We start from the raw sequence: 56,746 nt of genomic DNA, 5'->3' as shown, positions 1-56,746 counted from the left end.
GGTAACGGCTTTTTTCTTCAGGGTTTGGAAAATATTGAAAAAGCCGTTAGCGCGAGACGGTGTTAAACTCGCTTGTAACCCCGTTTCTTGAATAAAATCCGGTTGTAGTTGAGCAATTTCTGTGGGGGTGAGTCCGTTCATTCCCATAATTAAAAAAGCAGTTAATCCTTTTGTTAATTGAGAATCAGACTCTCCCTGAAATTGAACTTTTCCATTTTCATCTAAGTCAGCAATCACATAAACCTGGGATACACAACCCGGAACTTTATTATCAGGAATTTTCTGATCTTCTGGAAAGGAAGGAAGTTTTTGGGCGATGGTAATTAATTGTTCATAACGCAATTTATTAGATGAGGCGCGTTTAAAACGCTGTACCATCCGTTCTAAAGTAGGGGGTAAAGGGGTTGCAGTGGAAGACATGATACAGAACGATACAATTTCTCCCTAAGTTTAGCAGGTGTTGGCAATAATCAGTCATCAGTTATCAGTCATCAGTTATCAGTGTAGAATCGCTAATAGGGAATAGGAAAACCATTCCCTATGATCTCAACAGTCAATTCTCAACCTTTTAAACACCGAATGGCTTCTAATAACCCCCGTGCTTTATTCAGGGTTTCTTCATATTCTTTTTGAGGTTGGGAGTCCGCCACAATACCCGCACCCGCTTGAACACTAACTTGATGTTGATTTTGACCTTGATTTTCAACAATCATGGTGCGAATGGTAATTGCACTATTGAGTTGTCCTTCAAAATCATAGTAACCATAAACCCCAGAATAGGGGCCACGACGACAGCCTTCTAACTCATGAATAATTTCCATCGCCCGAATTTTGGGTGCTCCACTAACTGTCCCAGCAGGAAAACAGGCTTTTAATAAATCCCAGGCGGTTTTGGTTTCTGCTAATTCTCCAATCACATTACTAACAATGTGCATCACATGGGAATAACGTTCAATTACCATTAATTCGTCTACTTTAACCGTTCCCATGCGACACACTCGCCCTAAATCATTGCGTCCCAAATCAACTAACATAATGTGTTCAGCAACTTCTTTAGGATCTTGCAATAAATCTTTTCCTAAAGCTTGATCTTCTTGAGGAGTTTGACCTCGGCGACGGGTTCCCGCAATGGGACGGACGGTAGTAATTAATTTTCCTTCGGGATTTTTTTCTGCTTTGACCATGACTTCAGGACTGGAGCCAATTAATTGCCAATCTCTAAAGTTAAAATAAGCCATATAGGGAGAGGGATTAATTAACCGCAAAGAACGATAAAGGGAAAAGGGATCACCGGAATATTCTGTGGTTAACCGTTGAGATAAAACGACTTGAAAAATATCTCCGGCTTTAATATATTGTTTACCCTTTTCCACATTGGTGCAAAATTGCTCTTGGGAAACGTTACTCCTGTAGGTTAAAGGCGGTTGCTGATCGGGGGGAGTCCATTCTAAAAGGGTATTTTCTGGGGATAAGGGAGATTGAAGTTTAGTAACTAATTGTTGAACGCGATCGCACGCTTGTTGATAAGCTGTTTCTAAATCGGTATTGCGAGTATCTGCATAAGCGATCGCCCAAATTTTACGTTTAACTTGATCAAAGATTAATAATTGATCAACCTGCATCCATAACCCATCGGGTAAATCATCCGCATTGGGGGAATAAACAGGAACACGGGACTCGATCCACTGCATTAATTCATAACCCCAAAACCCAAAGAGTCCGCCAATTCCTGGGGGGAGTTGAGGTAATTTTACCGGATGATAAGGTTCTAAACAGACTTCTAAAGCGTTGAAGGGATCGCCTGTAAATTCTTGAATTGTTCCATCTCGCCATTTTTGCACGGTGCGATCGCCTTTGGCTTCTAAAATCCAAACTGGATCACAACCTAAGAAACTATAACGTCCGATTTTTTCGCCACCTTCAACGGACTCTAACAAAAAATTATAAGGTTGATCCGCACAAACCCGATACCATGCAGAAACCGGAGTATCTAAATCAGCCACCCATTCTTGATACACCGGAATAAAATTTCCTGTGGAAGCGCGTTGAGCAAATTGGGAAAAATCTGGAAAAATCATGGCGACTAATAGCGAACAATAAAAAATAAAAGGATGAAGGTGAGAATAAACCATCCTTCATCCTAATATGTTTATGGGCATTGCGCCCTGGAATTACTTAAAGCGTTTTAAACGTCAGAGGTAGATTTACCTGTAAATTTGACTTTAGCCGGATCAACGTTGCTACCGATATTGTGAGCAACGCCATTGACGGCTTGACGTCCTTCGTTGACTTTTTCAGGGAAAACGCCATCTTTAGGATGCAGATATTGAGTTTCGCCGTTCGGGAAAACGCGATAGATTTTAAAGTTTTCTATTCTGGGTTTGAATTTTGACCGCAGTTGAGCACCTAAAGCTAGACACTGTTCTTTGCGGGCTAAATACAAAAGGTTGTCCCCTTCGTTCATAATCGCAGCACCGCCAGTGGGCATTTCAAACACCTGTTCTTTTGTGCTAGTCCAGGTAATTGCATATTTTTCTTCCACTTGGGCTTTTGTTAATAACCCACCGGTGCTGCCGCCAAACTTGGGTGGTTGTCCAGTCAGTGTTTCTGCCATAGAAATATCACTCAAATCATGTTTTTACGGAATCGTAACACTGATGTTGCCCTTGTCTGTAGTAGTCGTAAAGAACCGTTACAGAAGAAGAGGGGGGGACGGGGGGATGAGGGGATGAGGGGACGGGGGGATGAGGGGATGAGGGAAGTAGGGCAGGGTTAAGGGTTAACGATATATTCAAAGAAGGAATCATCGAGGTCGTAGCCGAGCATTTGCGCCATTGCCATGAGGCGGGATTTGGGGGGGAGGTGGTGTTGGGTGAGCCAGTCGTTGAGGATAAAGATTTTTTGCATTAAAAAAATTTCTAGGGCTTCGGGGTTATATTGAATGCCTTCGGTACGATGGAATTGATGGGGAACGAGCATCGCCACATAACGGGCGAGTTCACCGGATTTCCAGTCCAGAAAAAAGGGTAGCCAAGGATAGTAAGCATCGAGGCGGATAAACCATAATCGGACTTCAGGAACTTCTGAAATTTCTCTGGGGTCTTCTGGGTCACGAGAATAGTCGATCACGAAGCTGATCTGCTGTTCATAAGGGCTAATCGCGGTATTTTTGAGGAGGGGTTCAATGACGGTTTGAACAGGGGACAAATCTAAATGATTTACTTGCTCGGAATTTAGCGTTATTGTAATTGCCATTCAATGTCAACCTTGATTACAGTCGATTTTAGATTAATTTTAGATGGGACGAGGATAACGGAAGTTCGTTAAAATCCCTAAGATACAATGGAAGCATAGTGTGAGCGTTTAATTCGTTATCTCAAAACTATTGAAATTGGATAAATAAACTGAGGCGAGAGTAGTGAAACCGATTCGTTCTTTAGAAGATGCCATAAATTCTTGTCAAGCCAGAGGAATGCGCCTGAGTCGTCAGAGGCGTTTAATTTTAGAGTTGCTTTGGCAAGCTCAAGAACATCTGTCCGCAAGGGACATTTATGATCGATTGAATCAACAGGGGAAAGCCATTGGTCATACATCGGTTTATCAAAATTTAGAGGCTTTATCGCGTGAAAATATTATTGAGTGTGTGGAACGCTCTGATGGCCGTTTATATGGACATATTAGTGATTCCCATTCCCATGTAAATTGTTTGGATACGGATCAGATTTTAGATGTCCATATCGAATTACCCCCGGAATTATTAACCTTAGTTGAACAACAAACCGGAGTCAAAATTACGGATTATCAAATTAATTTTTACGGTTATCGGGTTAATTCTGGGAATATCGATGAATTGAATTAGGAAAGGGGACAATTTAGGATATTCTCAAGGCTTAATCAAGCTAAAATTTGACTCCAAAAAACGGTTAACGGTTAACAGTTAACCGTTAACCGTCAACTCTTACAAATTGCTAATAATTTTCTGCACAATTTCCATTCCAGTGACAGCTTGCCAAGCAAAAAGTCCTAGAATTAAGGTATTAAGAGCAATGTGGCTGACTCTAGCCCAATCTGCTCCTTTTTGCATATAAGGGGTTAAAGAAGCAGAAATGGCTATCATTCCGGTCATTCCCAGTCCTGCTAAGAGGTGGGGGCCGACGAAGAGTTTACCGTTGTTAATATAAGTGACACCCATCCCACCAATTGTTCCCAAAACCATCAAAGCCAAGAGCAGGGAACCGATTTGGTGATGTTTAAGATTAAATTTTCCTTTAATTAATTCTTTTTTGGTGTCGCCTTGGGCTTCACGGGTGCGACGAATTTGGACACCCAAATACATCGCATAAACGGATAATCCTAATAAAATCCACATTAGGAGGGGATGAAAGAAATTCAGCCAAGGCTTAATCGATGCTGGAAGGGTCAAATCCATAGTGTTCTCTGAGGAAGCAATAAAACTTAATAAAACTTAGCATACACCAGTTAAGTGTCATCAGTCACTGTTCTGGATCACTTGATCTTTTTGATTCTACCAAAGAAGATTCCCCAGACAAGTTTAAATCCCTGAAAGAGATTCGTGGTTATAGAGGATTGACCCAAAGAAGTTAAACAAACCCCATGACCATCACCATCAATCCGAATTAACTGTTTTTCACCAGCATTCTTAATCAAGTAATAACAAGATGATATAAAAACATTGTCAATAGGAAAAACACTGATTCCTATTCAATATGCCTAAAGTTTGCTACTCAAATGATACAAACTATCGGAGCAAGCCAGGAAATCTTACCAATTAGCAAAGTGCTGGAGATGTGTAGCGACGAAAAACAATCCAGTCTACAGTGCAAAATTCCCGTTGAAGATTTTCTAAAAATCAAAATTTCCCCATACCTTACTAAACCTTACTAGACGTTATGCCAATAACTCATCATCAATTTATTACCTCTGAAAGCGAAATATGTTTAGGATATTCTATACTTAAATAAAAAATTCTAATTACTATTAGAGTTAGATAATTAAGGGATGTTTTATTCCGTGAAGATAGTTCTAAGATTCGCTCAGGTTGGGCTGCACAAAACTTCGCCATTATCAGAAGTATTGTCCTTAATCTTCTCAGAATTAATGGCTATCATTCTCCGACAATGACTCAAAGAATGATAGCCGACAATATCAATTATCTTTGCCTTTTGTGTACCTAATTTTTTTAGAATGAAACAGCCCTGGGGGGGGCCCCAGGGCTGTTTCATTCTAATTTTTTGCGATCGCTAAACCTTTGATCTGGGGCAAGTTTTAGACCCTATTTAAACAGAAAATATCAAAACTGTTGAAATAATTCTCCTTTTCTTTACAGAAAAAGGCTTTTAGAGTTTAGCGATCGCATTTTCGATCCGAGAATGAAACAGCCCTGGGGGGGGGCCCAGGGCTGTTTCATTCCGCAGAAGAGACTGCTAAAATAGAAGAGAAACTTCTGGGGAATGAACAATGGAAACAAATCTGGTAGAAGAACTGAAAAAAATTAAAGACTTCCGAATTAATGAAGGGAGAAGACACCCGTTATGGTTAGTATTGCTGATTGTAATTATGGGAACAATGAGCGGATATTTAGGATACAGAGCATTAGGAGATTTTGTAACAAGACATAAGGAAGCATTAATTCAAACATTGAAAGTCCCTAAAAACCGTCTACCCTCTTATTCAACAATCCGTAGAGTGATGATGGGGATAGACTTTGAAGAATTTTTATCGGTGTTTAATAATTGGGCGATCGCGACGATGGAACCGGAAGGGAGGAGGTGGTATGCAGTGGATGGAAAAACTCTAAGAGGAAGCCAGAAAACCTTAGAAGAAAATTATACACAATTTGTACAAGTTGTGTCAGTGTATAGCACAACTCAAGGATTAATAGCGGGAATGGCAGAATGGTTAAGTCAGTCTAATAGTGAACTAATAGTGGTGCAAAACTTAATTAAAACCTTGGGATTAGAGGATGCAGTCTTTACCTTAGATGCCCTTCATTGCCAAAAAAAACCACAGAAGTTATTATTAAGAGCAAAAACCACTATATCATCGCCGTCAAGAAGAACCAAAAAAAGCTGTATGAAATGTTAGAGATGAAACGAGAAAGCTGTGAAAGTGTAGACCAGCATATTAGTCAAGATAATACAAAGGGAAGACAGATTACCCGAAGGGTAGAAGTTTTCGATAATCTCAGTTGTATTAATCAAAATTATTGGAAAGGAATTAAGAGCTTTGTTTGTGTAACTCGAAGCGGAATTAGAAAAGCAAAGCCTTACTACGAGAGAGTTTACTACATTAGCAGTATACTGATTAGTGCGGAAGAATTCGGGGAGAAGATTAGAGAACATTGGTTAATCGAAAACCAAAATCATTGGATAAGGGATGTTTTATTCCGTGAAGATAGTTCTAAGATTCGCTCAGGTTGGGCTGCACAAAACTTCGCCATTATCAGAAGTATTGTCCTTAATCTTCTCAGAATTAACGGCTATCATTCTCCCACAACAACTCAAAGAATGATAGCCGACAATATCAATTATCTTTGCCTTTTGTGTACCTAATTTTTTTAGAATGAAACAGCCCTGGGGGGGGCCTAGGAAAAACTTCTTAATTGGGAGGAACAATTGGGTCATCTTCACCGGTTTTCTGGATTTGAGACAGAATGATGAAGGGTTGAGATGTCTGAGGTCTTTTAACAATAGAATAGACCCCTATACCTGCATTTTCAAATTGTTCAGGCAAGAAAATACTACCGTTAACAACACTAGATAACAGAAGAGTCAACATAAATTTGCAAGTCTCCATTGAAGTGAAATACAGCACCAAAAATGTGCATAACAAAACTTTCTGTTGCTTTCATCGGCTGTGTATAGACCAGGTGCAGCAGAAATTGATGAAAAATCCGGTATAGAAACGTTACGCCTAAAAATTGTCTGTTGAGAACAGGGGAGACAAGATTAGGGATGGATAGACTTGAAAGATGAGTGGTTGTTTGGTAGCAGATCTAAAATAGCAGAGCAAACTCATCACTTTGAGTTTGATAGGTCTATTACCAGTTTAAGCGGAATTCTACTTTTGTACAAATGTTGATTTTCTGAAACTATAGGGGGGAATAGGGAACAGGGAACAGGGAACAGTAAGAAGTGAAAGGGGTTTAGGTTTTAGCATCAGTCTCTGTCCTCACACCCCCGGCTCGACTGCTCTATGATCTAATCTTCGATTTTAATGAAAATTACCATAAATAAATGTAAATTTTTCCTGAAAACCGCTTAAAATCTCGAAAAAACAGCATTTTTCTCAAACGGTATCTAGGGTTACTCTTAATAAATTTGGTAAAATCTACTATAATTAAAGTATTGAGTTCACCTAGGATGTGACGTTATGACTACCGCCTTGTCTCCCCTTCAGTTTCAGGAAGTTTGGGAAGACCCCGACCTGAATTTTACCCCCGATGATTATAGTCTATTGACCGACCTCTACCAACTGACAATGATTGCCTGTTATACCGGGGAGGGACTCGACCAACGACAAGCCAGTTTTGAACTGTTTACGCGCCGTCTACCGGAAGGGTTTGGCTATTTAATTGCCATGGGACTCGCCCAAGCCCTCGACTATTTAGAAAAATTCCGCTTCAGCGAGGCTCAACTTCATGCCCTACAGTCTACAGGACTGTTTACCCACGCCCCCCAGAACTTTTGGTCACTGTTGGCTACCGGACGCTTTACCGGGGATGTGTGGGCAGTTCCTGAAGGGACAGCTATTTTTGCGAACCAACCCTTTTTGAGAATAGAAGCACCCCTATGGCAAGCTCAGTTAATCGAAACTTATCTATTAAATACAATTAATTACCAAACCTTAATTGCGACCCGTGCAGCCCGGTTGCGGGATGTGGCGGGGCCAACAGCAACGTTATTAGAATTTGGCACAAGACGGGCGTTTAGTCCCCAGGCTTCCATTTGGGCGGCGCGGGCGGCTTTAGCTGGGGGGTTGGATGCAACCTCTAACGTGTTAGCAGCATTGAAATTAGGGCGAAAACCCACCGGAACGATGGCCCATGCGTTAGTAATGGCAATTTCGGCTTTAGAAGGGTCAGAAACTCAGGCGTTTACGGCTTTTCATCGCTATTTTCCAGGATCTCCTTTATTAATCGATACCTATAATACAATTGATGCCGCCCATCAACTTTCAGAACAGGTGAAACGGGGAGAAATTGAACTAAAAGGGGTGCGTTTAGATTCGGGGGATTTAGTGAGTTTATCACAGCAAGTGCGATCACTTCTTCCGAATGTTCCGATTTTTGCCAGTGGGGATTTAGATGAATATGAAATCGCCCGTTTAAAAGCAGCCGGGGCAATCATTGATGGCTATGGTTTGGGGACAAAATTAGTGACAGGAACTCCCGTAAATGGGGTTTATAAGTTAGTTGAAATTGAAGGAAAACCCGTGATGAAAGAAGCAACGGGAAAAACAACTTATCCAGGGAGAAAGCAAATTTTCAGAACGTTGAAACAAGGTCAATTAATGGCTGATGAGATTGGGTTAATAACAGAACCAATGGAGTCTGAATCTGGGCATTATTCTAATGTGCAATCAATATTTTCGTCACGGATACCGTTAATGCAGTTAGTGATGAAGGAAGGAAAACGACTTTATCCGACTGAATCTTTAACAGAAATAGCAAAACGTACAGCGAAATCCGTTGCCAGTTTACCCTCAAAAACCCGATGTTTAAATCATCCCATTTCCCCAACAATTCAGAATTCTCCAGCGTTACAAGAATTAACAGAAACCACCCGTCATTCATTGTTGTAGAATGGGAACAACCCCCCATTCATCTGCTACCGATTGAAACTCATGATTGATATCGGGTGTGGGGTCTGGGGTGTGGAAAATTAAAGATTATCAAATGGAGTAGAATGTGGGGTAATTCCTGTGAGAAGTGCTGACACATCCTACGGTTTTAAATGGATTAAAAAATAATCATGAGGAGCAACCCATTTTAAATATGAAAAAATCATCAATTTTATCGGGTTTAATGGGAGTTTGTGTGGGTGATGCACTAGGGGTTCCTGTAGAATTTTCTAGTCGCCAAGAACGTCTTCAAAATCCCATCACAACCATGACGGGACATGGAACTTATAGACAACCTCCGGGTACTTGGTCGGATGATAGTTCGTTGATGTTATGTTTAGCAGATAGTCTCTGTCAGGGATATAATTTAAAAACGATTGCTGATTCTTTTGGTCGTTGGCGCTATCAGCAAGAATGGACACCTCATGGTGTAGTATTTGATATTGGTGGAACAACAAATCAAGCGATTAGAAATATCCTCAATGGGGTTAATCCTGTGGAAGCAGGAGAAACCGATGAACGCAGTAATGGAAATGGTTCCTTGATGCGAATTTTACCGATGGTGTATTTATCTTCCAGCGTTTCATTCTATCAATTAATCCAGTGGGTTCATGAATGTTCTTGTTTAACCCATGCTCATGTCCGATCTCAAATGGCTTGCGGGATTTATATTAGTATTGCTGTTAAACTACTTGAAGGTTTAGACCTAAAATCTGCTTACCTTGAAGGAATAGAAGCTGTAAAACCGATTTATTATAATCCCACTTTAACGGTAGAAGCTTCTCGGTTTGAACGGGTTTTAACCGGAAAAATTGATCAGTTATCAATGGGTGAAATTGAATCCAGTGGTTATGTGATTCATACCTTAGAAGCATCTTTGTGGTGTTTATTAACGACATCTTCTTACGCTGAAGCCGTTCTCAAAGCCGTTAATTTAGGAGAAGATACCGACACAACAGCCGCAGTAACCGGAGGTTTAGCCGGACTTTATTATGGGTTGGAAAATATTCCGTCAGAATGGATTGAACAAATTGCTCGCAAAGATGATATTATTGCTTTATCTAAGCGGTTAGAACAAGCAATTTTCCAATAATTTTGTTTTTATTTTGTTAATAAAAGTGACTTAAACAAAAATCAACAATGACTCAAATTGCCCTATTTGGAACCAGTGCAGACCCTCCAACCGCAGGACATCAAGCCATTCTCCATTGGTTATCTCAACGGTTTGATCGAGTTGTAGTTTGGGCATCAGATAATCCGTTTAAAACCCATCAAACGCCCTTGGAACATCGGATGAAAATGCTATGTTTATTAATAGAGGAAATTAACCCGCCCAACCTTAATATTGCTGTGTATCCTGAACTGAGTAGTCGCCGAACCTTAGAAACCCTAGAAAGGGCAAAACAATATTGGTCAGATGCAGAATATACCTTAGTGATTGGTTCAGATTTAGTTCAACAAATTTCCCAATGGTATCAAATAGAAAATCTTTTAAAACAAGTAAAATTATTAATTGTTCCTCGACCGGGTTATGGGGTAGAAGCAACAGATTTAGAGAAACTTAAACAGTTAGGGGGACAGGTAAAAATTGCTGATATTAAAGGTTTACCAGTTTCCTCAAGTCACTATCGTCAAACCGGAAATATAGAGGTTTTACCGCCTCCTGTACAAGCTTATATTGATCAAGAACAGTTATATGAGTCTACTGTTAAACACTGAAAAAAATATTACAATTAATTTTTAACATTATTAACATTATTTTAGATAAGCTTTATTGAAAAGGTTAAAAACTTAATCAAATGCTATGCTAATATGAAATACTTAAATTTCTGCTAGGGATGTAAGAACTATTGTCGCTTCCCTATTCCTTCTATAGACTTCTTTTTTCAATGGCATCTAAAAATCTAGGGTTAGGATAAATAAATGATTGAAAGAAATTCTAAAAAAACAGAATCTCCTCTCTTAGAAAATTTTAAGGTTGGGGTTGATAATGTGATTTTTTCTGTTGATACCGGGCAAAATCGTCTATTAGTTTTATTAGTCATGCGAAAAGAAGAACCCTTTATTAATACATGGAGTTTACCAGGAACTTTAGTCCAAAAAGGAGAATCTTTAGAAGATGCAGCCTATCGAATTTTATCAGAAAAAATTTGGGTTGAAAATTTATATTTAGAACAATTATATACCTTTGGAGGGCCAAATCGTGATCCCAGAGAAGCACCGGATAGTTATAATATTCGCTATTTATCCGTCAGTTATTTTGCCATAGTTCGGTTTGAAGAAGCTAAATTAATTGCGGATAAAGTCACAGGAATTGCTTGGTATCCCATTGACAAAGTTCCCCAGTTAGCCTTTGATCATAATCAAATTTTAGAATATGGTTATCGTCGATTACAAAATAAAGTAGAATATAGTCCCGTTGCTTTTGATGTGCTACCGCAAGTGTTTACGTTAGGAGATTTATATCAATTTTATACAACAATTTTGGGAGAAGGCTTTTCCGACTATTCTAACTTTAGAACCCGTTTACTGAAGTTAGGATTTCTCTCGGATACGGGGGTAAAAACATCACGGGGGGCGGGTAGACCAGCAAGTTTATATCGATTTGATGCGGAAGCATTTGCACCCTTAAAAAATAAACCTTTAGTGTTTGTTTAATCTGGGCTTATAACTCCCTATTTTTTAAAATTCTACCTAATTCAGCCCCAGTTTCTATAACGGTTTATTGACCTAGTATTAAACAGTTATGGGGTCAGAGTCGAGAGAAAGAATAGAGAATGTTGTTCACAACAGGTAAATTAAGGTATACTAATGTCTGAATTTCATTCTCTATGATCTCAAAACCTATTACATGGCATGACCACCTTAAACACCGTTTGGCAACAATTTACCCTGCAAAATGTATTAATCTACCAATGGCGTAATACCAGTGTTCTCTACCGCTTAACAGGCGTTTTACACCAATGGCGACAGGGAAGTTGGTTATTGCAGTGGGGTGAACCCTTGGCGGCTGTATTAATTAGTATTGTATTTGGTTTAGCACCCTTTGTAGGAACCGCATTAATTGGGGTTTTATTAATTGCTTGTGCCGCTTGGTGGCTAATATTAACTCTCACCGATGAACCTTCACAAACAGCCTTTACGCCGATTCATTTAATTGTTTTATTATACTGGGGAATTGCTACCATTGCAACCGCCTTATCTCCTGTAAAAATAGCGGCATTTAGTGGGTGGACAAAATTAACCCTTTATTTAATTTTATTCGCTTTAATGGCGAAGATATTGCGATCGCCAAAAATCCGTTCAATTTTTATTACTATTTTTTTGTTAACGGCTTTAATCGTCAGTGTTTATGGTTTAAGACAGTGGTTTTATGGGGCGGAAGCCTTAGCCACTTGGGTTGATCCGACCTCTCCTCAGTCAAACTTAACACGAGTTTATAGTTATTTAGATAACCCAAATCTATTAGCCGGATATTTATTACCCGCAGTGGGATTAAGTTTAGCATCCTTCTTTGTTTGGAAAGGGATTTTACCAAAAGCTTTAGCCTTAACCATGATTATTGTTAATTCCTCCTGTTTAATTTTAACCTTTAGCCGAGGAGGATGGATTGGATTAGTGCTATTACTGTTTACCTTTTCCATTCTATTATTATACTGGTTCAGTATTCGATTTTCTCCCTTTTGGCGACAATGGGCTTTACCCATAGGTTTAACTGGATTAACCCTTTTCCTATTATTCGCAGTGATATTTGTTCCCCCAGTTCGAGATCGGGTAGCGAGTATTTTTGCTGGACGGGGAGATAGTAGTAATAACTTTAGAATTAATGTTTGGATGTCGGTGATTGAAATGATTAAAGATCGCCCCATCTTAGGAATTGGCCCTGGAAATGTAGCTTTTAATAAGATTTATCCTCTTTATATGCAGCCTCGTTACACCGCTTTAAGTGCCTATTCAATTCTTTTAGAAATTACCGTTGAAACTGGCATTATTGGTTTAAGTTGTTTTCTGTGGTTATTAACAATAACCTTTAATCAAGGATGGATGCAATTAAAACGACTCAGAGAGTTAGGAAATATCCAAGGATTTTGGTTAATGGCAGCAATTTCCACTTTAGTTGGAATGTTGGGTCATGGATTAGTTGATACGGTTTGGTATCGTCCCCAAGTTAATACTTTATGGTGGCTCATGATTGCATTAATAGCCAGTTATTATCAACCTAAACCTCGAATTTTATCCGATGAAGTTCAGACGTATTGAAATCCCTAATTTCTTCTCTCCTTCGGTGTCCTGTCCCCTTCCAATACGTCTACAAATCGGTTATTCAAGGGTTATCCAATCCTCATTAATGCTTCTAATTCTTCGGTGATAGTGTAGTCAAGGGTTCCTAAAATTGCAGGAGGAAAGAAGTTTTTAATTGAAGACCAAAGTTCCTGAGCTTGTTTAACTTTTTCCTGGGAATAAAATGCACCAGCAACCGTAGAAGTAGAACTGTAGCACAACAATAATTCCATAGTCAGATTCTCACAAGTCGATGATGTTTACCTGTACTCAGTAAAACCTAAGTTGCTGAATTTCTACTCATTGTTGTGCTAGTTTTTGATGTGATCCCTCAATACCTAGACAGTCAACACTTCAACTCCGATGGATGGGTCTTAAGGTGATCTGGAGTGAGGTAACTCCCTAGGACAGTTTGTCAAACTGGCACAATCTTTTTCTAGTTGACTGTAATTTGTAGTGTTTTTCTACTCTAACACAATAATATAGGTTTCAGGACAATCGAGGAAACATTCAAGTCCAGGTGTAAGAATTGAAACCCTTAAAATCCGCGAATTTACAGGGATTTAATCATCTGTGATCACAGGTCTAAGTAATTTACCTTAAAGTATCTTCCATTTTGAATAAAACCCTGTATTATATGTAAGGTAAACAAAGAGAAATATCACAACTTCCTTAATAACTCAGGAAAGTTGCATTTTCTGAAGGGTAAGGTCAGAATAACTCAGGAAATTCTGGGTGTCTTATTGACAAAAGTGGTTTCCTTGAGTTAAGAATAGCTTTGGTGAGTGAAGTGTTTTTATTCCCAATCTTTCCTAATTTCTCGCTAGAATTTTAGGAACTGGGAACCCTCACTACTCATTCAGCCGATATTAAAGTCAGGGGAATACAAAAGTGACTTGTATTGCACTCAATTTAAGCGTTCTAGGAATCGAGAATCTTCAATTGAATAGCTTCAAGTTGCTTCAAACTATGTCCCTGAAAACCGAAAGAGTTAAACCTCAATCTGGGTTTAATATTGAACTTCCCTTTCAGAACTATTTCTGAGATTAAGGGGTGTTGTTTCTCAATCTAGTTAGTTACCTATTTCCAATCTTCTTGAGATCTCCTATGAAAAAGTTTGCTGTAGTGTTCACGGGTTTAGCAATAGCTTCTTCTTGTTTATTAACGGCTTGTGGTGGTAATACCACCACTGAAACTACCCCTGCTCCTGAAGCTTCTCCAGCAGCAACCACTGCTCCAGCAGCTTCTCCTTCTCCAGCAGCGACTACTTCCCCAGCAGCGACCACTGCTCCAGCAGCTTCTCCTTCTCCGGCGGCTTCTCCCAAATAAGGGAATTAATTTTACCGGATTCGATTTTATTTCCTCTCCCATTACTCAGGGGAGGAAATTGTTTTTATTTAATGAATCAGTCTCACGGTAACTTATAACTGGCGACTCGAATTCTAACTTCTCCTTCTTGGGGGTTATGACTGAAAATAAATGCACCTGATGCTGATTCTCCGCCAGAAAGATAATCAATTTGTTGTTCTCCCTGTTCAATGACTGTTCCATTCAAGTAAAATTCTCCAATTACTTGTACTGATTGTGCGGTTTCTCCTCCTTCATTGATGACGGTAAAGGGTATATAAAATTGTTCCTGTTCTTGGCGTATCATTTCCCGTTGACCCAAGGTTAAAACTGGAGGTTTATGTTTTTGAATTCGCCAACTATAAATTACCAATCCCAACAACAGTCCCAGAATAACGATAGCAATACTAAAGCTAAATTTTTCAGCTATTGAGAAATTCGATTCTGATGAATTTTGATTCGATATATCATCTTTAATCATATTGCTAAACGTCCTGCTGCTCCTCCAACGGTTGCCGGAAGGCCTAAAATTAAAGTCGAGCGTAGCCATAAAAACCAAGGATCACTAAAATTTAATTTCTGAAAGAACCACAGCATAAAAACGGAAGCGATTAGAGAAATTAAATAAGAAAAAATGGTTTCGGTGTGGGGCGATTGAAATAATCCTTGCTGATGATGACGCTTTTGTTGATTGATAAAACCCGCCGCAAAAACAATTCCATAGGAAATGATTAAAGAGGCTATAATAATAGCAATTAACCCAGGAGGAGAAGTTGCACCCGCAAGAATCCGCACTTCATCCGTAGGCGCAATATTAAAGGCAATAAACATCGCTCCAATAAAGGTAGCACTGATATCATCCACTGTGTCTTTTAAATTGATTTTATGCGCTTTCAAAAAAGTGGATTTTTCGGGCTTTTTCTGTTGAGATGATGAGGAAGGTTTAGAGGGTTCATCACTTAACATTAACTCAGCTAACGCAGCACCAATGGCAAAGGGAATGCTTTCTAAAATAATTTTTCCCAGAGCTTCATTGAGGGGAGTCTTTTGATTAATTTCTTTTAGTAATATTAAAATTAAGGTGGTACAAACTAACCCAATAGCCAAAGCTTCAACACTTTCTAAAAGTGTATTTTTTAACGTTTTCTGTTGATGACGACGAAATCCAGAGACTCGGTTTAATAAAAACACAACAAAGTAGGTAATTCCCAATAGCGTTAGCATTAAAGGGGGTTCTGTAAAGGAACCAATTTGCCAAACTTCCATTGTATATAACAGGGGAATTCCAAATAAAAATCCCCCGGACATTCCTCGCACCAGTTCTTGGCACTCAAAAGACCAAGATTTTGAACGATTTGCAGAATAGACTTGCTTTTTCATTCATCTTAAAGGAGATAAGCTGTTATAATTAATAATAGGAAATAGGGAAATCATTAAGCATCTTACTCCTAATGAGTAATTCGTAATTTTTAATTCTTAACGCCTGCTAAATCATCGGTTTTAGCTGCCATAATAAAGTCATTTTGATGTAACCCTGAAATAGCATGAGTCCACCAAGTTACCGTAACTTTTCCATATTCTGTTAATAAAGCAGGATGATGATTTTCTAATTCAGCAATTTCACCCACTTGATTTGTAAAAGCTAAAGCCGTTTTAAAATCTGGGAATGAATAAGATCTTTGTAGTCGGGATTCTCCATCTACTTCAATTAAATGCCAATAAGGAATTTGAGGTTTGAGGGCAGCAATTTCCTCTAAACTCACGGGAGTTGATTTTTGATGGCAAGCCTCACACCTTTGTTGAGTTAAAGATGTCATTTTTATCTCCTTAATATAATCAATTAAGTTTGATTTTTAAACTTATTTATTGAATCAGCATAAAAAAAAACGGATTAAATATTATCTATCTACAGAGAGAATTTTGCGGTTTCATCTTTGCCTATTGAGACTCATAGGTAATTTGTTCCGATTGATATTGGGGGGGTTCAACATGAATTAAAATTCTGACCGGACTAAAACGGTTTTCTAATTCTGTTTCAACTGCTTCTGTAATACTGTGGGCTGTTTCTACATCTGTTGCTTCCACAATCATGTGCATTTCAATAAAAACTTGCCGTCCAATCATCCCACGAGACGCAATATTATGGCAATTTACGACACCGGGAACAGACATGGCAATCTCTTTAATGGTTTCGGGATCAATCACCATTTGATCGACTAACCAAGGCAAATTTTCTGTTAATACACTCCAGCCACTTTTAAATACTAATAAGGCTACGGGAAACGCTAAAATTACATCTAAATATTGCAATTTAGGCAAATTCCAAACTTCTCCTTGCCAAATTCCAATTAATCCTCCAAGCACCATAATGGTTATCCAAACATCACTCATTGTATGTTTAGCATCGGCTACTAAAACAGCACTGCCTAAACGCTGTCCAGCAGTCCGTTCATAATAAGCTACAAAAATATTAATCCCTAAAACAATCAACAAAATCCATAATTCATGAGGAGAAATTTTGACAGGTTCACCTCCTCTAAAAACTCGTTCCACGGCTCCACTTAAAATTTGAAAACAGGCAATTCCCAAAAAAACACCAACACCCAAAGCCCCTAACGCATCGAATTTTTGATGTCCATAGGGATGTTCTCGATCCGGTTTGGGAGAGGCAAAATGATTCGTAACTAACCCTAAAACATTATTAGCACTATCTGTTACACTATGGAGGGCATCAGCGAGTAAGCTCAAAGACCCTGTTATGGTTCCGATAATCACTTTAATCGCCATGACTAACAGATTTAAACCGAGTGTTAGTAATAAAACCCATTGAATTTTTGAACGATTATCCTGAACCATAAAACCTCCCCTTTGAAACTTTGAGGCTAAAGGAAAACTTTTTTTAGAATATCATCTTCTCTAATTAAATTAGCTATTGAAATTAATTTTCATTTCGGTTAACTTAACAGTAAAATCAGATTAAAGGATTTTAAGTGTTGTTTTGAATAGGTTTTCTATGTCTGCTTCTCCACTCACACTCAATTTAACTCAAGGTTCTGTCTCTCTGCGGTTTACCCCCGAAGCCGCCCAGAATTTAAAAGGGGTGCTCGATGAAATCATGCAAAAACTCAAAGCGGTGGCGGCAAAAACAACTCCAGGAAGTGGTAAACCCACCCCTCAAAAACCGATTGAATATCAATATACCGGGGATATTTTTTTAGAAGTTTTTTGTAACCCTAATATTTGGCCAAGTCCCTTTGCGGCGAAAGTCTTGATTACAGTCCGCGATGAACGCATTAAACTCATGACTGAAGCGGAACTCACCCGAATTATTGATGATGTGAATCAATACCTCGACCAAGTAAGGGAATAAGTTGTTAGAATATACAAGCAAAATCGGGCTTTTTTTGGCTTAGGCTAACTCATCCCGAACAAATCTACCAAACGCTGATCACATTCAAGCTTGAATCCTATCTAAATTGAGGAATGTTTTGATTCTGATGAATCCTGAACACTTAACCGACCTACTCCACAAAGGATTTCGCGTCACCCTTGGCGCGACTTCTTCCCTGATTGAGATCCTACAAGATCCTTACAAACGCAATGAGAATCTCGGAAAAATTCAGTCACAGGTTAGCGAATTAGCTGATGAATGGGCTGAAAAAGGAAAAATGACCGAGCAAGAAGCTCGCAATTTTGTGGATACGATCCTTTCTCAACGTCATCAGAACGTTAATACAGACACAACAACGGTAACAACTTCGTCTTCTGTTCCCTATCCCTCAACAGTTCCAAGTGGGTCTGACCCAGAACCTATCCGGGAAATTCAAGACCTCACAACTCAAATCGCCGAGTTACGAGATGAATTAAAACACCTACGCGAATCCAATTCTTCTCACTAATAACGATTAATCCCGCCTCCAAAACTCAACTATTGGGATCAGAATTGATCGGAATTGGGCTCCAGAGGAACGGGCGGGATTATCGTTTTCAGTCTTATTGCTTGATATCTAATCGCAGAATCTATCCTGAAATTGTTCAATTTCATACTGCCATCGATACCACATCGCACGAGCTTAAATTTTAACTTTATTATTCGTTCCCAAATCTCAGATCTTGAGGAAGGTTCCTTCAAACTGCCAGGATTAATCCTAAGTCAACTCATTGATTACGAATTCAAGATATTTTAGACTTAAGACATCGGAAATCAGCAAGGCTTGAAAGAGCCAATAGATTGAGTTTCTAACTTGACCTGGATCAGTAGACCCATAAATTTGAGACTACAGATGCAGGAGCCAACATTTAGCGAACTAAAAAGTGTGAAAAATCTTTTGTGTTTTAAAATTCAGTCGAGATTTTAATCGTTATCCCAGGTTTCATGGCCAATTAAGTCGCCAATTCGATCTCTGAGCAAGAAATTGCACTCTTCCAACTCACACTCCACACAAGCCCATTCCCGCGCTGGAATATATTGGCAAAGTGTATAGATGGGTTGCTGACGGCTCACAATTCCCTTGGTGACGAGTTGGCGGGCTTCGTCTTTGATCACATCTAATGAATATTGGACAGTGGTGTAAGTCATAGTTCGCCCTCTTGGGGTTGCCGGAGAAGTTTTTGGCATCACTATTAATATAATCGAAAAATTGATTTTAGGAAAGGTTTTTTTTCAGTATAAGCCAATACAAATACCAGGGCTTTTTCCATAAAAATCTGAAAAGCCCCTAGACATACGCCCAGGACGTAGGTTAAGCCTTCCGAAGTTTTTCTGTGATCACCGTCTGGATTGATGATCAGACACTATTCTTAACTTTTTCTTAAATTCCCCAGAGAACTTTTAATGCAATCTCTTGTGCAACCGACGTTTGACCATAGGAGAAAACAAAAGGAGTTTTAGGGGGAATTTGAGGTAAAAACTGTTCTAGGGTGTAGGGACTTCCGTAAATTACAAGCCCCTGTAACTGATTCTGTCTTAATAGAATATTTAACCAATCTTGAGCAATTTGCGTTAACCCTGAACTATCACGGAAGGCATTCGCGCGAATAAAGACTTGCAGTAAGGTCGGATCAGAAGAAATACGGAGTGATGAATCATTTTGCGAATCCGAAGATACCGGAGCATGACAATCAACCAGTTGTAACCGATAACCCAACTGGGCTGGACGAGCGATCGCCGGGGTATGATTTCCTAAAATCCCACAATTGAGCAAATCATCGACAATCACCAAATTTCGCATCGGTTGCGGAGTCTGAGGAAGAACTAACGGTAAGGTTCCTCCCTGTTTTAGAGAATCCTGTAAAATTGTCCTCACCAGTTGTTGAGAGGTCGGTTGAGATAGGGAATCAAATAAAGTCTTGGGATCTCGATGCGGGAAACAATAGGACTCCGACCGTTGCCAGTCTGGAAATACCTTGGCTTTTGCCTGCCAAATTCGCTGCACAGATACTTCAATTCGTTCACGAGAAATCCGACCCTCAGCCACCGCCGTACAAACAGCTTTAATCGTTACTTGGGGATCAAGGGGCATTAATAAAATATCCGCCCCCGCTTCAACCGCTAAAATCGCCGCCTCTTCGGGACTATATTGTTTAGCGATCGCCCCCATCACTAAAGCATCGGTCACCACCAACCCCTCAAACCCTAACCGTTGTCTTAATTGACCCTGAACAATGGCCGGAGATAAGGTAGCCGGACGTTCCGTATCCCAAGCGGGAATTAATAAATGCGCCATCATCACCGCATCCACCCCCGATGCCATACTCGCAATAAAAGGGGGTAATTCCACCTGAGCTAAACGTTCATCCGCGTGGGGAATTACAGGTAATTCTAAATGGGAATCAATCGCCGTATCTCCATGACCCGGAAAATGTTTCGCTGTTGTTAATACCGGATAACCTTGACATCCCCGAATAAAAGCCGTTGCTAACTGACTCACCCGTTCTGGAGTTTCCCCAAAAGAACGAACATTAATCACCGGATTTTTAGGATTATTATTAACATCTACGACCGGAGCTAATATCCAATTTAAGCCTACCGTCAGAGCTTCTTGGGCGGTAATCGCCCCCATTTTTTCCGCATAAAATTCGGCTTGTTCCAGGGATTGATTTGCTAACGCCCCAATTGCCATCAGAGGCGGAAACCAAGTCGCCCCTGCAAATCTCTGACCGACCCCCTCTTCCACATCGGCAGCCACCAATAACGGAAATTTAGCCCAGGATTGCAATAATTGAGTCCGAGCCGCCAATTCCGCCACACTCCCATCCACTAAAATGACTCCTCCCACGCCCAAATCCTGTAACCAATATTGCAAGCGCTGGGCCGGAGGTTCCCAAAGGGAATAACGAATTTGATGATCAAATAAAAAACCAGAGGCGCGCACCACGACCATCTGGGCTACTTGTTCTGCTAAAGAAAGAGTCATAAATGGGCAGTTATCAGTTATCAGTTATCAGTTATCAGTTATCAGTGTTGGCTGACGATTGACAGTTACACAGTACAGAATAAGGAGCGTTAATTATTTTTTTCTCTCCCCCGCTCCCCTTATCCCCTTATCCCCTTGTCCCCTTGTCCCCTTGTCCCCCTGTCCCCTTGTCCCCTGCCTTCTACTCCTCTTCCCCATAATCACTAAAGTCTTCTTCGTCAGGTTTGCGGTTGTGGGCAATTTCGTTTAATAAGGTTAACATTTTGTCTCCCCGTTCCAAGGAACGATCTTCTAAAAAAATCACTTCTGGAGTACGACGCAAACGAACGCGCTGACCTAAATAGGAACGGATATAACCCGTTGCAGACTTTAACCCTTCCATCGTTTCTCGTCTAGCCTCTTCCGTCCCATAAATACTGACAAAAATTTTGGCGTGTTGTAGATCACCTGAAACATCTACATCCGTAATACTCACCAGACCACTGCCAACACGGTCATCTTTAATCCCATCAATCAGGATCTGACTGACCTCCCGTTTAATTTGTGAAGCCACACGGGACACTCGACGATCTGTAGCCATGATTACGACCCCCTCAAACAGTCTTATTCTTCCACTGTCTCAAGTTTAACGTGCTTATTTCTCATTTGACCGCTAAAATCCCGATAATTGGGGGATTAAGCCCCATGATATCTTACGGATTGAAGATCATTTCTGGGTTTGTTAATGGAAAAAGAGTTTGAAATCCGGCAAAAAGTAAGAGTGATTGCCATTCCTCCCTATGTGAAAACAGCCGAACCCATGCCAATTTTACGGCCATCAAGTGTGATTAAACTCGGTGAAGTCGGTGTTGTGATTGATAGACGACCCGGTGGCTATTGGGGGGTTTTATTCTCCAAAGGAGCCTTCTTACTGGATAGTCAATATATTGAAGCCGTAGAACCCTATAAAGAGGAGGAGACGATGAAACATACTTAAATTGAAGCGATCGCAACAAAGAGGAAACAACCGTTCCTACTCTACAAAACGATGCCACCCCTTGAAGAGATGGCATCACCCACAGAAAAAGGTTAGTTTAGAACAACACCTTTACCACAGACCTCGGACAGGGGGTGGTGGCGGCGGTAGTGGGGGTGGGGGTGGCGGTAGTGGGGGTCGGGGTGCAGGTGGTGGTGCTGGGGGTGCAGGAGGGAAATTTACTTCTTGCAGTGAACACCCAGCTTTTCCATATTGAGAGGCTTTCTTAAACAGAGAATCGAGATTCCCGGCTAGACCCTTAACTTTATCCACTGTCTCAGGAATATTGCCGATATCAACGTATGCTCCAGGGGTGGGATAGTTATCGAGAATATCCAAGAAAGAGAGTTTCCCGTCTGCACTGAGGGCATTGATCAAGGCTGCACGGATTGCTGTCCCGTTCATCGCAGCAGTGCTATTCGAGATTCCGGGTTTTCCGCGATGCAGTCTAATCGTTTTCCCCACCGCATTCGTTAATTCTTCACCTTCTGGGGAGGTGATAATGCAAGTAAAAGGTACTAAATCAAAACCGACCTCTAAGGTCATCAGACCTCGAAGGGTATCAGGTTCGATTTTAGAGGCCTTAACGATTTGGCTAATCGTTTTGGTCATTTCCCCAGTTTCGGCAAAAGTCTTTAACTCACTGATTAAGATGGGGACTTGGAAAGGGCCGTAGGTCAGAATTACACGATCTTCTCCACAGAATACCGTGCGATCCGCGTTAGGAAAATCGAGAATCGGTGAAGGGACTCTCATATAATCCGGGGATGGGGGGCAAGCGCTAGGATGGTGCGCTTTTGCTTGGGGAATCATAACAGCAGTGTTGCTGAATAATACCCCAGCTAGTACCCCCAAAATTAATCTCGGTTGTAGTCTTTGAGGTTTGGGTATTTTCATTATCAACTGATAATTGCAAAAAAATCAGTGTGTTTTGACTTAACAGCTTAAATGGTGTTGCCAAGTTTCACAAGAGTAAAGTCCAATTTTTTAGAAGAGTAGGGAATAAATTGTCGGGTGTAGGGTCTAAAGCATAGCGTGTAAGGTTTAGGGTGTGGGCTATAGAGCCGACATTAACTGGGTAACAGAATTAATAGGGATTTTAGAGATTGTAGTGCTAATAGCAAGACAACTGTACCCGCAATAATAATTGTGGCAGGAACGAGAAGACTCTGTAGACGACGTAAGGTTTGTTCAAGTTCCTCTTCATAGTAATTTGTGAGTTTTTGTAAGGCTAAATCTAATCTTCCCGTCGCTTCTCCGGTGCGGATCATTTGCAAAGCCACCGCAGGTAAACGCCCTTCTAAGCTTTGACTCAAGGTTTTTTCGGCAGGTATTTGACCTAATGCAATGGTAATAGTAGCTTTCATTTCCGATTTCGGAATATGAGCGCGAATTAATTCCAATGCGGCTAACAACGACATTCCACAACTCAGGGGTAATTTTAATTCTCCCAAATACAACATCATCCGGGCTGTGGCAATTTTTTTCACCAAGGGTAAACGAGGCACAATTTTAGGAATCGCCAATCCAATCACCGCTAAAATTCCCAACACGAAAAACCACCCCTGACCCGATAAACCCGATAAATAACATAAAGTGAGTACCAACAGGGCAATACTGATAGCTGTAGTAATAGCAGCAAGGGTGACAGATTGATACAGTTGTTGATGACGAGCTTGTTGTTCCTCAATCTCAGCAATTCGATAGCAAATTTCCGGTAACATCCCCTGGGATTCTCCCAGTTGGATCAAACCAATTGTCCAACGGTCAAAATATCGGGATGCTAAGGCTAAGGCGGAGGCTAAATCAGCCCCTCTTCCTGTTGCTGCTATCATTTTATTGAGATAACGGCTTAATTGAGGATAGCTTTCTTTCCCCACCAAAGTTAAGCTCTGCTGTACCGTTAAGCCGGAGTTAAATAATGTTGCCAATTGGAAGAAAAAAAGAGCTTTTTCGCGGGGAGTCATTAGGGAACTGGGTGTTACTGCTTGAGGGCAGAAGTTACAGAGGTGAGGATAGGTGAAGGTTGGTTCATCATCTATCCTCAACTGGATGCTCTATTGTGCCAAAAAGGAACCCTAGAATCAAGGGTTGTTGGCAATTTTAAGAGATCCGTTGACCATTAGCCCATCTCAACCGGAGTAATATTCCGTTCCTTGAGAGGTGATTCAACTTCGGTAAGCCTTAATTAGAAACCGGGTTGCTTGATCAAACGTTGAATTTCCACCCCTAGATAAAATCAAAAACCCGGTTTTTATAAATTACAACCCTAAATCCAGTTTCCAATATTTGAGAGTTCCCGTATTTTCAGCAACAGCATCAATCACCCTTAACTGCCAATTCCCTTCGGCTGGAAGATTGAGAAACTGTCTTAAATAAAGTGTGTTTTGTAAGGTGTAGGTGGTTTTTAATTGAGTTTTAACCCCTAAAGTTCGATTTTGAAGTAAGACTTTATCCCCATTGGGTGCAACTAACCAAACTTCAAGATCTCCTAAGAAACTATGTTCAATTTCAACTGTTACCTGAATATCTTGAATAGGACTGGTTTCTGTAATCGCAATTGAACTAATCAGACCATTCGGATTATTATCAGGAATAGCTAGACTTTGACTATTTTCTTTGGAAATATTGCGAGAAATTTGTTGCTGAACCATGCGTTTATTTTGTGCCATTTGTACCGCTTTAAACGCATTGACTTTGCCATAGCCAAACCATTGAGAATAGCCATTTTTATCATAATTTCCCATGCGAATTCCTAACTGAGGATCAGGATCAGAATCCACAATTTTATCTGAACTTTGTTCAAGAATTCGTCGGACTTCTTGGGCTGTTAAATTCGGATTAGCAGATAACACTAAAGCTGCAACCCCAGCCACAACCGGAGTCGCACTAGAGGTTCCACCGAAATAGGGTGTAAAATCCGATTGATCATAACCGGCGGCTCCCATGCGGTCAGTCGTAAATACCCCTAATCCAGGTAACGTTCCTTTCAAAACCGGAGGAGTACCAATATATCCGGTTTCTTGTAACCACATTCCGGGTGGCGCATTATTACTGGGAGCGCAGACACAAACCCCGGTTCCCCAGTTACTATAAGCCGATTTTTTACCCAGACTATTAGAAGCAGAAACCGCAATGACATCAGGATGAACTGCAAAACCAGATAACCATTTAACCCGACCCTTAATAATATCATTAGGCCAGCCGGATTCATCGAGTATTCCATTAACGGGACGATTCGCATTTCCCGCCGCAAAAATAATTACACAACCTTTACCCTGACGACCTTTAGTTGCAGCTTTATTAATAACAGCTTTTTGACGAACTGATAAAGGAAAATAAATGGCACTCGCCCCCCAACTACAGGAAATAACAGAAGCTCCTTTATCAATCGCCCAGTTAAAAATTTGTTCAACGGATTCATCATCTAAAAACCCTGTTGTCCGAATCGGCATTAAAGCACAACCGGGTGCTACCCCAACAATTCCTTGGCCGTTTTCTTCCGCTACAGCCACCCCTGCACAAGCGGTTCCGTGATTATCCGTTGGAACTTCGGGAAGGGGTAAACTATCTCGACCCTTTAAATCCAAAGGCGCAACAATTTTACCAACCCCTTGAAAATCCGGGTGATTAATATCAACAGAATCATCGCTAATTGCCACAACAATAGAACGAACTCCTCTGGTAATATCCCAAGCTTGTTCAGCCGAAATATGGCAACCTGCTGCCATTTGATTACCTTCATTACAATGTAAATACCATTGCTTACTGTACAGGGAATCACGGGGAACATAATGGGGCTGACTTCTAATCACAATATTCGGTTCAGCCAATAAAACCTGAGTATTTCGAGTTAAACGATTGGCAATTTTTAAAGGATTGTCTTGAGCTTGAGTTGTGATTTCATAAACAAAACCATTCGGTATCCCTTCTATCGGTTTTAACTCTTTTAATCCTAGTTCTGAAGTAATAGACTCTCGTGTTGAAGCATCAACTTCTTCTTGAAACTGAATGGTCAGTTGATTAGTTAAATAAATCACTGAGGTGGGATCGTTATCCAGTTGGTAAACATGACTGGCAAAGTCAATATACTCGGAATTCCGGGCTAATGCCATCGCCTCATCCAATTGATTGGGAGCCACTGTAACTTCCTCTAAGGCTGGAGGAACACTATTGGCGTGTTGCATTGGAATCGGTGGCTGTGGTAAATCTTTCATTCCAGAGGTACTGGGAGATAATCTGACCGTAAAGCGATCAGGAACTTTATGCAGAATTAATTCCTCTCCACCCCGTTGCAAAACATTACTGATACTCTCGTCAGGGACGCCAATTCCTTGATAGTTTTGTTGCGAAGCATTAGATGAGTTAACTGGTGATGTCATATTTAATCTATCCTTTCTCCTCAAAGGTTTAAATTCACATTCATAATGTAGATCTATCTATTCTGGACGGTTTGGCAGAAAACAAATAAAATCCTGGCTCCCCACCCCCCAAAAAAAATATAACCTGTCTCGGTAAAGCTGGGATGAGGTTACTGACACAGTATGGGATTGGTCAAGATCAATGATAAGATCCATGAAGTTTAATGTTTTTTTTATCGCGTTCGCGCAATTGAGTCATGGTATCCTCTGGAACTGTTAGCTTCCTTCAACGTACAGCCTACCTATCTATCCCTTTGATGATGGCTTGGGGTGTCTTAGTCCCGCTCGGTGTTAATGCTCAAGAATCTTCTCCCACCCTTTCACCAGGGGATGTACAGTTGAGGGATGGCACAGAAACGGAGGTTGCGCCGCCATCGGGTGAGCCGGTGCCGCTTAATCCTAATGATATTCGTCCTTTGTCCTTGGATAGTAGTTTTTTAAGTATTGAGGGCGGGAAACGGTTAATGCAAGAAGCTGATACTGCTGTTTCCAGTGAAAATTACGCTGAAGCCGAAAAAAAACTTCAGGAAGCGCGTCAAGTTTTTAACCAATTATCCAATTTTTATCAACAGTTAGCGACCAGTTTTTCGGGTGTTGATAACCGCATTGCAGACAGTCATCGGAATGCGGCTCGTGAAACAGCACAAATGCGCGATACCGCCACCTATCAATTAGCATTATTACACCGAGCTAAAAATCAACCAGAACTCGCTGTTCCCCTATTAATTCAGATTATCCGATCCCAAGCACCCACGAGAGATTTAGGGAAAAAAGCATATCAACAGTTACTCGAATTAGGATTTGTAACTGATCCCTTTCCCCGCACAGGTAACGCAGAAACCCAACCTACTTCTGCTGCACCATAGTGGTAAGGGGAGCAGGGGAAGAGGAGGAGCAGGGGGAGAAGGGGAGCAGGGGGAGAAGAGGAGCGGGAGAGGAAATTATTAACGTCTAACTTCGCACTCCGCACTCTACACTCCGTACTCCGCACTCCGCACTCCGCACTCTACACTCCGCACTCTGTAACCAAACAGTCAACATCTAAAATATTTAAACACTATCGTTCAGGAATAGAGATGATTACACTCAATCAAGTTGAAGCAATGATTAAGTCGGAATTGCCGGATGCGTTGGTTCAAGTTCAAGATTTGGGAGGAGGCGACCATTTACAAGCAATTGTGGTGTCTGCTGAATTTGAGGGTAAAACGTTAGTCAAACAACACCAAATGGTTTATAAGGCTGTTAAAGAAGCAATGGCAACAGAAGCTATTCATGCCTTAGCATTAAAGACCTATACCCCTCAAGAATGGCAAAAAAACAGCGAAGTAGCTTAATTTTGATTTGGTTTGGGCAGAGATTAATGCTCAAATTCTCAAAAATAGGTTAAACTCAAATCGGAGAATGTGCAATCGTTTTGCGTCTCTATTTTCTGATCTCAATCCAACTCATTTGATTTTATTAATTCTCGAAAGAACCATGACTCCAGAAGTAACAGAAAAAATTGAAAATCTCATCAAGAAAAACAAAGTCTTTGTCTTTATGAAGGGGACAAAGCTCATGCCTATGTGCGGTTTTTCTAATAATGTTGTGCAGATTTTAAATAGTTTAGGCGTTCCTTTTGAAACCTGTGATGTTTTAGAAGATTATGAAATTCGCCAAGGGATTAAAGAATATTCTAGCTGGCCTACTATTCCCCAAGTTTATATCAATGGTGAATTGGTTGGGGGTTCCGATGTGATGATTGAACTTTATCAAAAAGGTGAATTACAGCAGCTGCTAGAAGTCGCTCTAGCTTCATAAGATTGTTGTGGGGTGTTGGGTGTGGGGTGTTGGAGTGCGAAGTGCGAAGTACGGAGTGCGAAGTGCGGAGTGCGAAGTTGGAAGTTAATAATTTCCCCTCCCGCTCCTGTTCTCCCCCTGCTCCTCTTCTTTTCCTGCTCTCTCTATCTCCCCTTCCCAAACCCTTTGCTGATAGCCTTCCTAATAATAGTCTACTTGAGGTTGAGGCATCGGCATTTCAAAATTTGAGGGATCGTAAATGTATCGGGTTGCTTCTTCCTCCAAACGACTAATTAAATAGGGTTCTAAAGTATTAGTGTGTCTGAGTGCTGCCAAATAACCGTCCAAATATAACCTGAGATCATCATAGCGATAACCTCGATTCCACATCTCGACAAGGGCGTCGGTGAGTTTTTGATAATGGCGAATGGTGAGTGTGTCCTGAAGCATAGTTTTAATGGGGTTTGAGTAGTGACTACTAGATTCAACAAGGATGGGTTCGCCATCCGGTCATTTTATTAAGAGTTTAATCATTGGGCAAGTCCGACACTGACTAGGGAGGTTAGAAAGGACTAAAGGGACAGTGACTTGTCTATCTCTATGTTAACTCCCTTTATCTTAACTTCTTCTCCCCATCACCCGGACTTCCTTTTCTTACTTTTATACTTTTGACGGAATAAGCTGATTGCAGAGTAACAGGAGCTACAAAATCAGAAAGATTACCCTGTTACCCTGGAAGTCAATATTGAAGAAGGAAGCTCGTATCCGTGGGATCTGCTTGTATTTCAATTATTGAAGGAAACCCGCATTTACGATCACTCTTGGGTTGGCATTTACAGCACGTTGGTTACTTGGTTTATCAAGCTGCTGATTTGCATAATGGAAGGGATATCTTCTATGCTCATCAACCCAATTTAGTGATTTTGGATGCTGAACTGCCAGAGGGGAATAGTTTGGAATTTTGCCAATGGCTTCAGCAGCAACGACAATCGTTAATTCTGATGTTGTCGGCTCGCACAACGGAATCGGATATTGTCCGAGGCTTGAGAGCGGGTGCTGACGACTATTTAGCAAAACCCTTTGGAATGCAGGAGTTTTTGGCGAGGACAGAATCCTTGATACGGCGTAGTCGCACGATTGTTCCGCCAACAACCTTGGATTATGGAGCGCTCAAAATTGACTTGGTACAACGTCGAGTTCGTTTACACAGTCAATTAATTGAACTCACGCCCCAAGAATACAGTCTGCTTTATGTTCTCGCACAAGCTTGCGGAGAACCGTTGAGTCGTTCAGAACTATTGCGACGAGCATGGCCAGATTCTATTGATAATCCCCGCACGATTGACACTCATGTTCTGTCGTTACGGAAAAAAGTAGAAACTGACCCCCGCCAACCGAATTTAATCCAAACGGTTCGTAATGTTGGCTATCGTCTCAATTTAGAAATTCTGAAAGCGGAAACCGTTCGCACCGCCAGACTCAATGGCAAATATCCACCAATTCGCGTGAAGACCGGAAGTGGCTAATCCCTAAGCTGAAACTTCTTACTATTAGAGCGTTAATTGTTGGCGGTCTAATCGTTTATTTTAATGATTCCCAATTCTCCTGGGATTGTTGCAGGGTCAGGGCTGTTATTGGCTCGGGATCAAGTCCTGTAGTGAATTTATCTCTAAGTGAAGATGGGGAGTTAACCGCAAACTCTGGAATCAAACCAACCCATTACTGTTATCGGTAGAAAGTTGGAATTCTTGGCGATGAAACCACTGTGGGAGAATTTGCCGTTGTTCTTGCCAATATGAGCAAAAGCTTTTAATTAGAGCCTTAGCCCTGCCAAAAATAGACTAAGAATTAACCGTTAAACGGAGGATAATGGAGAGCCGTAGAAATTGTCCAAATATCCATTAAACCCAATAATAAACTACACCCAAATACAATAAAATACATCCAAGGTTGAGCCAAGGGACGTACATCCGTTGTATCAATTCCGGTTTTTTCTTGAACGATGGCTACAAACTTGGCAAATCCAGCCATTCGCATGGGGAGTAAATAGCCCTCTCCCGTCTGGCTCAAAAAATAATAAACCAGTCCCCCTTGTCCAGTAGTTCTGGGTTTTAAAGCTTTAATCTGACTCCAGGAAAGTGACCATCCCTTACGAAACCGGGGAAGAACAGTAACCCAAGGGGAATAGGTGACTTGAATTCCCTGCTCATCTACAATCACCCGTTCTGTTAGAAGACCATAAACAATGATCGCTCCTAGCCCAATTCCCATCGCCAGGAATAGGGGAGAAACGGGAGCTTGGACAGCTTGTGCCAAAAACGGCAACGGGAGCATCAACACAGTGTAAAGACTTAACAAGGTGATGCGGATAACAGCAGAAATGCGAAATACAGTGGGACTGGATAAAACGACAGGTTCAACGGTCATATTAAAAGCGTTTACAAATGGATTGACATTCCCCGCTCTGAAGAGACGGGGATTCTTAAGAGATTTTCACTCTTAAAGGCTGAGTCAAACAACCCCTACCCACTCCGGCAAAACCATTGTGGCTACTTTTCTTTCCGATATTGGCAGCGCCATTACAATCAGCATTAATCAAATGCCCTTGTTGAGAACAATACAATCCACGTTTAACCCGTTTTCCAGAAAATTGATATTTTTGGGACGGGTCAGGATTGTAGACGGGAATATGATCACCATCCAAGAAACTTGCCTTACTGGTGTAAGATTCTTCCTGTTCGTGATACTTCAATCCATATCGTTCACACAAGTTTTTGAGTTTTTGTCTCAAACTCCAATAGGGAATTTGAACAAAATTCTGATTGTTTTTAGCTCCGATATTGATTTCTTGTTTGATACCGGGATTAACGCCAATAATCACCGTTCCAATCTGGTGTTTGATACACCAATCAATAATATATCGAGCCGATTTATTCAGATAATCTCTAACAAAATTGTTGCGGTTAAGCGTCAATCTAGCTTGACGTTTTGTGGTTCCCTTGATTTTTTGCAGATCTTTGATACTCTGCAATCTTGCATTTTCCTTGTTAAACCATTGGTTAACTGCTTTAAGTGGTTTACCATCCAAAAGAAAGGATGCCCCAACGGTACTGACACAAGTAGCAAGATTATCAAGTCCCAAGTCAATGGCAATAGCGTGATCAGGATTAATATCTTGAGGTTCGGGTTCTGCTTCTACAACGTATTCAATTTCAAAGAACCGAGCATTGTATTTGGGTAGAATTCGCACCTCTTTCAATATCTTCCCATTTAACCGTTCAGGAAATGGAAGACGGATAGAACCGAATTCCTTTCTGAATGCGTTAGACATAGGGACTTCAAACCCTCCGTTTTTTACCTTGATGCGTGGCATAATCAACGGAAAGTAACCTTCTTTTGGAAGGTATTTGGGCAAACGAATTTGCTCAAATCGATACAATCCTTGTTTTGCTGCTTTAATCAAGTTAAAAACAGAACGGAACGACCGAGCTACCACTTTCAGTGTTTGCTGTGCAATATCGGTATTGAGAAGTTTGTAATTCTCGTTATCCTTGCATTGATGGTAGTTCGATTCATATCTCAAGTATCTTTGTTCAGAAAAATAGAACTGTCTAACCGAGTAAAGCCCTACATTGTAAAGGTTTTTACTCAATCTACACAGTTCTCTCAAGGCAAGGAACTCTTGCTTACTGAGGTCACGAATTTGACATTTTTGAGTCAGATACATCAATTAGTCCTCTGCCTACAGCTATTATATAGCGAAAGTAGATTTTGGTGTTGACAATCTAATAACTAGGCGGCTAAAGCCGCTAATCGGTTTTCCTCCTGGCTCTGAAGAGACAAGGTTTCCAACCTCTAGGAGGTCTTGATGACACCGAGCATCGCGCTGCATCAATGAACCGGGATCAACTGATAGTGCGATGGGTGTCATAATTTTGTTATCAAGGTTTTTTTTAAATTAATCAACAGCAGTTAAAGCTGGAGTTGTTAAAGGTTCCAGTTTAACTGTACGCTTACTGGTAAAAGTTCTCGGTTGTGTTAAAGGTTGAGCATTGAGTGTTAAAGGTTTGCCATCATAGTAAATAGACTCTTGATCAATCTGGAGTCGCTCACAAGGAATATTATCCGCAATAATAGCACTGGCCATACTCCCAGTATGAATTTCTAGGGTCGCTTGGGGAATCGCCTCAAACACTAAACGTTGTCCTGGGAATACTACCCGCTCAAAGTACCAGTTCGGAACGTTAGTAATGCGAGCGATCTGAATATGGCTGGTAGCATTAACATAGCAGCACAAAATTCGACCAGAACTATTCGACGGTAGGGGATCAAGAATTTGAGCCATATCTGAATCAAGGGGCTTTGAGCTAAACATTTTATGGATTACTTGTCACGTTAACATTTGCTGATCCCCGTTGGTTGTAACTGCGACTACCAATCAGCTATTGTACTCACCATTTTTTGGGCAAACTTCTCAACCCATTCAAAGGTTTCACCTGATTTTAAAGAAATTCTTTCAAAATTAAAATTCTGAAAAAAGTTGAGCTTCAGGGGATGGGGATCGATTAATCCCTGTCCCCTGTGCTTATCCAAACTTCATCATTTTCTCAGATTGGCAACCCTAAACGCACCAAAATTCGTTAGTGCGTAGCACTAGGGAACAGGGCCAGGGAATAGGGAATAGTAAGAAATGAAAGGATTTCGGAATTTAGAATTGTCCTAACTGTAATGCGTAGCGCTATAGTGTTAAGGAATGTTAAATGAAGTCGATATAACTTCACTGATTTTAGCCTTAGTTCCGCCTGACCCACAGCAGCCCTATGGAAGATAAGATCCTTTACGTCCGTCTCCCCTGTAACCCCATTTTCCCAATTGGGGTGGTTTATCTGTCTGATCACGTTCACAAGCTGTTTCCCACCGTTCAACAACGCATTTTTGATTTAGGGGCTGTTCCTCCTTTGGATTATGCTGCTGCATTGGATGCTTGTGTCGATGAGTTTCAACCAACATTATTAGTGTTTTCTTGGCGAGATATTCAAATTTACGCGCCTGTGGGCGGACGGGGTGGAAATCCTCTGCAAAATGCCTTTGAATTTTATTATGCTAAAAACCCTTTAATTAAATTACGGGGAGCGTTGGGCGGCTTAAAGTTAGCGTCGTCCTATTATACCGAACTGTGGCGCAATTTAGGATTAATTAAACGCGGATTATCTCGTTCTCAAAAATATAACCCTCAAGCGCGGGTTGTTGTTGGGGGCGGGGCTGTCAGTGTTTTTTATGAACAGTTGGGAACAAGTTTACCGAAAGGAAGTATTGTTTCTGTTGGGGAAGGGGAAAGTTTATTAGAAAAGTTATTAAGAGGGGAGGATTTAGCCGAGGAACGTTGTTATATTGTGGGAGAAACAACACCGCGAGATCGCTTAATTCATGAACAACCCATGAATTTTGAAAAAACAGCTTGCAATTACGATTATATTGAAACAATTTGGCCGGAATTTCAATATTATTTTCAAGACCAAGACTTTTATATTGGCGTACAAACAAAGCGGGGTTGTCCCCATAACTGTTGTTATTGTATTTACACGGTCATTGAAGGAAAACAAGTTAGAATTAATCCGGCTGATGAAGTTGTAGCGGAAATGCAGCAACTTTATAACCGGGGAATTAGAAATTTTTGGTTTACCGATGCTCAATTTATTCCCGCCCGTCGATTTATTGATGATGCGGTAGAATTATTACAGAAAATTCTTGATGCCGGGATGAGCGATATTCACTGGGCGGCTTATATTCGGGCGGATAATTTAACCCCTGAATTATGTCAATTAATGGCAAAAACGGGGATGAATTATTTTGAAATTGGCATTACTAGCGGTTCCCAGGAATTAGTTAGAAAAATGCGGATGGGATATAACCTACGAGTGGTTTTAGAAAATTGTCAAGATTTAAAAGCAGCCGGGTTTAATGATTTGGTTTCGGTAAATTATTCCTTTAATGTCATTGATGAAACCTTTGATACCATTCGTCAAACTATCTCTTATCATCGGGAATTAGAAGCGATTTTTGGGGCGGATAAAGTGGAACCTGCGATTTTCTTTATTGGGTTACAACCCCACACCCATTTAGAGGAATATGCCTTCAAAAAGGATATGTTAAAACCAGGGTATAATCCCATGAGTTTAATGCCTTGGACAGCCAGAAAATTACTCTGGAACCCAGAACCATTGGGATCATTTTTTGGGGAAATCTGTTTAGAAGCCTGGAACCGCAACCCCAATGATTTTGGACGCACGGTAATGGATATTTTAGAAGAACGTTTAGGACGAGCCCCCTTAGAAGAAGCGTTAAGCGCGCCGATTTCTGGGGAAAAACAGTTGGCTACTATTCGTTAATTCCGTTTCATCGGTGGGGTGTATCAGTGCGGTGCACGCATCCCACACGAAGCTATTATTAATATTATAAAGACTATAATAAAATTTTCTCGTTAAAGCCTAGCCATGATTGATATTAACTGGGATACCTTCTGTTCTGAACTATCAGGGATTGAAATTATTCGGGATCAAACCCAAGTGATGAAACTGTCTCAAGACTATTACCATTTCAGTCCGATTTTGCAACCGTTACTTAAGGATAAAACCGGAGATGTTGTGGTGCGTCCCACAACGGAAGCTGAAGTTTTACAAGTGGCTAAAGTTTGTGTGAAATATAAAGTTCCGCTTACAGTTCGGGGTGCGGGAACCGGAAATTATGGACAGTGTATTCCCTTAGAAGGGGGAGTAATTTTAGATATTTCTAAATTGAATACTATTAAATGGATAAAACCGGGTTTAGCTTGTGTAGAACCGGGGGTAAAATTAGCAGCATTTGATAAACAAGCGCGGGAAATGGGATGGGAATTACGCATGGTTCCTTCCACCTATCGGACTGCAACAATTGGAGGATTTATTGAGGGGGGAAGTGGGGGAATTGGTTCCATTACTTATGGACAATTACGAGATCGCGGTAACTTACAAGCTGCGCGAGTTGTGACACTGGAAGATGAACCAAATATCATTGAATTAAGAGGGGATGATGTGCAGAAAGTCAATCATGCTTATGGTACAAATGGAATTATTACTGAGTTAGAAATTCCCTTAGCTCCTGCCTATCCTTGGTCAGAAATTATTGTTACCTTTGATGATTTTATGACCTCGGCTCGATTTGGTCAAGCCTTAGCGTTATCCGATGGGGTTATTAAAAAATTAATCTCTGTTTGTGCATCTCCCATCCCCTCCTATTTTACTGCATTTAAAGATATAATTCCAGCCGGAAAACACGCAGCATTGTTAATGATTTCGGAAACCAGTTTAGAACCTTTTCAAGAATTAGTGAAGGAATATCAGGGAGAAATTTGTTATCAAAAATCCTCCCAGGAAGCCGGGAAAGGAACAACAATTATGGAATATACTTGGAACCATACGACGTTACACGCTCGGAGTGTAGATCCGTCTATTACTTATTTACAAACTTTATTACCTGCGGATCGAAAATTAGAATTATTGGAACATCTTTATGATCATTTTGGGGATGAAGTCATGCAACATTTAGAGTTTTTAAGATTGCATGGAGAAATGCACCCCGCCTCTTTACAGTTAGTTCGATTTACCACAGAAGAACGGTTAAATGAAATTATTCGTTATCATGAAGAACGAGGTGCTGTTATTTTCAATCCCCATACTTATATTTTAGAGGATGGAGGGATGAAAATGATTAATTTAGAACAGTTACAATTTAAGCAACAAGTAGACCCTTATGGATTATTAAATCCGGGAAAAATGAAAGCTTGGTTAGAACGCGAAAAATATCTTTAATCCTATTTAATAGGATTATAATCTTAATTTAGTCATCATTAATCATTAAATCCATAGCTTGATTTAATATCCCTCTTCTGTCACTCTCCGAAATCAACAAGTAATAAAAAGTAGAGTTATCCATTGGGAAAATAAGATTGAAATTGATTAATATTCTCAATTAGGAATGAAAAATCAATAAATGGATTAATGAGTGAGTTGAGGTACGGCTCGATAGTTCCATTTGGGTAAATATTCATCAAAAACAATTTTCAGAGTTTTTTTGAAATGATCAGTTACCTTCCGACCCGTTTGATAGACCTGATCAACGACATTAACAACGACAGATAGCCCTGTATTAGTACGAGTTTTTTCCATGAGAGTTTTGACCAAACCAAGACTGGTAAAAATCACTCCTTGACAAGCTCGAGTTAGATGAGGAAAAAGTCGATGTTCAATGGGATTATATTTAGATGTATAGGGAGGGTAATGAGCAATTCTGATCTCAATTCCAATTTCATCCACTAACTTTTGTAAATCTTGTTTAAAAATATAATGATTAGCATTATTACTGCCACCCCCATCACACTTAGCTAAAATCGAATTGGCATGAGGATAGAGAGCTTTTCCATAATGATTCCACCAATGTTTAAGAGCATTACAAGCAAATTCACTGGTATCTTTACTGTTACCTAATGTTACATATCCTCGGTTTTTTTGAGTATCGTAAATGCCATGGGGAATGACTTTTCCATGACCTAAGCTCCAAAAATCATGATCCCAAGTAGTAACAGGCTCAGTTGTATACAGAGTACCTGGACGATATAAATTCCCTAAAACTTCTTTCTTTTTAGTGTCAAAACTAATAATAGGATTACCGGCTTCTCTATACAGGGTATCGAGTCTAGCAATATTTTCAAATTGAGCATTTCGGTCTTTATTAATTCCTGTAGTTTGCTTTTTTTGTGCTTTTCGCTTGACATACCCATGCTTTTTTAAGAGTTTCTTTACGGTGGGAGGACTGATATTAAATCCGGCTTCCTTAAGTCCCAAAGCAATTTCTTTGTGGGTTAAATTAGTCCATTTAATTGACTCGTTCATAGGATCTCCGGCTGTGCGGGACTTTAACACTTCTAAAAAGGCTTCATCTATTCCAATTTGGGTGGAAAAAATACTTTTTCTTCCTCCTCCTTTTTTTCTAATTCTTACATCATTAATAGTCTGTTCATCCAGTTCTTTTAACTCTTTTATTCCTCGGACGATTGTGTTTCGAGTACAACCCAACAGTTTGATGATATAACTAATTCCTCCCCATCCCAGTTTTTGAGCCTCTATCGCTGCATATCTTCTTTTATCCTTTTCTGATAAAGAGTTATAAAACTTTTTCATTTCTTCCTCAATTGAACTAGAATAAAACATAGGTTTTAAGTTAAGTTGTGTAGTTTAATCGAAAAATCCGTTGCCCGGTTCTCTCAATTTTTGTAAAATCTGCCATCAGTGCCTATACTTCATTATACCTGAAGCCCATCAAGTTATTACTTTTTCATTCCTTAGCAATTTCCGGTAAAGATTTTCTCGGAATTGGTGAGATAATTCCTAGATGTAAGTATTTAAAACATTCGTAACTTCTCACTTCTGGGAATAGGTCTTTATAACCTTGACAATATTCATCAATCACTGAAACTGTTGGTTGTGCATCTCGGGCTAAATGTTTGATCATCTGTAATTCTACATCCATTACCCTATCCCCCTTCTAGCTACCCATCTGGTTTATTTTCTAATTTTACTCCTCGGAGACTGACAGAAGAGGGATATCAATTAATTTTATTTTTAGTTTAAATTACAGATTTACCCAATCTTTACATAAATACCGATAAATTGACCAAAATTTTATAGACATCTACATTAGATTGTTTATAATAACATATAGAGAAACAAAAGAACTCGAAAAGCTCACTAGCTCAAAGCGTTCAGAAACTCACTATTAAAGTTGGGTGCTAAAGTTCTTACAACAAATGGGAACTTTCTATATTAAGAAAACATAGTCAGCAATCACCGTCTAAAGTGACATGAATCACCCAAAAATCTATCAAAATCGATTTTAATAAGATTCAGCATCACAATATAGACGAAATTCTAAGAAAACCTTCTACTTTCTGGAGAAAACCCATGGCAGCTTCATTAAAAAAAATCTTAATTGGCACTTCTGTCGCAGTGGGAATGAGCACGATTGCTAGTCTCCCAGCGAAAGCCGCCTCTTTTGACTTTGACAATAGCGAAACCAATTACGCTACCTATACCCACAACAGCAACAAACTTTGGATTCAAGGCAATGAAGCTGCCGCCATCAGCGCTTTAACTGATGGTAATCTTCAAACGAACGTAGAACTCAACTACAATAATGAAACCAATAGTTCCAGCGTGGGTTTTACCGCGAAAGCCGGAAAGTACACCGCTAAAGTGTCCAGTGTGACGACGGCTGAGTTCAACACTTTCCAAGGGGAATGGTTAAATGGCTTGTTAAATGCCTATCAACCTCTAAAAACAGTTTGGAATAACTTAGCATCCCCTTTCCAAAATTTAGCCCTTGAAGCCTTCAAGAGTACCGTTGGTTTTGGAGATCCCAACATTGCTGAGTTTTCCTTAGATAAAACGGGCGCGATGTCAATGAAAACCTTGGGTTTCTTTGACCTGAAGGCGAAAGTCAATACCATCATTGGTGGATATAGCAATACTATCACTTCACCCCTTGCTCAAGCCAAAACCGCACTTGCTGACATCAATGGCAAGATTACTACTGTTCAGGGGCAGATTGACACCCTCAATACAGGCATTATCACCCTTAAGCAAAATATTACCGATGCCAATAAGGCCATTGACGGTCTTAATGGACAGATTAGCACTGCCCAAGGATCTGTTGATACCCTCACTCCATTGGTGGCTAACGCTGCTAATGACCCCAACTACAAGTCGGGAATCAGCAAACTTGCGACTCAGAGAACTACTGCCGAAAAAAATGCAATCAATAATTATAACACCTTAAACGGCAACTTATCAACAGCAAAAGCCGGATTAGCAACATTAAATGATAAGTTATCAACAGCAAAAGCCGGATTAGCAACATTAAACGGTAAGTTATCAACAGCAAACACTACATTAGAAACGGCGCAAAACGGATTATCACAGTTGCAAGCTAAGAAAGGAGATGTAACCTCCGCACTTGCCACCCTGACCGAAACTCAAAAACAGGTTGATTCCTTGAACAATGCCCTGAATCAAATTCAGCATTTACAAATCAGCGAAATCACCAAAGTTGAACTCAATGGTAAAGCCCAGTACGTCTACGGTTTCAACGCAGAAGCATCAAACTTCACCGCTAAAGATGATGGACAATCCTACAGTGGTGTCTTTTCTTGGAATCAAGCGGGTGTACCTGTGGCTGTTCCTGAACCCTCTACAATCTTAGGACTGATAGCCGTTGGTGGTTTGTTCGGCGCAGCCAAACGCAAAAATCATTCATAAGGTTAATGAAACACTACACAATTGACCATTAGGCAATAACAGAGGAGTTGAACTCCTCTGTTATTGTTAGAGTTTGAGAAAAAGCTGATCAATATAAGCTCTGTGGGCATTAGGATGGAAAGGAAGGGTGATATTGATTTAGAAATTTGGACGTAAGGTAAGTTAGGTAGATGTAATCAACTTTTACCCTCAAAAATAGAATGAGTAGGATTTGTACAAGCATAGGCAGCACCGCCATTTGGCAAAGTAGCAAATCCAGGGCAAGTACCCCAAGTGCATTGAGCCGCTGCTAAATATTTGTCGTAGTCTTTGCTTTTGACACATTTAGCCCAGGCTTCTGGATCAGTTCCAGAACTAGAGCATTGCATAGTCAAAGATAAACCGATGGCTTTAAGAGCGCAACCTGCATGAACGTTGCATACACCTTTTCCGTAAGCTTTGCTGTAGATCGTTTTTCCACCGGGAGGTGAGCTTAAATTAACGATGGTTGTTGTATTAATGGTGGATAAACTACTGGTTTGACTAGGAGTGTCCAGGAAAGTTGTGGGAGTAATTTTTAATTGTTGAGAAACAGGATGAAGCACATTGGTTTGTTCTGTCCTCACAGAGACTTTTTGAGTGAAAACATCATTGAGGTCAGTTTTATTGAAAACGTTATTGAGGTCAGTGCTATCGGTGCCGAAGAACAACACTGCCTGGGATGGGGTTGCTGCCAGTGCCGTGACCATAAATAAACTAGCACTAGCAATAGAAGCTAGTAATTTTTTCATAAATATCTTGTTAAGTTAGAGCAGATGTATTGTTGAGTTAGAGCAGATGCAAATTTTAGATTTTATGGTAAGGGTTATGCAGTTCGATGATCAGTATCAAGGGAACGAACTAACCTTTCTCTATATTCATTATAACGCTCTGAAGCTTTCTATGCAAGTATAAAAGCCTAAAATCTGGTCAATCATCAAAGAATTTACAAAATTCGTGAGCAGTAAAATTAAATACTAAGTAATATCTTATCTCCGTATAAACACTAATGTTATAATGGACGACTAGAAGGGCTCAGACGGTGAAATCATCCCAGGGAAAACATCTTCAGGCAATATGAGGAATATGGGCTATTCCAGAAAATTGCCAATCTGAGAGTATTAAGGAATAGTTATTTAAAAAAAATCTGATTATGAAATCTAAGCATCCTAGTAAGATTCCCTCTCAATCGGCTGGTTTTTTAAAGCTAGCAGGAGTAATTTTATTTTGGGTTTCGATTGTTAATATTATCTTATTATTTTTTCCTTTAAATTTAGGAGATTTGGAATGGCAAGTTCAGTTTACGACTCAAATGGCTGAACAGGGAATTATTCCTATCCTGGCGATTGCTTTAATGTTTTGCGCCTATGGATTAGAAGATTTATCAGGAGTTTCAGCCGATGAGACTCAATCCAAATTTAATAGTTTAAAATTTTGGGTTTATTTGATTTCTACTATTTTAGGCTTAATTTATCTATTATTAATTCCCCTTCATTTTGCCAATGTTTATGCGGCGAGTAATCAAGCTATAGAACGTCTTAATCAAGACGCTGAACAGGCAAAAAAACAAGTGTCTGAACAGTTGCAACTGCAACAGACTCAAATGACAGATTTATTACAAAATAATCAAAAACTGGAAGAATATATTGCCAGTAAACAACTAACGCCGGAAGAATTAGAACGCTTAGAACAATTTAAAAAGAATCCCGAAGCTTTAAATCTGCAAGCCTCGGCATTAAATGAGCAATTCAAACGGGATATTGAAGAACGCCGTCGGCAAGCTGAAATGAAATCCAAACAAGGAAGTTTAAAATCCAATGTCAGAACTGGCGTAACCAGTTTGCTGTTAGCCAGTTGTTATCTCACCATCGGTTGGAGTGGATTAAGAGAAGGAAAAGCCCGTAAAAAAGCTCGTCGTTAGTCCACTCCTAACTTTTAATTTAAGGATTAGATTCAGGTTGAGGTTGGGGGGAAGGAGATTGTTCGGGGTTGGGTTGGTCAGACTCCGGGGGTTTTTGTTCAACAGGGTTAACAGGTTGTTCGGTTTCTGAGGTCGGGGGTGTGGGTTGTGCGGGAGGAGGGGAAGAAACCGCAGGCGTATTATCAGGTTGGGGAGTTGGATTATTAACCGTTTTGCAATTTTCCTCACTATTAAACTGAAATTGAATTTGATAAGCTTTCGGTGAATTTGTCGGGTCAAAGGTCATTTCCTGGACGGCTGCTTTTGCCGCATCATCCAACACTGGATAACCTGTGGCTAATAAAACTTCTGGCCCTTGTAAAATCTCCCCGGTTTCACCCACCGCTACCCCAATTAACGCTTTCCCCGTTAGCTTTTGTTCACAAGCTGCATTGGGATATAAATTATTAACTCCGATGGGAGAGGTGGTTTCTAAATTAGGATAGTTGGTAAGTAAACCATTGACCCAGTTCAGATAGGCACTTCCGCCTTGTAACATTGCTGTTTGCTGTTCATTGACGACACCTTCAGGGGGTTGGGGGTTGGAAGTAGAAGGTTGTTGTTGTAAACCCTTTTCCAGTCCTGCCAAAATTGAACCTTTGGGGTGAGACGGTTGAACGTTAGGATTATTTTCAGGGGGTGGGGTATTAGTAGGATTATCGTTTTGATTGGGGGTTTTAGGGCCACAATTGGCATTATTAAACATGGGGGGACAATCAACATCCTGGCCCAAATCTCGGATTAACTGTTGTCGCAAGGCTAATTCATCATTTGGGGGTAAACTCCCCGGTTGTTTTAACTGTCCAGATTGTCCAGGGGGAGGGGAAGAATTAGAGTTATCGAAACCTAAAGGTGGCCCTGGAACAAAAGATAAAGATGGATTAGAGTTAGGCAGAAATCCGATAGAACCGGAATTGAGATCATTAGAATTAGAATTAGACCCTTGAGAAACAACGGGGGGTAAACGATAGCTGGGTAAACTGGGGGAATTACTGGGGGGTGGTAAGGGAATATTCGTTGGCCACACCGGGAGGGATGACGCCTGCATAAAGTCTTCCGGTGCAGGGGGGGGAACAATATTATCAGTTGAAGGGACGGGAAGAACGGATAAAGATGAGGAAAGAGAATTTAAGGGGGTAAATGATAATTTAGGGGGAGGCGCCGGATAAACGCGACTAATTTGTTCAGGAGAGAGTTCAACGACTTGAACCGTTGGGGGTAATTTAATCGATTTAGAGTAAAAATTAATATATTGAATATTGGCAGCAAATAAGCCATGAACCCCCAAGGATGCCAACACACACAATACAACGGGTGGGCGAAAGGTGGGGGGGAAAAATTCAGTTAAGGAGGTTGTCGAAGCCGTCATAATAAACGTTAAAGTTTAAACTTGAATAAAATTACAAATTTAATTAATCCTATCTGTTTTAGCACGTTTGCTTGCTGGTGTGAGCCAAGGTTGTTTTGATAATCAGGATCGAAAAATAGGATAAACGTAAATGGGGGCGATCGCTTAACCCAGTATAAATAACTTGGTTAGGTAGGGTCGCCCTTTCTACAATATAAGCCTGTTCTAGCAAATTGAACCGTTGTAACACGTCCCAAACTTGCTGATAAACGGAACTAACTTTCATCAACACCACAACATCCGCCTGGTGCAGGGTTGTTTCTAAGTCGGCGATCGCATAAATTGCAGGTAAAATTGCCAACTTTTGATCCCGAATGGTGAGGGGAATACCCAAACTTGCTACCGCCGCGAGGGGAGAACAAATTCCAGGGATGGTCTGCACTAGAACTTCAGGACGAAATTGTTTGAGGGTTTGTGCCAAATAGGTGAAGGTACTATAAAAACTGACATCTCCTTCGCAAACAAACGCCACATCCTGTCCCTGTTCTAAATAAAGCCAAACGGTTTCGGCGGCTTGTTGCCATGCTTGATGAAGAATGACCTCATCTTGAACGTAGGGAAAGGTTAAGGGAAGTTTAAGCTGATCGGATTTTAACCAAGGGGCGATGATTTGTTCGGCTATTCCTGGTTTATCCCCAACTCCAGCCGGAAAAGCCACAATGGGAACTCTTTGCAAGAGATGATACCCTTTTAAAGTGATTAATTCAGGATCACCTGGCCCCACACCAATTCCATAAAGTTTACCCCAGGATTGAGAGTCATGATCATACATAAAAATAATCGGTTCTTCGGTAGATAGGATTTTTGGGGAATAGGTAATGGGGATTCCCCATTCATTATTAATCATAACAAAAAAAGCCCTCGAAAATATAATTTCCAGGACTTAATAAATATGATTAGATAGGAAGGACAAAATACCGAATAATTTAAGCAATATTACTAAAAATTATTGCTCCTAAAGCCCCGGCAACACCTAAAGCAATCAATAAGTTTGTGAAGAAACGACCTGATTCTTGATTAAAGCCTAGCGCCTTATCTTCTTGACCTGCGGTAAAAAACAATGACCAGGCTTGGTTGGTATTGATCACTTCAGAGGAAGTATTAAAACTAGGTCTAAATACAACAGGGCCTAGTAAGTAGTAGTTAGGAAAGTTAAAGTCAGTTTTCATTGGGATTCTCCAAAATAATAGAAATTAATCAGTACAAAATATCTTGACAATATTGTCTTTATAGACTTGTTAGCCAGCCAATCAATCCATGTCCAGTCAGGACTTCCATGGCCAATGCTGAAACAAATCCAACCATTGCTAACCGACCATTGAGTTTTTCGGCGTATTCGCTGAAGCCAAACTGCTGGGCATCATCGACATACATTTTGGGTTCAACGGCATAAACATTAGCTCGCCCACCATCTTCAATGATTTGTCCGCGAGTTGTGATCATCTTGAATCCTTGTTTGGCTTTATGTAAATTAATATAACAGAATGTAAAGAATTATTGCAATACTCTTGGCAAAATATTTTTTTCACTCCCAGTTGCCCCTGAATTATGTCTATCGGGATGGAGTCGCCGGACATCCATTGCTGAGTAGCTAACCTATATATAGGATAGAACGCCGTAACTTGGCGGAAAGCTACTGCTGTTGATACTCCCCGCTCTCAAGAGACGGGGATTCTTCAGCAGTCCAGAGACGGACTCTTAAAGGCATAGTCAAAGTGCCCCTAGACACTCCGCAAAGATTAATTTCTAGCGTTATGCTTACTTTACGAATTACTGATGACTGATTTTGTGGGAATTCCTTTTGAGGCAGTTTCTGATATTTCTTGGGTTTGGAAATTAATCCCACAAAAGCTTTGATAATCTTCTAAGGTTCTGATATTGCCAATATCATAAATTTCTAAACTATCTAATTCTAAAGGAGTTATTCTTAATATTTTTTTGATACGTTCTCTGGATTTTTGTTCTAATTTGTACCATTCGGAATTAATATCCCAATGTTTTTTAGCATTGGTACGAGTATAATAGTGATAAATTGTAATTTTATGAGGATAGAAAATATCCCATCCTTTTGTCCAAGCTCTGGTTGAAAGGGTAATTTCTTCTCCGCGAAAATACAAAAAGGGATCATAGGGAACGTCTAAATAAAATTGTCGGGGGGCGAAAATAAATCCTCCGGCTAGAAACATTCCTAACTGAGGTTCAGAATAGGACGCGATACTTTCTCCAGCAATAAAACTCAGAATACCATGTTCATCAAAATGATGGGCGGTTAAACGAGTGCAGGGATATCCGGGGGGAATTTCATCGGGGGGAATATAAGGGGGAGTATAGGCAGAAAGCACGGGTTTGGGACTCGGACATTGGGCAAGTTGTTGCAGTAATAAACTATCCCACCCTTCGACAAATCGATGGTGACTATCTAATTGTAAAATAAAATCTTCATCATGCAGTAAACGTTGACCGAGGGATCTTGCCCAACACACACCGAGGGATTGTCGGGCATCAATTTCTATCATTTTACAGGGGAATTCCTGCATTTTTTCAGTGATTATTTCATCTTCCCCTGGAATAAATTGCCAAACAATTCCAAAGGTTATTTTTTCAGGACGGTGGGCTTTTTTTAACGCATCTTTAAGGGTAGGAATGAGTTCAGAATCTCGATAGGCTGCTAAATGTAAAAAGAGTTTGGGATCGGTAAAATTAAGTTTGGGTAAAGATAAAAGTTGGGTTTGGGCGATCGCAGACGGTGAATCAGAAGAAACCGTTGGGGTAATATTCTGTGCCAATTCTAATATTTTAAAGGCAACAGCAGCCCGTTCTGATGCAGGCAAAGTTCCATCTATCAAAATAGAATCTAAGGTTTTGATAGATTGGGAGACGAGCATTTGCAGGGAGGAGTCTAACATGATGAGCAACCCCTAAAAATCAAAAGAATTCTCTTCATAAAATACTATAAATCAAGGGTTAAATCCGTTAAAGACTCCGGTTTTACCTGATTTATTATTTAATCAACAATGGCTTTGAGTAACACATCCATTAAACTCATCGCTCCTAAATCCGATAAAGTAATGGTATTACAAATATCAAATTTAGCACCCTGACTTTGTAAATCGTCATCAAGGATATGGAAAAATTCTGTTACATCGGAGTTAGAACCCACTTGAATCAGTTCAATGGCTAATTCTTCATCTCGGTTCAGTTGATTAGCAGCATCAATCATAATCTGTCTGAGGGCGGTGGGATTTTCAATTTCTCCAGACGTTACAATAATAATTGTTTCGCCATTGGCTTTGGCTTGTTCCGTTGCGCGACGTCCAAAATAGTTATCGGTCGCATCTTTTAGCACCGGAGATAAACGATTTGTTCCAGAGGGTTGATGTTGTTCAAAGATATAAATTACTTTGTCAGATGTGACTTTTTCATAGCGTTGAAATTGATCAGAAAATAAATAAAGCGTAATCCCATCAGGATCAAATTGTTCACAATAGCTGGCGATCGCTAAAATCGATTCTTGAAGCAACTCCCAGCGACTTTTGCCTTCGGATTGTTCAAGGGTTGCCATACTATTACTACTATCAATAATCAGCGTGTAATCTCGCTCGCGTAAAACCGATCCTCCTTCTAACAAAATGTCCATTTTTGTTGGCTCCCATTTTTGACGGTATTATTAACCTAGCAGGTCTTGGAATCATTCAACCCAAACTGTAGGCAATTCAGTAATTGATATGTTAGGATGGGGCGCAATCGCTAATCTTGAGTAAGGTTTCAGGCTAATCTACAGTTGTGGGTCTGTTCCTCTTACCCAGAAACCGAGTTTTTCAAGTCGTTTCCCTGGGACAGAATTGAACTGTATCCCTAAAGTTGGGTAACGATACCGGAAAATAGACTCAGGTTGTTGAAGCTCTCTTGGCACAGTTTGATGTTCTAAGATAGGGATTTTTCCCGGATGACAGGATTTGACTGTATCAGAGGAAACAAATCTTGGAATGTCTGTGTCATCTGTGCCATAAGTTGTCCAGTATTCGTGGATGCTTCCCCATGAAACCTAGCCCCTCCAAACGTCGCTGGAGAGCGACTTCCACTGTAAATGAGAAGCAGCCGCGCCCTTTGATTTTGGCGTTGATGTTGACTGGCGTTTTAGCTTTAGAAGCTTATCCAACGGTTGTACAATCTGCTTTTGCTCAGACCCAAGCCCTGCTTTCTCACTCCATGACAGTTGCTCAAAAGCGTCTCTCTGCTTCTGTTGAGCCTGAAAATCAATCCTTATGGGATCTATCCCCAAACACCACAGTTGCTTCGCAGGTGACACCGACTTATCGCGTGTTACCGAACCCTTTATTTAATGTTAAAGGACAGTTACCGAAAACCCTTCCAGTTGTTTTTGAAACAAAGCCATTAAATCCCGAATGGGTAGAATATTCTGCCGAGGCTGCTCCGGTTTTACCCGTTTTAGTCGATACAAAGGTTCGGGAAATGATTGCTAAACAATCAGGAGTTGCGCTCACCGATCTTAAAATAGTGGAAGCGCGTCAACAAACTTGGCCCGATACCTGTTTAGGACTCGCAGCAGCAGAGGAAGTGTGTGGACAAATGTTGGTGCGAGGATGGCGAGTGGTGGTGTCCGATAGCCACCAAACTTGGGTTTATCGTACAGATGCTCAGGGTAGAAATATTCGCTTAGAATCTCAAAATCATTCCTTTAAGGTACCTTCTTCCCTCTTAGAAACTGTGTTTGAGGATATCCATCAACAGTCGGGTTTATCGCGTTCTGAATTAACTTTGGAAGCGGTGGAGGAACAACTATGGCCCGATGGCTGTTTAGGGTTAGCAGAACCGGGGATGTTTTGTACCCAAAGTTTAGTGACGGGTTGGCGGATGATTATCGGTCATAAAAATCAACGTTGGGTTTACCGCACTAATCAAACGGGTTCTAAGTTTAAACTGGATCAAGCTGCAAGTTCAGTTATGCCCAGTTTGCGGGTACAATTTCTCAAGATTCCCAGGGAGGATATTTTATCGCCTTGGACAAGAACTTTAGTGGCTCATCTGCCCACTCCCTGTCAAGTTTCAAATTTTGTTAATTTATCAATAGGGCAAAGTTGTCCAAATTAATACTGATTTTGAAACTACGATTAACGATAAAATATGGCTGATTTAAGTGGAATTTGGCTAGGAACCTATTGGCAACAGGGAGTTCCAACTCGTTTTGAAGTGACATTTATTCAAAGCGGGAATACTTTGGCGGGGAATATTTTAGATGAGGGTTATTTGGGAGAAGCTCAAATTAGTGGGACAGTGGTGGGTCGTGGAGTGAGTTTCACGAAACAATATTTAACGACTTCTCCTGACTTGGTAAGTTATACGGGTACTGTCTCTGAGGATGAAAATTATCTTCAGGGACAATGGCAAATTAGCCGTTTATCATCGGGAGCTTGGGAAGCTTATCGCAGTGAGGATAATTTAACTTTGGAATTGAATAATAAAATTGCTCAAAAGGTTCCGGTTGTTTCATAAGAAATCGCCTCTGTTCCCCATCTTCGTTCTTTCCTATAAAGGTTTAATTCCAGCTAAATCTAAGATTTTAGGAATTAAATCTTCCCGTTTAACTGCCATAATATGCACACCTTGGCAAAGTTGACGGGCAATTTTAACTTGTTCAGAAGCAATTAAAATGCCTTCTTCTAAGGGATTTTTTGCTTGTTCTAAGCGATTAATAATGCTATCAGGAATATGAACACCGGGAACAAATTTATTAATAAATCGTGCATTTTTAGCCGATTTTAATAGAAAAATTCCGGCTAAAATGGGTTTTTGAGTTCCGGCGGCAATTTCGGTCATAAATTTATCTAATTTTTCAAAATCGGTGATTAATTGACTTTGAAAAAATTGGGCTCCGGCTTGCAGTTTTCGTTCAAAGCGGCTTTGTAAGCCTGACCAACTGGAAGATTGGGGATCAACCGCAGCACCTGCAAATAAGTCTGTTGCGCCATCGGGTAAGGGTTTTTGATTCCAATCTAAGCCGTGATTGAGTTTATCAATGGCTTGTAATAAACGAACTGATTCTAAATCAAAAACGGCTTTTGCATCGGGGTGATCTCCTGCTTTGACCGGATCACCGGTTAAGGCTAAAATATTTCTAATTCCTAACGCATGGGCTCCTAATAAATCTGATTGTAATCCGATTCGATTGCGATCGCGACAAGCCACTTGGCAAATGGGTTCGACTCCGTGATGCAGCAGAATAATGGAAGCCGCGAGGGAACTCATACCTAAAACAGCCCGACTACCATCGGTAATATTAACTCCATGAACACGACCTTTGAGCAGTCTAACCATTTCAATCATGTGGTTTGGATCTGTGCCTTTTGGGGGTGCGACTTCAGCCGTAACAATAAATTCATCTAGGGTTGAACAAGCAGTACGAAAACGGTTCATTCTTAAGGGTTGATGTTGTTTTTCAAAGGTTGTTTTTTAGAAGTTTAAAAATTGATGAAAGTTTCCAAATTATATCAGAAATCAGGATAAGAACTTGATTACATTTTTTTCTTGATCCCCTAAATTTTATCAGAATTATAACAGTTGTGGAAACACAGTTAGGCTAAGAACTGATGTAGCCAACCCAGGAAGTTTTTTTTCTCTGGGTTTCCTATTCCCGATTATCAAATTACAATGGTCGGGAATATCCCATTGCATCTTTAACCCGATTTAGGGTTTCATTGGCGACAGCTTCGGCTTTTTCTCGACCTGTTCTTAATACAGATTCTAAATAGCCTTGATCATCCATCACGGCTTTATATTTTTCTTGAATGGGTTTTAGACTTTCAATGACAGTTTCTGTGAATAAAGGTTTAAATTGACCCCATCCCATGTCTTGACATTCGGCGGTAACTTCTGCTTTGGTTTTATTGGTTAGAATGCCATAAAGCATTAATAAATTATGACATTCTGGACGGTCAGAATCATCAAAGGTTAAACCTCGAACTGAATCCGTTTTACAGCGTTTAATTTTTTTAGTAATTGTATCGGGATCATCTAATAAATTAATTCGGCTTAATTCTGAAGGATCGGATTTTGACATTTTTCGAGTTCCATCGGTGAGACTCATCACCCGTGCACCTTCGGGACGAATTAAAGGTTCAGGTAATTTCAGGACAGCCTTCTTTTGACCGAATAAATGATTAAATCTTACTGCAATATCACGGGTTAATTCCAGATGTTGTTTTTGATCTTCTCCGACGGGAACTTTATCCGCATCATAAAGTAAGATATCCGCCGCCATTAAGACGGGATAATCGAGTAAACCCGCGCTGACATTTTCCCCCTGTTTAATGGCTTTTTCTTTAAACTGAATCATATCTTGTAGCCAATTAATCGGGGTAATACAATTAAGAAGCCAGGTGAGTTCACTATGGGCGGAAATATGGGACTGAACAAAAATTGTAGAATAGTCTAAATCGATGCCACAAGCTAAATATAGGGCGGCAATGGTGTAGGTATCTGCGGCTAAGGTGGCTGGATTATGAGGAACGGTAATCGCGTGTAAATCGACAACACAGAAGAAGTTATCGTATTGCGCTTGATTATCGACCCAGTTGCGAATAGCACCGAGGTAGTTCCCCAGATGAAGGTTTCCGGTCGGTTGTACTCCTGATAGAACTCGCTGTTTACCCATGAGATTGATATCAACTGAACTTAATACTCTATCTTGGCATGAATGGGAGTCAGTCGTCAGTCCCTGGGGAAATTTGATCTGGGGTTTGGGGATTCTCAGAATTTAATTACATAATGAGAACAAGACTCTAAATAGTTAAGGAGAAAACCTGGATGACTGTTCCGAGCAAAAATTGGGTTGAGCAACTGAAAACCTGTTTAGACTTAGCAAAAGCGGTAGAAACTCATCCTGAAGCTAATCAATGTTTTGATGAACTTTTGACAGTGATTAAAACAGAATCTCCCCAAATGGCAGAATTATTAAACTTAATTTGGCAAGATTTGATCTCGGCTCGCCGTGCGGCTTCTTTTTGGGAACAAATGTCAGATGTTGAAAAAGACATGGCAAGTAATATGATGGAAACGATGACTCAAATGCGACAAAATCAGCTAAGGTTAATTCAAGAAATGTAAAAAAATACAGATAACTGATAACTGGTAGAGACGTGCCATGGCACGTCTCTACTGATAACTGACAATAAATCAATGGCTAGAAAAATTAAGCGTCGCATATTTCTAATTTTAGAAGCAAAAGAGCATAAACAAACTTTAAGCCGTGCTTGTGAATATTTTTTGATATTTCTAATTATTTCCAATACTTTGGCTGTTTGTATAGAATCTATTGAAGAAATTTTTAAAGCTTATGAATTTTATTTCATTGCTTTTAACCGATTTTCAGTTGGGGTTTTTACATTAGAATATCTATTAAGGGTATGGTCATGTACAACCCTTGATAGATATCGCCATCCGATTTGGGGAAGACTCCGATATATGGTAACACCCCTAGCGATTATTGATTTAATTGCTTTCTTACCCTTTTATCTCCCTTTTACGAATGCTGACCTAAGAAGTATCAAATTATTTGGATTAACTCGATTTTTACAGCTTCTAAAATTAGGTCGTTATTCTCGTGGAATTAAAATTTTAGGTGAAGTCATTCACTTGCGTCAGGAAGAACTAATTTTAACCTTAAATATTGTATGTTTTTTATTGATTTCTTCGGCTACATTAATTTATTTTGTCGAGCATGAAGCTCAACCGGATAAATTTCCCAATATTCCGGCGGCGATGTGGTGGGGGATTATTACTTTAACCACAGTCGGTTATGGAGATATTTATCCCATTACTCCTTTAGGAAAAATATTAGGGGGAATTTTAGCTTTATTAGGCATTGGACTTTTTGCCTTACCTGCGGGGTTAATTGCGTCGGGTTTTACTGAAGTGATCACAGCTAATAAAAAGTTAGCTCAAACTCCTCCCCCTAGAATTTGTCCCCACTGTGGAAAACCTCTGGATGAAACCCTTAATAATCCAACCCATCTCAGGGATTAATCAACGTTGCAGTTATGCTTTAAAATGTTCAATATCATCACAGGGAAATCAAGAGGAATCTGAATCATGAGTCTGGAACGAAGACACTTTAGAGGAATGTTTGAACCGACGGAAGTGGTTGAACTCCGTCAACTTTGTTTTACTCCCAGTCGTATTTTTGAACCCGGACATTATATCGCTGGGGATTTACCCGATATTGCCTTTGATCTGGGATTAGTTGATAAATTACCTCCGGTTCGTGGCGAAAGTGCCGAAATCAGTCAACCTTATTCTTCCGATATTGAACATGATCAATGATGCTTACGCTTGGATAGAAAAAGCCCTTGAGACGATTCATAAAGTCGATTGGTATCGTTCTGTTCAAACGGTAGAAAATCAAGCAGGTGCTACCCTGATCATTGACGGGAAACCCTTGATTAATTTTGCGAGTAACGATTATTTAGGATTAGCCGGAGATCAACGGTTAATTGATGCGGCTATTGCCGCAACTCAAGCATTTGGAACCGGAGTTACGGGTTCTCGATTGTTAACGGGACATCGCCAACTCCATCGAGATTTAGAATTAGCGATCGCTCATTTTAAACAAACAGAGGATGCCATTGTTTTTAGTTCTGGTTATTTAGCAAATATTGGCACGATTAGTGCTTTAGTTGGACAACGGGATTTAATTCTATCTGATGAATATAACCACTCTAGTCTTAAAAATGGCGCGAAAATGAGTGGCGCAACGGTGTTAGAATATCAACATAATAATCCTGAACAGTTAAGAGAACTCCTCGAAGAACATCGTCTTCCTTATCGAAAAGCACTGATTATTACCGATGGTGTTTTTAGTATGGATGGAGATTTATGTCCTTTACTGGATTTACTTGACATCAGTGAAGAATTTTCCTGTATGTTATTAGTAGATGAAGCTCATGCTACGGGAGTTTTTGGAAAAACAGGAGCCGGATGTGTAGAGTATTTTAATTGCACCAAAGAAACTTTAATCCAAATGGGAACCCTGAGTAAAGCGTTCGGAAGTTTAGGAGGTTATGTGGCAGGTTCGGCGGAACTCATTGATTTTTTAAGAAATCGTGCACCGAGTTGGATTTATACTACTGGATTAAGTCCGGCGGATACTGCTGCGGCTTTAGCTGCGATTAATATTGTGCAAACTGAACCTCAACGACGGGAACAATTATGGCAAAATGTTGAAACTTTAAAAACCCTATTCCAAGAAAAACAACTCCGCTTTAATATCCCCCTTTCTGAATCTCTTTCCCCCATTTTTTGTGTTCCCATCAAAGATGCAGCAACGGTATTAACTATCGGACAAAAACTCAAAGAGCAAGGAATTTTTGCCGCCGCTATTCGTCCCCCCACTGCTAATACCAGCCGCATTCGGATTTCCTTAATGGCGACTCATACCTTGATACAATTACAAACATTAGTTCAAGTTTTAGCTGAGGTAATTCCTGTCTAAAAATTTCAACTTTGGAAACCTTAAAAGCAGGAAGAGGGAATCTTATACCCCTCTTGATGAACCCAACCCTAAACCTTCACCACTGAGATTAAAATCTGATTCCCATTTTTGCTCTAATTCTCTAATTTCTGTTAAAATGAAACCATTCGCTGATCGATAGCAGTGTTCAAGAAGTTGTCATCAATTAAACTGATATGAAACCGCCAAAAGTATTAATTCTGTCCCCGATTTCCAATTTCCTGTTCCCTGCTAGATCAATGAAACAGATTATTTTAATCCTCAGTTTAATCACTTCCCTTTCTGCTTGTGCTAATAGTCCCACCGGGAAAGCAATAGAAAATTCTCTCAAAGCTGATCCATTATTACAAACCAATACCCCCGCACCTCAAGCAACAACTGCACCCGTTACTAACCCTAAACCTTCTATTCCGCCTGTTGAACTTCCCAGTGATTTTCCCTCAGAAATTCCCCCCTATCCTAACGCAACTTTACAGACGGTGATGCCTCCAACCCCAGATTCAACGGCGGTGATTACCCTCTGGGAAACAACAGATCCTAGTAATGTTGTTCAGGCTTTTTACCAAAAAGAGTTAAAAGCAAAAAACTGGAAAATTATCGAGAATTCTGCTAACGAAAATAACGATAATCTCAGTGCCGAAAAAGATAACTTAAAACTAACAATTGCTCAACAACCTAATCCTCAAGCGGATGGAAAAACCTATTTTCAAATTCGTTATCAACCGCTTCCGGTAGAAACAGTAAGTTCTCCAACTCCAACTCCCACTTCCACTCCAACCTCCACCCCAACTCCAACCCCAACTTCTAATCCTGAAAAACCCAATAACAATTCTGTTCCTAAAGAATTAAGTCCCTTGGTGTCTGATGTTGCCAAGTTGGGTATTTTTAAAGCTCCTAATTCTCAGGAAACCGGAACCTTACCTGATCCTAATGGTAAAATTACTCGCAGTCAATATGCCCGATGGATTGTAGACGTTAATAATCAATTATATGCCAATAATCCCGCTAAACAAATTCGTTTAGCTGTTCCCAGTAGTGACCCTGTATTTACAGATGTTCCCACCACCCATCCTAATTTTGCAGAAATTCAAGGATTAGCGGAAGCGGGGTTAATTCCCAGTCCCTTATCGGGAGATAATACTGTTACCAAGTTTCGTCCTGATTCTAGTTTAACCCGTGAAGATTTAATTCGCTGGAAAGTGCCTTTAGATACTCGACAAGCGTTACCGAAAGCAAGTCTTGATGCTGTTAAAGAACGCTGGGGGTTTAAGGATACCTCTAAAATTGATGCGGGAGCTTTACCTGCTATTTTAGAAGACTATAATAATGGAGACAATTCCAATATTCGTCGGGTTTTTGGGTTTACAACCTTATTTCAACCGAAAAAGAATGTGACTCGCGCCGAAGCCGCAGCCACCCTTTGGTTTTTTGGATTTCAAGGAGAAGGAATTTCAGCCCAAGACGCATTAACTGATACTCCAAAACCCCAACAAAATTAACAAGAGGAATAACAGAACAACAGTTTGATATCGTTAAGTTTAACTTATTAATTTCCTCATATTGTTTTGGTTTTTAAAAGATTGTCAAGAAATATTGATATTTTATTGCAAATTCTTCTCAAATAGTTGACGCAATCATGGGGGTTCTGGTACTATAAAAGAAATACCTCCCAAGGGGTTATTGTGTCTAAAAGCAAAAATGGCAGCTAGAACCTTGATTCTATCGTAAAATATGCTAATTTTCTGACGAAATTGGGAGGAGATGTGACACAGGTTTTTGGACTAAAACCGGAGGCGTTAGAAAGAGGGGTTGACAAAATACACATTTTGTGCTGTAGACTTTAAACTGAAATTTTCCCCTCTTGCTGGACATATTAACTCTAGCTAATGTCCGATAAGTTTATCGCGTAATTGTTTAATGCGATCGCGTAGTTTAGCGGCTTCCTCAAATTCTAATTGTTTGGCTGCGGCTTTCATCTGGGTTTCTAACTGAGTAATGACATCGGGAATACTTTCTAAAGGCAAGTCCTCCAAAATTTCAACCTGTTTTTCTACCGTTTGAGCATTTAACCGTCGAGACACATCCAAAAATTCCAAAATTGAATTACTCGATTTTTTGATAATTTGTTGGGGAATAATCTGATGTTCTTGATTATAATTTTGTTGAATCTCGCGCCGTCGGTTGGTTTCATCAATAGCTTTGCTCATACTTTGAGTTAAATTATCCGCATATAAAATCGCCTGTCCTCGAATATTTCGCGCTGCGCGTCCGATGGTTTGAATTAAAGAGCGTTCGGAGCGCAAAAACCCTTCTTTATCCGCATCTAAAATAGCAACTAACGACACCTGGGGTAAATCTAATCCCTCCCGTAATAAGTTCACCCCAATTAACACATCAAAATCTCGGTTTTGTAATCCTTGAATAATTTCTATCCGTTCAATAGACTGAATTTCCGAATGCAAATATCGAACTTTCACGCCTCGGTCTTGTAAATATTCCGTTAAATCTTCCGCCATCCGTTTTGTTAAGGTTGTAATTAAAACCCGTTCATCTCGTTCCACTCGCTCTTGAATTTCTCCATATAAATCATCCACCTGTCCCTCCGTTGGACGCACGAACACTTCAGGATCAAGAACTCCCGTAGGACGAATAATTTGTTCGACGACTTGACCTTGAGATTGTTCAATTTCCCAATCTCCGGGTGTGGCTGATACGAAAATACATTGATTGACTTTTTGCCAAAATTCTTCCGCTTTCAACGGTCGATTATCCGCCGCACTGGGTAAACGAAACCCATGTTCAATTAAAACTTTTTTTCGCGCTTGATCACCATTATACATTCCCCGAATTTGAGGAACAGTAACGTGAGATTCATCGACGACTAATAACCAATCATTGGGAAAATAATCGATTAAACATTCTGGAGGTTCTCCCGCTTGTCGTCCGGCTAAATGGCGAGAATAGTTTTCCACCCCATTACAATATCCCACTTCCCGTAACATTTCCAAATCATAACGAGTGCGTTGAGATAAGCGTTGCGCTTCTAATAATTTACCTTGGGTTTCTAATTCAATCACTCGTTGTTTGAGTTCCTGTTCAATATCATGACAAGCTATTTCTAACCGATCTTCTGGCGTTACGAAATGTCGCGCTGGATAAATACTTAATCCGTCTAAACTTTGTAAAACTTCTCCTGTGACCGGATCAATATAACGAATGGCTTCAATTTCATCGCCAAAAAACTCAACTCGAATAATTCGATCTTCATAAGCTGGGCCAATTTCTAATACATCTCCTTTGAGACGAAATCTCCCCCGTGTTAATTCCACATCATTGCGAGTATATTGAACAGAAACTAATTCCCGT

57 protein-coding genes and 2 pseudogenes (2 of these 59 only partly in view) are annotated in these 56,746 nt (G+C 40.2%); 26 read left to right on the top strand and 33 right to left on the bottom strand.

All coding sequences use genetic code 11. The features are described 5' to 3' along the window. The 4 genes from NMK36_RS20090 to NMK36_RS20075 form a co-directional block, all read right to left on the bottom strand. On the bottom strand, positions 1-420 hold the 5' portion of the coding sequence (locus NMK36_RS20090; RefSeq protein ID WP_072719932.1) for a SufE family protein. 39 nt of this gene lie to the left of the window's left edge; only the first 420 of its 459 coding nucleotides appear in the window; its start codon is at positions 418-420; its stop codon lies beyond the left edge, outside the window. 140 nt (positions 421-560) lie between these two features. Further along, complete coding sequence (gene trpE / locus NMK36_RS20085; RefSeq protein WP_254175210.1) at positions 561-2,078, bottom strand: anthranilate synthase component I; 1,518 nt, start codon at positions 2,076-2,078, stop codon at positions 561-563. 107 nt (positions 2,079-2,185) lie between these two features. Then, positions 2,186-2,614, bottom strand: coding sequence for a photosystem I reaction center subunit II PsaD (locus tag NMK36_RS20080; protein ID WP_072719931.1), 429 nt, complete (start codon positions 2,612-2,614; stop codon positions 2,186-2,188). Positions 2,615-2,772: 158 nt separating this feature from the next. Next, positions 2,773-3,255: a CRR6 family NdhI maturation factor gene (locus NMK36_RS20075; RefSeq protein WP_072719930.1), complete on the bottom strand. Its 483-nt coding sequence runs from the start codon at positions 3,253-3,255 to the stop codon at positions 2,773-2,775. Positions 3,256-3,418: 163 nt separating this feature from the next. Between NMK36_RS20075 and NMK36_RS20070 the strand changes: the two genes are divergently transcribed. After that, the gene (locus NMK36_RS20070; protein WP_072719929.1) at positions 3,419-3,859 is read left to right on the top strand and encodes a Fur family transcriptional regulator; all 441 of its coding nucleotides are present in this window, start codon (positions 3,419-3,421) and stop codon (positions 3,857-3,859) included. Between the two features lie 99 nt (positions 3,860-3,958). Here NMK36_RS20070 and NMK36_RS20065 read toward each other — a convergent pair whose 3' ends face one another. Next, positions 3,959-4,429 (bottom strand): DUF4079 domain-containing protein, encoded by a 471-nt coding sequence (locus NMK36_RS20065; protein WP_072719928.1) that lies wholly within the window; start codon positions 4,427-4,429, stop codon positions 3,959-3,961. 1,049 nt (positions 4,430-5,478) lie between these two features. Between NMK36_RS20065 and NMK36_RS29025 the strand changes: the two are divergent. Further along, a pseudogene (locus NMK36_RS29025) lies at positions 5,479-6,572 on the top strand (ISAs1 family transposase). A gap of 46 nt (positions 6,573-6,618) precedes the next feature. Here NMK36_RS29025 and NMK36_RS20050 read toward each other — a convergent pair. Then, entirely contained in the window at positions 6,619-6,798 is a 180-nt protein-coding gene (locus NMK36_RS20050) for a hypothetical protein (protein WP_072719927.1), read from the bottom strand. A gap of 594 nt (positions 6,799-7,392) precedes the next feature. On the opposite strand from NMK36_RS20050, the gene NMK36_RS20045 reads away from it, so the two are divergent. The 5 genes from NMK36_RS20045 (at position 7,393) to NMK36_RS20025 (ending at position 13,122) form a co-directional block, all read left to right on the top strand. Next, positions 7,393-8,823 carry a nicotinate phosphoribosyltransferase gene (locus NMK36_RS20045; protein WP_254174483.1) on the top strand — a complete coding sequence of 477 codons (1,431 nt, stop codon included), beginning with the start codon at positions 7,393-7,395 and terminating at the stop codon, positions 8,821-8,823. Positions 8,824-9,016: 193 nt separating this feature from the next. Beyond that, the gene (locus NMK36_RS20040; protein ID WP_254174482.1) at positions 9,017-9,955 is read left to right on the top strand and encodes an ADP-ribosylglycohydrolase family protein; all 939 of its coding nucleotides are present in this window, start codon (positions 9,017-9,019) and stop codon (positions 9,953-9,955) included. Between the two features lie 47 nt (positions 9,956-10,002). After that, positions 10,003-10,581, top strand: coding sequence for a nicotinate-nucleotide adenylyltransferase (locus NMK36_RS20035; protein ID WP_254174481.1), 579 nt, complete (start codon positions 10,003-10,005; stop codon positions 10,579-10,581). A 204-nt stretch (positions 10,582-10,785) separates the two neighbouring features. After that, on the top strand, positions 10,786-11,520 hold the full coding sequence (locus tag NMK36_RS20030) for an NUDIX hydrolase (protein ID WP_072719924.1): 735 nt from the start codon (positions 10,786-10,788) through the stop codon (positions 11,518-11,520). Positions 11,521-11,718: 198 nt separating this feature from the next. Next, entirely contained in the window at positions 11,719-13,122 is a 1,404-nt protein-coding gene (locus NMK36_RS20025; RefSeq protein WP_254174480.1) for an IctB family putative bicarbonate transporter, read from the top strand. 71 nt (positions 13,123-13,193) lie between these two features. Here NMK36_RS20025 and NMK36_RS20020 read toward each other — a convergent pair whose 3' ends face one another. Further along, the gene (locus NMK36_RS20020; RefSeq protein WP_072719922.1) at positions 13,194-13,376 is read right to left on the bottom strand and encodes a hypothetical protein; all 183 of its coding nucleotides are present in this window, start codon (positions 13,374-13,376) and stop codon (positions 13,194-13,196) included. An 874-nt stretch (positions 13,377-14,250) separates the two neighbouring features. Between NMK36_RS20020 and NMK36_RS20015 the strand changes: the two genes are divergently transcribed. After that, the gene (locus tag NMK36_RS20015) at positions 14,251-14,472 is read left to right on the top strand and encodes a hypothetical protein (protein ID WP_254174479.1); all 222 of its coding nucleotides are present in this window, start codon (positions 14,251-14,253) and stop codon (positions 14,470-14,472) included. Positions 14,473-14,554: 82 nt separating this feature from the next. Here the strand turns inward: NMK36_RS20015 and NMK36_RS20010 are convergent, their stop codons facing one another. From NMK36_RS20010 to NMK36_RS19995, 4 genes are all read right to left on the bottom strand, one after another. Continuing rightward, positions 14,555-14,971: a TIGR02588 family protein gene (locus NMK36_RS20010; RefSeq protein WP_072719920.1), complete on the bottom strand. Its 417-nt coding sequence runs from the start codon at positions 14,969-14,971 to the stop codon at positions 14,555-14,557. Next, a complete protein-coding gene (locus tag NMK36_RS20005; protein WP_072719919.1) occupies positions 14,968-15,870 on the bottom strand; it encodes a TIGR02587 family membrane protein in 903 nt (300 codons plus the stop codon). The genes NMK36_RS20010 and NMK36_RS20005 overlap by 4 nt, the downstream gene beginning before the upstream one ends. 89 nt (positions 15,871-15,959) lie before the next feature. Then, a complete protein-coding gene (locus tag NMK36_RS20000; protein WP_072719918.1) occupies positions 15,960-16,307 on the bottom strand; it encodes a 4a-hydroxytetrahydrobiopterin dehydratase in 348 nt (115 codons plus the stop codon). A gap of 121 nt (positions 16,308-16,428) precedes the next feature. Continuing rightward, on the bottom strand, positions 16,429-17,346 hold the full coding sequence (locus NMK36_RS19995; RefSeq protein ID WP_072719917.1) for a cation diffusion facilitator family transporter: 918 nt from the start codon (positions 17,344-17,346) through the stop codon (positions 16,429-16,431). Between the two features lie 157 nt (positions 17,347-17,503). Between NMK36_RS19995 and NMK36_RS19990 the strand changes: the two genes are divergently transcribed. After that, complete coding sequence (locus NMK36_RS19990) at positions 17,504-17,860, top strand: hypothetical protein (protein WP_072719916.1); 357 nt, start codon at positions 17,504-17,506, stop codon at positions 17,858-17,860. Positions 17,861-17,987: 127 nt separating this feature from the next. Continuing rightward, positions 17,988-18,389, top strand: coding sequence for a hypothetical protein (locus NMK36_RS19985; protein ID WP_072719915.1), 402 nt, complete (start codon positions 17,988-17,990; stop codon positions 18,387-18,389). A gap of 455 nt (positions 18,390-18,844) precedes the next feature. On the opposite strand, the gene NMK36_RS19980 is transcribed toward NMK36_RS19985, so the two are convergent. From NMK36_RS19980 to rbfA, 3 genes are all read right to left on the bottom strand, one after another. Next, positions 18,845-19,069, bottom strand: coding sequence for a DUF4327 family protein (locus NMK36_RS19980; protein ID WP_072719914.1), 225 nt, complete (start codon positions 19,067-19,069; stop codon positions 18,845-18,847). 232 nt (positions 19,070-19,301) lie between these two features. After that, positions 19,302-20,906 (bottom strand): glycoside hydrolase family 3 N-terminal domain-containing protein, encoded by a 1,605-nt coding sequence (locus NMK36_RS19975; protein ID WP_072719913.1) that lies wholly within the window; start codon positions 20,904-20,906, stop codon positions 19,302-19,304. A gap of 181 nt (positions 20,907-21,087) precedes the next feature. Then, entirely contained in the window at positions 21,088-21,486 is a 399-nt protein-coding gene (rbfA, locus tag NMK36_RS19970; RefSeq protein WP_072719912.1) for a 30S ribosome-binding factor RbfA, read from the bottom strand. A 144-nt stretch (positions 21,487-21,630) separates the two neighbouring features. Between rbfA and sipA the strand changes: the two genes are divergently transcribed. After that, a complete protein-coding gene (gene sipA / locus NMK36_RS19965; RefSeq protein ID WP_072719911.1) occupies positions 21,631-21,882 on the top strand; it encodes a regulatory protein SipA in 252 nt (83 codons plus the stop codon). 111 nt (positions 21,883-21,993) lie between these two features. Here sipA and NMK36_RS19960 read toward each other — a convergent pair whose 3' ends face one another. The 3 genes from NMK36_RS19960 to NMK36_RS19950 form a co-directional block, all read right to left on the bottom strand. After that, on the bottom strand, positions 21,994-22,818 hold the full coding sequence (locus tag NMK36_RS19960) for an alpha/beta hydrolase (RefSeq protein WP_072719910.1): 825 nt from the start codon (positions 22,816-22,818) through the stop codon (positions 21,994-21,996). 173 nt (positions 22,819-22,991) lie between these two features. Beyond that, positions 22,992-23,888 carry a type II secretion system F family protein gene (locus NMK36_RS19955; protein WP_072719909.1) on the bottom strand — a complete coding sequence of 299 codons (897 nt, stop codon included), beginning with the start codon at positions 23,886-23,888 and terminating at the stop codon, positions 22,992-22,994. 294 nt (positions 23,889-24,182) lie between these two features. Beyond that, positions 24,183-26,303, bottom strand: a complete 2,121-nt coding sequence (locus NMK36_RS19950) for a S8 family serine peptidase (RefSeq protein WP_254174478.1) — start codon at positions 26,301-26,303, stop codon at positions 24,183-24,185. Positions 26,304-26,539: 236 nt separating this feature from the next. On the opposite strand from NMK36_RS19950, the gene NMK36_RS19945 reads away from it, so the two are divergent. From NMK36_RS19945 to grxD, 3 genes are all read left to right on the top strand, one after another. Then, the gene (locus NMK36_RS19945) at positions 26,540-27,208 is read left to right on the top strand and encodes a hypothetical protein (RefSeq protein ID WP_072719907.1); all 669 of its coding nucleotides are present in this window, start codon (positions 26,540-26,542) and stop codon (positions 27,206-27,208) included. Positions 27,209-27,418: 210 nt separating this feature from the next. Then, positions 27,419-27,676 carry a BolA family protein gene (locus NMK36_RS19940; protein WP_072719906.1) on the top strand — a complete coding sequence of 86 codons (258 nt, stop codon included), beginning with the start codon at positions 27,419-27,421 and terminating at the stop codon, positions 27,674-27,676. A gap of 142 nt (positions 27,677-27,818) precedes the next feature. Further along, positions 27,819-28,142: a Grx4 family monothiol glutaredoxin gene (grxD, locus tag NMK36_RS19935; RefSeq protein ID WP_254175209.1), complete on the top strand. Its 324-nt coding sequence runs from the start codon at positions 27,819-27,821 to the stop codon at positions 28,140-28,142. A 180-nt stretch (positions 28,143-28,322) separates the two neighbouring features. On the opposite strand, the gene NMK36_RS19930 is transcribed toward grxD, so the two are convergent. Beyond that, positions 28,323-28,571, bottom strand: coding sequence for a DUF6761 family protein (locus tag NMK36_RS19930; protein WP_072719905.1), 249 nt, complete (start codon positions 28,569-28,571; stop codon positions 28,323-28,325). Positions 28,572-28,888: 317 nt separating this feature from the next. On the opposite strand from NMK36_RS19930, the gene NMK36_RS19925 reads away from it, so the two are divergent. Continuing rightward, entirely contained in the window at positions 28,889-29,647 is a 759-nt protein-coding gene (locus tag NMK36_RS19925) for a response regulator transcription factor (RefSeq protein WP_072719904.1), read from the top strand. A 322-nt stretch (positions 29,648-29,969) separates the two neighbouring features. Here NMK36_RS19925 and NMK36_RS19920 read toward each other — a convergent pair whose 3' ends face one another. The 3 genes from NMK36_RS19920 to NMK36_RS19910 all read right to left on the bottom strand — a co-directional run bounded on the left by NMK36_RS19920 (position 29,970) and on the right by NMK36_RS19910 (position 32,466). Further along, entirely contained in the window at positions 29,970-30,548 is a 579-nt protein-coding gene (locus NMK36_RS19920; RefSeq protein ID WP_072720476.1) for a hypothetical protein, read from the bottom strand. Positions 30,549-30,603: 55 nt separating this feature from the next. Further along, positions 30,604-31,848, bottom strand: a complete 1,245-nt coding sequence (locus NMK36_RS19915; RefSeq protein WP_254174477.1) for an RNA-guided endonuclease InsQ/TnpB family protein — start codon at positions 31,846-31,848, stop codon at positions 30,604-30,606. A 231-nt stretch (positions 31,849-32,079) separates the two neighbouring features. Next, positions 32,080-32,466, bottom strand: a complete 387-nt coding sequence (locus tag NMK36_RS19910) for a DUF1830 domain-containing protein (protein ID WP_072718787.1) — start codon at positions 32,464-32,466, stop codon at positions 32,080-32,082. Between the two features lie 475 nt (positions 32,467-32,941). Here NMK36_RS19910 and NMK36_RS19905 point away from each other — a divergent pair, with 475 nt between their 5' ends. Then, complete coding sequence (locus NMK36_RS19905) at positions 32,942-34,510, top strand: photosystem II high light acclimation radical SAM protein (RefSeq protein WP_072718785.1); 1,569 nt, start codon at positions 32,942-32,944, stop codon at positions 34,508-34,510. Positions 34,511-34,615: 105 nt separating this feature from the next. Further along, positions 34,616-35,968, top strand: coding sequence for an FAD-binding oxidoreductase (locus tag NMK36_RS19900; protein WP_072718784.1), 1,353 nt, complete (start codon positions 34,616-34,618; stop codon positions 35,966-35,968). Positions 35,969-36,154: 186 nt separating this feature from the next. Here NMK36_RS19900 and NMK36_RS19895 read toward each other — a convergent pair whose 3' ends face one another. Both NMK36_RS19895 and NMK36_RS19890 read right to left on the bottom strand, forming a co-directional pair. Continuing rightward, positions 36,155-37,366 carry an ISAzo13 family transposase gene (locus NMK36_RS19895; protein WP_072721577.1) on the bottom strand — a complete coding sequence of 404 codons (1,212 nt, stop codon included), beginning with the start codon at positions 37,364-37,366 and terminating at the stop codon, positions 36,155-36,157. Positions 37,367-37,496: 130 nt separating this feature from the next. Beyond that, positions 37,497-37,685 (bottom strand): annotated as a pseudogene (locus NMK36_RS19890) (IS701 family transposase); the annotation flags it as partial. Positions 37,686-38,116: 431 nt separating this feature from the next. Between NMK36_RS19890 and NMK36_RS19885 the strand changes: the two are divergent. Then, positions 38,117-39,469 carry an NF038130 family PEP-CTERM protein gene (locus NMK36_RS19885; RefSeq protein ID WP_072719903.1) on the top strand — a complete coding sequence of 451 codons (1,353 nt, stop codon included), beginning with the start codon at positions 38,117-38,119 and terminating at the stop codon, positions 39,467-39,469. Positions 39,470-39,645: 176 nt separating this feature from the next. Here the strand turns inward: NMK36_RS19885 and NMK36_RS19880 are convergent, their stop codons facing one another. Continuing rightward, a complete protein-coding gene (locus NMK36_RS19880) occupies positions 39,646-40,239 on the bottom strand; it encodes a hypothetical protein (RefSeq protein WP_254174476.1) in 594 nt (197 codons plus the stop codon). Positions 40,240-40,640: 401 nt separating this feature from the next. On the opposite strand from NMK36_RS19880, the gene NMK36_RS19875 reads away from it, so the two are divergent. After that, positions 40,641-41,408 (top strand): HpsJ family protein, encoded by a 768-nt coding sequence (locus NMK36_RS19875; RefSeq protein ID WP_254174475.1) that lies wholly within the window; start codon positions 40,641-40,643, stop codon positions 41,406-41,408. Positions 41,409-41,427: 19 nt separating this feature from the next. On the opposite strand, the gene NMK36_RS19870 is transcribed toward NMK36_RS19875, so the two are convergent. The 6 genes from NMK36_RS19870 to NMK36_RS19845 form a co-directional block, all read right to left on the bottom strand. Next, positions 41,428-42,816 (bottom strand): energy transducer TonB, encoded by a 1,389-nt coding sequence (locus tag NMK36_RS19870; RefSeq protein WP_254174474.1) that lies wholly within the window; start codon positions 42,814-42,816, stop codon positions 41,428-41,430. 58 nt (positions 42,817-42,874) lie between these two features. Beyond that, the gene (locus NMK36_RS19865; protein WP_367997195.1) at positions 42,875-43,702 is read right to left on the bottom strand and encodes a precorrin-2 C(20)-methyltransferase; all 828 of its coding nucleotides are present in this window, start codon (positions 43,700-43,702) and stop codon (positions 42,875-42,877) included. Positions 43,703-43,781: 79 nt separating this feature from the next. Continuing rightward, positions 43,782-44,024, bottom strand: a complete 243-nt coding sequence (locus NMK36_RS19860) for a hypothetical protein (protein ID WP_254174473.1) — start codon at positions 44,022-44,024, stop codon at positions 43,782-43,784. A 58-nt stretch (positions 44,025-44,082) separates the two neighbouring features. Then, on the bottom strand, positions 44,083-44,298 hold the full coding sequence (locus NMK36_RS19855; RefSeq protein WP_254174472.1) for a chlorophyll a/b-binding protein: 216 nt from the start codon (positions 44,296-44,298) through the stop codon (positions 44,083-44,085). Between the two features lie 320 nt (positions 44,299-44,618). Continuing rightward, complete coding sequence (locus NMK36_RS19850) at positions 44,619-45,761, bottom strand: UDP-N-acetylglucosamine-transferase (RefSeq protein ID WP_254174471.1); 1,143 nt, start codon at positions 45,759-45,761, stop codon at positions 44,619-44,621. A 98-nt stretch (positions 45,762-45,859) separates the two neighbouring features. Further along, complete coding sequence (locus NMK36_RS19845; protein WP_072719897.1) at positions 45,860-46,492, bottom strand: hypothetical protein; 633 nt, start codon at positions 46,490-46,492, stop codon at positions 45,860-45,862. Positions 46,493-46,893: 401 nt separating this feature from the next. Here NMK36_RS19845 and NMK36_RS19840 point away from each other — a divergent pair, with 401 nt between their 5' ends. Next, entirely contained in the window at positions 46,894-47,967 is a 1,074-nt protein-coding gene (locus NMK36_RS19840; RefSeq protein ID WP_139295077.1) for a hypothetical protein, read from the top strand. A 33-nt stretch (positions 47,968-48,000) separates the two neighbouring features. After that, the gene (locus NMK36_RS19835) at positions 48,001-48,369 is read left to right on the top strand and encodes a hypothetical protein (RefSeq protein WP_072719895.1); all 369 of its coding nucleotides are present in this window, start codon (positions 48,001-48,003) and stop codon (positions 48,367-48,369) included. A 33-nt stretch (positions 48,370-48,402) separates the two neighbouring features. On the opposite strand, the gene NMK36_RS19830 is transcribed toward NMK36_RS19835, so the two are convergent. Continuing rightward, the gene (locus NMK36_RS19830; RefSeq protein WP_072719894.1) at positions 48,403-49,290 is read right to left on the bottom strand and encodes a methylenetetrahydrofolate reductase; all 888 of its coding nucleotides are present in this window, start codon (positions 49,288-49,290) and stop codon (positions 48,403-48,405) included. Positions 49,291-49,519: 229 nt separating this feature from the next. Next, positions 49,520-50,527, bottom strand: coding sequence for a tryptophan--tRNA ligase (gene trpS / locus NMK36_RS19825; protein WP_072719893.1), 1,008 nt, complete (start codon positions 50,525-50,527; stop codon positions 49,520-49,522). A gap of 152 nt (positions 50,528-50,679) precedes the next feature. On the opposite strand from trpS, the gene NMK36_RS19820 reads away from it, so the two are divergent. The 5 genes from NMK36_RS19820 to NMK36_RS28835 all read left to right on the top strand — a co-directional run bounded on the left by NMK36_RS19820 (position 50,680) and on the right by NMK36_RS28835 (position 54,879). Continuing rightward, entirely contained in the window at positions 50,680-50,979 is a 300-nt protein-coding gene (locus NMK36_RS19820; protein ID WP_072719892.1) for a hypothetical protein, read from the top strand. 72 nt (positions 50,980-51,051) lie between these two features. Continuing rightward, the gene (locus NMK36_RS19815) at positions 51,052-51,897 is read left to right on the top strand and encodes an ion transporter (protein WP_072719891.1); all 846 of its coding nucleotides are present in this window, start codon (positions 51,052-51,054) and stop codon (positions 51,895-51,897) included. 66 nt (positions 51,898-51,963) lie between these two features. Beyond that, positions 51,964-52,194, top strand: coding sequence for a hypothetical protein (locus NMK36_RS19810; RefSeq protein WP_072719890.1), 231 nt, complete (start codon positions 51,964-51,966; stop codon positions 52,192-52,194). Continuing rightward, a complete protein-coding gene (gene bioF / locus NMK36_RS19805) occupies positions 52,184-53,362 on the top strand; it encodes an 8-amino-7-oxononanoate synthase (RefSeq protein ID WP_072719889.1) in 1,179 nt (392 codons plus the stop codon). The genes NMK36_RS19810 and bioF overlap by 11 nt, the downstream gene beginning before the upstream one ends. A 257-nt stretch (positions 53,363-53,619) precedes the next feature. Beyond that, positions 53,620-54,879: an S-layer homology domain-containing protein gene (locus NMK36_RS28835; protein ID WP_302184673.1), complete on the top strand. Its 1,260-nt coding sequence runs from the start codon at positions 53,620-53,622 to the stop codon at positions 54,877-54,879. Positions 54,880-55,263: 384 nt separating this feature from the next. Here the strand turns inward: NMK36_RS28835 and uvrB are convergent, their stop codons facing one another. Then, positions 55,264-56,746 carry the 3' portion of an excinuclease ABC subunit UvrB gene (gene uvrB / locus NMK36_RS19795; RefSeq protein ID WP_072719887.1) on the bottom strand. Its footprint extends 515 nt past the window's final position, so only the last 1,483 of its 1,998 coding nucleotides appear in the window; its start codon lies off the right edge, out of view; it ends in the stop codon at positions 55,264-55,266.

Source organism: Planktothrix pseudagardhii (assembly GCF_904830925.1).
Classification (GTDB): Bacteria; Cyanobacteriota; Cyanobacteriia; order Cyanobacteriales; family Microcoleaceae; genus Planktothrix; species Planktothrix tepida.
This window is presented reverse-complemented; position numbering and strand designations above follow the sequence as displayed.

Bases quoted from the DNA above. Each gene is read 5' to 3' on its own strand.
- trpS (WP_072719893.1), bottom strand. From the start codon at position 50,527: ATGGGTAAACAGCGAGTTCTATCAGGAGTACAACCGACCGGAAACCTT.
- NMK36_RS19985 (WP_072719915.1), top strand. From the start codon at position 17,988: ATGAATCCTGAACACTTAACCGACCTACTCCACAAAGGATTTCGCGTC.
- NMK36_RS20035 (WP_254174481.1), top strand. From the start codon at position 10,003: ATGACTCAAATTGCCCTATTTGGAACCAGTGCAGACCCTCCAACCGCA.
- NMK36_RS19915 (WP_254174477.1), bottom strand. From the start codon at position 31,848: ATGTATCTGACTCAAAAATGTCAAATTCGTGACCTCAGTAAGCAAGAG.
- rbfA (WP_072719912.1), bottom strand. From the start codon at position 21,486: ATGGCTACAGATCGTCGAGTGTCCCGTGTGGCTTCACAAATTAAACGG.
- NMK36_RS20010 (WP_072719920.1), bottom strand. From the start codon at position 14,971: ATGATTAAAGATGATATATCGAATCAAAATTCATCAGAATCGAATTTC.
- NMK36_RS19835 (WP_072719895.1), top strand. From the start codon at position 48,001: ATGGCTGATTTAAGTGGAATTTGGCTAGGAACCTATTGGCAACAGGGA.
- NMK36_RS19850 (WP_254174471.1), bottom strand. From the start codon at position 45,761: ATGTTAGACTCCTCCCTGCAAATGCTCGTCTCCCAATCTATCAAAACC.
- bioF (WP_072719889.1), top strand. From the start codon at position 52,184: ATGATCAATGATGCTTACGCTTGGATAGAAAAAGCCCTTGAGACGATT.
- NMK36_RS19930 (WP_072719905.1), bottom strand. From the start codon at position 28,571: ATGCTTCAGGACACACTCACCATTCGCCATTATCAAAAACTCACCGAC.
- trpE (WP_254175210.1), bottom strand. From the start codon at position 2,078: ATGATTTTTCCAGATTTTTCCCAATTTGCTCAACGCGCTTCCACAGGA.
- NMK36_RS20065 (WP_072719928.1), bottom strand. From the start codon at position 4,429: ATGGATTTGACCCTTCCAGCATCGATTAAGCCTTGGCTGAATTTCTTT.
- NMK36_RS19875 (WP_254174475.1), top strand. From the start codon at position 40,641: ATGAAATCTAAGCATCCTAGTAAGATTCCCTCTCAATCGGCTGGTTTT.
- NMK36_RS19845 (WP_072719897.1), bottom strand. From the start codon at position 46,492: ATGGACATTTTGTTAGAAGGAGGATCGGTTTTACGCGAGCGAGATTAC.
- NMK36_RS19870 (WP_254174474.1), bottom strand. From the start codon at position 42,816: ATGACGGCTTCGACAACCTCCTTAACTGAATTTTTCCCCCCCACCTTT.
- NMK36_RS19920 (WP_072720476.1), bottom strand. From the start codon at position 30,548: ATGACCGTTGAACCTGTCGTTTTATCCAGTCCCACTGTATTTCGCATT.
- NMK36_RS19855 (WP_254174472.1), bottom strand. From the start codon at position 44,298: ATGATCACAACTCGCGGACAAATCATTGAAGATGGTGGGCGAGCTAAT.
- grxD (WP_254175209.1), top strand. From the start codon at position 27,819: ATGACTCCAGAAGTAACAGAAAAAATTGAAAATCTCATCAAGAAAAAC.
- NMK36_RS19815 (WP_072719891.1), top strand. From the start codon at position 51,052: ATGGCTAGAAAAATTAAGCGTCGCATATTTCTAATTTTAGAAGCAAAA.
- NMK36_RS19975 (WP_072719913.1), bottom strand. From the start codon at position 20,906: ATGACTCTTTCTTTAGCAGAACAAGTAGCCCAGATGGTCGTGGTGCGC.
- NMK36_RS20045 (WP_254174483.1), top strand. From the start codon at position 7,393: ATGACTACCGCCTTGTCTCCCCTTCAGTTTCAGGAAGTTTGGGAAGAC.
- sipA (WP_072719911.1), top strand. From the start codon at position 21,631: ATGGAAAAAGAGTTTGAAATCCGGCAAAAAGTAAGAGTGATTGCCATT.
- NMK36_RS19880 (WP_254174476.1), bottom strand. From the start codon at position 40,239: ATGAAAAAATTACTAGCTTCTATTGCTAGTGCTAGTTTATTTATGGTC.
- NMK36_RS19995 (WP_072719917.1), bottom strand. From the start codon at position 17,346: ATGGTTCAGGATAATCGTTCAAAAATTCAATGGGTTTTATTACTAACA.
- NMK36_RS19830 (WP_072719894.1), bottom strand. From the start codon at position 49,290: ATGAACCGTTTTCGTACTGCTTGTTCAACCCTAGATGAATTTATTGTT.
- NMK36_RS19980 (WP_072719914.1), bottom strand. From the start codon at position 19,069: ATGACTTACACCACTGTCCAATATTCATTAGATGTGATCAAAGACGAA.
- NMK36_RS19950 (WP_254174478.1), bottom strand. From the start codon at position 26,303: ATGACATCACCAGTTAACTCATCTAATGCTTCGCAACAAAACTATCAA.
- NMK36_RS19900 (WP_072718784.1), top strand. From the start codon at position 34,616: ATGATTGATATTAACTGGGATACCTTCTGTTCTGAACTATCAGGGATT.
- NMK36_RS20025 (WP_254174480.1), top strand. From the start codon at position 11,719: ATGACCACCTTAAACACCGTTTGGCAACAATTTACCCTGCAAAATGTA.
- NMK36_RS19940 (WP_072719906.1), top strand. From the start codon at position 27,419: ATGATTACACTCAATCAAGTTGAAGCAATGATTAAGTCGGAATTGCCG.
- NMK36_RS19885 (WP_072719903.1), top strand. From the start codon at position 38,117: ATGGCAGCTTCATTAAAAAAAATCTTAATTGGCACTTCTGTCGCAGTG.
- NMK36_RS19910 (WP_072718787.1), bottom strand. From the start codon at position 32,466: ATGGCTCAAATTCTTGATCCCCTACCGTCGAATAGTTCTGGTCGAATT.
- NMK36_RS20030 (WP_072719924.1), top strand. From the start codon at position 10,786: ATGATTGAAAGAAATTCTAAAAAAACAGAATCTCCTCTCTTAGAAAAT.
- NMK36_RS19905 (WP_072718785.1), top strand. From the start codon at position 32,942: ATGGAAGATAAGATCCTTTACGTCCGTCTCCCCTGTAACCCCATTTTC.
- NMK36_RS20005 (WP_072719919.1), bottom strand. From the start codon at position 15,870: ATGAAAAAGCAAGTCTATTCTGCAAATCGTTCAAAATCTTGGTCTTTT.
- NMK36_RS28835 (WP_302184673.1), top strand. From the start codon at position 53,620: ATGAAACAGATTATTTTAATCCTCAGTTTAATCACTTCCCTTTCTGCT.
- NMK36_RS20080 (WP_072719931.1), bottom strand. From the start codon at position 2,614: ATGGCAGAAACACTGACTGGACAACCACCCAAGTTTGGCGGCAGCACC.
- NMK36_RS20020 (WP_072719922.1), bottom strand. From the start codon at position 13,376: ATGGAATTATTGTTGTGCTACAGTTCTACTTCTACGGTTGCTGGTGCA.
- NMK36_RS20015 (WP_254174479.1), top strand. From the start codon at position 14,251: ATGAAAAAGTTTGCTGTAGTGTTCACGGGTTTAGCAATAGCTTCTTCT.
- NMK36_RS19860 (WP_254174473.1), bottom strand. From the start codon at position 44,024: ATGAAAACTGACTTTAACTTTCCTAACTACTACTTACTAGGCCCTGTT.
- NMK36_RS20040 (WP_254174482.1), top strand. From the start codon at position 9,017: ATGAAAAAATCATCAATTTTATCGGGTTTAATGGGAGTTTGTGTGGGT.
- NMK36_RS19865 (WP_367997195.1), bottom strand. From the start codon at position 43,702: ATGATTAATAATGAATGGGGAATCCCCATTACCTATTCCCCAAAAATC.
- NMK36_RS20050 (WP_072719927.1), bottom strand. From the start codon at position 6,798: ATGTTGACTCTTCTGTTATCTAGTGTTGTTAACGGTAGTATTTTCTTG.
- NMK36_RS19990 (WP_072719916.1), top strand. From the start codon at position 17,504: ATGTCTGCTTCTCCACTCACACTCAATTTAACTCAAGGTTCTGTCTCT.
- NMK36_RS19810 (WP_072719890.1), top strand. From the start codon at position 51,964: ATGAGTCTGGAACGAAGACACTTTAGAGGAATGTTTGAACCGACGGAA.
- NMK36_RS19955 (WP_072719909.1), bottom strand. From the start codon at position 23,888: ATGACTCCCCGCGAAAAAGCTCTTTTTTTCTTCCAATTGGCAACATTA.
- NMK36_RS19820 (WP_072719892.1), top strand. From the start codon at position 50,680: ATGACTGTTCCGAGCAAAAATTGGGTTGAGCAACTGAAAACCTGTTTA.
- NMK36_RS20000 (WP_072719918.1), bottom strand. From the start codon at position 16,307: ATGACATCTTTAACTCAACAAAGGTGTGAGGCTTGCCATCAAAAATCA.
- NMK36_RS19895 (WP_072721577.1), bottom strand. From the start codon at position 37,366: ATGTTTTATTCTAGTTCAATTGAGGAAGAAATGAAAAAGTTTTATAAC.
- NMK36_RS20075 (WP_072719930.1), bottom strand. From the start codon at position 3,255: ATGGCAATTACAATAACGCTAAATTCCGAGCAAGTAAATCATTTAGAT.
- NMK36_RS19960 (WP_072719910.1), bottom strand. From the start codon at position 22,818: ATGAAAATACCCAAACCTCAAAGACTACAACCGAGATTAATTTTGGGG.
- NMK36_RS19840 (WP_139295077.1), top strand. From the start codon at position 46,894: ATGAAACCTAGCCCCTCCAAACGTCGCTGGAGAGCGACTTCCACTGTA.
- NMK36_RS19945 (WP_072719907.1), top strand. From the start codon at position 26,540: ATGGTATCCTCTGGAACTGTTAGCTTCCTTCAACGTACAGCCTACCTA.